We start from the raw sequence: 40,947 nt of genomic DNA, 5'->3' as shown, positions 1-40,947 counted from the left end.
ATATATTCCTGAAGCTCCTCACTCTGTCCGCTGATATAACTTTTCAGCATATCATTGTCGTGGGTTCCGATATACGCTACGTAGTTCTTTGCGTGATTGTGCGGCAGATATTCATTTGCCGTATTGCCGTCAAATGCAAATTCCAACACCTTCATGCCCGGATAACCGGATTCCTTTACAAGTTTCTGAACCTCTGGCACGACCACGCCGAGGTCCTCAGCTATAACCTTGGATGAACCTATGGCACTGTCTATAGCATCGATGAGTTTCTTTCCCGGTCCCTGTCTGTAGTAGCCATCCTTCGGCTCGCCATTTGCCGGGATGCTGTAGTATCTGACTATTCCGATAAAATGATCTATACGGATCACGTCGTAGAGCTTTGCAGATGCAGCAATTCTCTTCTTCCACCACGCGAAATCATCCTTCTCCATGACATCCCAGTCATAAATCGGGTTACCCCACTTCTGTCCGTAGCTTGAGAACATGTCTGGTGGGCATCCTGCCACAACCGCCGGTGCAAGGCTTCCGGACAGCTGGAACTGGTCTGTGTTAGCCCACACATCAGCACTGTCCAGTGCCACATAAATCGGAATATCTCCAATGATGCTTATGCCGTTTCTGTTGGCATACTCTTTTAATGGCATCCACTGCTCGTAGAACTTGAACTGAAGGAATTTGTAGAATTCCACGTCTTCACCAAGCTTTTCTCTGTAAGCTGCCATAGCCTCCGGCTTTCTCTTCTTGATCGCCGGTTCCCACGCAAGCCATTCTCTATTGTTATGATCAGCCTTGATCGCCATATACAGCGCATAGTCATCTATCCACTGTTCATTTTCCTCTATGAAATCTACGTAATCCCTGCTGTCTTTGTGCTCTGATCTGCCAAATGCTTTTCTGAGAACTTCAAATCTCTGTCTGTATATTCTGGCGTAGTCGATCTCGTCATCACTGTCAGCCCATTTGTAGGATTCTACCTCCTCTTTCTTGAGAAGCCCTTCAGCTATCAATGTATCCAGATCGATAAAATACGGATTGCCCGCAAATGCTGAAAACGACTGATAAGGACTGTCACCGAAGCTTGTTGGTCCTATCGGAAGCACCTGCCAGTACTTCTGCCCTGCTCTTTTCAACATATCAACAAAATCATAAGCATCTCTTCCCATAGTTCCAATTCCATATGGTGATGGGAGGCTGCTTATCGGCAGGAGTATTCCTGCGCCACGCCCCAACGCTTTACTCATATATGATACCTCCTGAACAGTTCCTGTTATGGCTTGTATTTTATTAGCATTTCCCCTTTTATGCTTGCATTATATAAGCAATTTATTGTACAATTCTATCATCTTGATGATGTACAATATGTAAAAGCTGTAAAAAATCGTCGAATTTATGAACAAAAAGGAGGCACATGGTTATATGAACAGTCTTGAATACGAAAATCTTCTGGAGAATAAGACCCATGCGGACCCGATGTTTCCGTACAATACTTACCTGTGCTCCATACCACTTGACTTCAATTCTGTGTCTCTGCACTGGCATGAATTTATGGAGATTATCTATATCAAAAAAGGCAAGGGAAATGTGACTGTGGACTTCACAACTCACTATGTTGAGGAGGGTGACATAGTCATTATCCTACCAGGACACATTCACGGAATCTCCCAGCACGAAGGCTATTCAATGGAATATGAGAATATTCTTTTCTCCGTTGACATGTTCAGATCCAGAAATCACGACTCACTGGACAGCGAGTTTTTCCTGCCTCTGCTGGCGGGCGACGTGGATATCAAGAGTATTTATGACAGGGACGATCCATTATATCCGTCTCTTTCCGCGTGTCTTAACAGGGTAGACAAGCTCTGCTCAGAGACGCCAAAGGGATACCACCTTGCACTTAAGGGATGCTATTTTGAATTCTTCTACATTCTCTATGCCAACTCCACCGCAAGGGATGAGGCAGACAGAAAGAACCGAGCCAGAGATCTGGAGAGAACAAAACTCATCCTCTCCTACATAGACGAAAATTACAAAGAGGCCATATCCATAACGGATATAGCCTCCTACTGTGGATTCTCTGAATCCCATTTTATGCGATTTTTCAAGAACACCATGGGGGTGTCATTTGTATCATATCTGAACGACTTCAGGCTGAATGTTGCCGCAAGACTTCTCTCCTCCAATGACGAGAGCATACTCTCCGTCGCGGAGAACTGCGGCTTCTTCAACCTGTCCTACTTCAACAGGATGTTTAAGAAGAAATACGGCGTGACTCCAGGTAAATACAGGGATAATCATAACCTGTAAGCGGCCACTCATTGCCTACTACGCATCAGATCTTGAATACGAGTTCTTCATCTGATTGCTGAGTTCATAGAGGACCCTGCCAAGGGTTGCATTTGCCTCACGTCTCACCATGTCTGTGGTCTCCTGGTTGGCCTGCTGGCGGAGTTTCTCGCCCAATGGCTGTTCATTCATAATATCATCATATCTGTATATTATCTCATGTGCCTTGGACATGACTTTCTCCTCGTACCTTTCGATATGGAACACCGACTTCGCATAAGATGCGTCCGCCATCGCTGCGATCATACGGCTGGTCCAGTAGAAGTTGTCCGTGGAAATATCCGCCCCTGTATTTGCCAGATACTCAGGAGTCGTGTCTACATTTGCATAGAAAGGAACCATGACATTGAATGCATTCGATGCAAATGCTATCCACTGTACAGCGCAGATCTCCTCTCCAACATATGGTCTCATCTGGATCGCCGACATGAAATCCGTCCTGTTCACACCTATCGATCTATATGCCCCGCGCATCTTATTGTCGCCGTAATTGCCGTACGGATCATACGGAGTTCCCTGATAATGCGAGGAAAGCACATACTTCACATCCTCCATGGTTATCTTCTTCTCTGGTATCATGCACCATGGAATGTCATCCGAAACCGGCGTAAAGTCCGCATCCGGTCCGTCCCAGACTGCCGAATTCGGGTTGAGCGTCCGCTCCATGAACCATGCCCTCGGGGTGTTGTACACGTGATCCGCATCGTCGTGGCTGCCGAATATATCCCGTGGACAGATCGTGTCCTCCATATTCTCCACGTTCAGATGATACTTCTCTATAAATGCTGGAAGATCTGCCGAGCACATGAACTCGCTCTGCGCTCCCATTGCGTCTGCCATATCAAATTCGTCCATACCAAACTGGTTTGGCATGACAACATACACATCATCAGGAACTTTTCTCGCGATCCAATGATGTCCTCCGATGGTCTCAAGCCACCAGATCTCGTCTACATCCTGAAATGCAATTCCGTTCATCTCATAGGTTCCATATCGTTCAAACAGGCTGCCAAGTCTCTTCACGCCCTCTCTTGCGCTCTTTATATATGGAAGTGTAATGCTGACTATATCCTCCTCGCCGATACCTCCAGTCTTCTCAGGCTTATCTCCCTCCGCAGGCTCATAGCACACCAGTGGATCCGCGCCGAGCACTCTTGGATTTGAGGTTATGGTCTCCGTCGCCGTCATAGCCACATTTGCAGAATTCACTCCGCTTGCCGCCCAGATTCCTTCGCCCGCCAGCGCATTTGGAACACAGGTGTAACGCATCGGATCATCCGGAAGTTCAATCTCCAAATGGGATATCTCCGACTTGTATATTCTTGGCTGCTCCTCCGGCTTCACAACCACATATTTCTTCGGCGTGTACGAACCGGCCCCCGAATCGTCATTTCTCGCTATTATTGTTGAACCGTCATAAGACGCATTTTTTCCTACCAGTATTGTTGTACATGGCATTATCTATTCCTCCATTTTTTTAATATTTTTCATCTTTTTTATAATTAAAAATATAATATATCCCGCAAGGCTTCCGAGGGTATTCATAACTACATCATCGAGCTGGCAGTAACCGCGCTCCGTTATAAGCTGAACCGTCTCTATGCAGACACTGCACAGAAATCCAAACAGTACAGTACATTTGGACAACCTGTCTACCGCCCTGCCATCGCCATTCTTACTTCCAGCCACCGCCAGCGGGAAAAGCACGCCGAACGGCACAAAGAGCAATATATTTTCTATGACAAATGCGTGCTCCTGGGGCGTCACTCCCCACGTCTGAAACAGCGTCATGTCAATGCCTTGCCTTGAGCCCGGCTCTCTGGACAGGAACACAGTAACTGCCATCACCGCCAGATACACCACCAGCAGAAACCACACTATTAACTTCTTCACACGTCCTCTGGCACTGACCTTTTTCCCTGCAGGACTCACTGTATACACGAGATAAACCACGACTGCTATGCATCCGCATAGAATCCCTATCGGAAGGTAGCCCGCGACCTCCATTATATCTTTTATAATAAGTTCAAACATACATTCCCCTCAGTAATTTTACATTTATTCTATTGAAACCAAATACGATTTCTCGACAGTGTACTTTTCCAACTTCATTGGTTTTCCACCATTTATCCATTCCATATAATTCTTTGCATATGCATAATATGTATATTTCCCTAACTCGAATATAGCCGGCATACACTTTTCACATGGAGCCCATCTTGAATATATCGTTATACCATTAAAATCCGATAAATATGACATGATCTTTCTTTCGCAGCATCCATATGTAAGTCCAATCTTTCTCAAATAATCATCTTTCCTTTTATCGATTCTTCTCGTCTTCAGATCGTCCCCCAGCTTCTCTTTTTTACTCACATACTTTATCTTGCTGTTACTATCAGGCTCTATTACCTCTGTATAACGCATAGTTTTCTTCCTAATAGGACAGTATCTGATGCCATGATTTTTTGTATAAATATTGGTAACATGATGCCATCCAAACGTGTTATCAAATATGTATTTTACCAGCATCTCCATCTGCAATCTTTTGTTTCTATCCCACGAATCTGTCCCACTCAATGCCCAATACTTTTCTCCATTTGGCAATACAAATATTGTATAACAGCCTTGTTTTTTACCCGAATATTTATTAACCAGATTAAAATCCTTTTTTAATTTCAACGCTGACTTTATTTTTGCAATCTCTTCCGTAAACTGTTTTGTCATACTTTCAAAATTGTTTGATCTCGTTGACACTAATTCATCATTTGTATTTATTTGAGACAGAGAAATAAAAAAATGTCTATATATTTCTGTTAATTTATCTTTCCAAATACAAGCTTCAAAAATAGCACTGTCATCTTTTGGCATATCATGTGTTTCGATGTTAAACGCATGGGCTATATTAGAAATAAACCTAATATATCTCTTTTTTAACGTCACTTTCTCTCCGCTACTTTTCAAAATTTCTTTTTTTATAATATTAAGCGTCTTTGTATAGTAGCCTATTTTCTCTTCCTGTCCAATATCTGAGACCATACTTTTCATTATGGAATCCGCTCTTTCCAGTACAAACTCTAAATTTTCATTCCAGCTCGTAGCAGTAAATTTATTATAACTTGTTAGGAACTTCTCGTGTATATCATCTATTTCTCCTATATCATGCACCTTACATTTGCTCGCCCTATCTATCAATCTGTATATATCTGTCAATATAGTTTTTTTATTTTCACTAAAATCTACGTAGTCTTCATGCACATATCTCTCTGTATAAATCATAATAGAGATTGCGATACGCCTGTAATCATATTTTATCCTGCTGGCAAATGTCTGCAGTGCTTCCATATTTAGTGCCTCAACGCTATCACTATTATCCTGCATGACCGTATCATTAATAAGTGTCACATCTGCCAGATAATCCCACATATTATTTTCACTTAAATTGTACTCATCATTTATCCAGGCACCTTCATCCTCCACTGATTCCAAATTTAAGTCAAGCGCTTCTATTGATTTCGATTTCGCATACTCTTCAAAACTACCATATCTACTTGCCACTATATCTAATTCTTCACTTACCAATTTACTTTTAACAATTTTCTGTAAGACATCAGGTTTATATGGCACGAAATATTCTGCTATCGGATAATCTGAATTTCGCAACCTATGTGTTATTCTAATAGATTTCTTCATATGTATCACCCACTCCCAAAACAATTCTCCCGCCCCTGCGGTAATTACGTTACGTTCCACTAATTATTATATCACAGTTGCAACTGACAGTCATTTTACACATTGTTTACATACACCGCGTCTGATATACTTTACATGTCAGTCCGACTAACCATTTGGACGGGCTGAACAAATATAGAACAGGAAATATCCAACATGATAATAGCAAAAAAAATTCTAAAAATAACTTGTATTGTCCTCGGTGTGATCCTTGTGGCCACCATAATATTTGTGGGAGTTCTCACTATAACAGAATACAAGCCAGACGATTCCGAATCCCTTGAGGTCACATCCGGAAGCACATTTGGCAAAAATGCAACCGGCTCAGCCAAGCTTTCACCATCTGTCGGCGACTCCATATCCATCGTGACATGGAATCTCGGCTACGGATCCCTCGGTGCAAATGCTGACTTTTTCATGGACGGAGGAGACAGTGTGTACACTTCCACAGCCAAGCAGGTAAACGACAATATGGAGGCCATCACATCAGAGCTGAATTCACTTGCCGCTGACATCTTTCTTCTCCAGGAGGTTGATGAACGATCATCCAGAAGCCACAAGATAAACGAAGCCGATATTTTGAAGGAAAAGCTGCCGTCATACACAAGCTCATACGCCTACAACTACAAAACACTCATGGTTCCATATCCACTTCCACCGATTGGCAGAGTGACATCAGGAATAATGACTCTCAGCTCATTTGAAGTATCGGATGCAGAAAGAATACAGCTTCCATGTCCATTTCCCTACCCGATCAGACTGTGCAACCTGAAAAGATGCCTGATCGTGTCCAGAATACCGATTGCCGGAAGTGAACACGAACTCGTCATAATAAATCTCCACCTGGAGGCTTATGACTCAGGCGAGGGCAAAGCCGCCCAGACCAGGATGCTCGCCGACATTCTCCAAAATGAGGCTGCAGCAGGGAACTACGTTATCGCAGGAGGCGACTTCAACCAGACTTTTTCAAATGTGGATCTGTCCGCATACCCTCAGCAGTCCGCTGACCTGTGGGCACCAGGAAGCATAGATGTATCTGAATTTGGAGATTCCTTCACCTGCAGCACCGATTCCTCAGCTCCGACATGCCGATCCCTGGACAAACCATACGAAGGAAGCGACCACGAGAGTTTCCAATATTATGTCATCGACGGATTCATAGTATCGAGCAATTTGCAGATCAACTCCACAGAGACCATAGATCTGGATTTTAAAAACAGCGATCACAATCCGATAAGACTCGATGTTGCGTTGAAATAAACTATATTTTCAGTTGTTTTATGCATGTTATTTTAATTAACATTAATTATGTATAATTTTATGTTTAAAATACATTTTTCTCTTGATTTATGCCGTTTTTACATGTATTATGGCATTGTAAATGTTATAAATATTAACATTTATTGCTAGTTTTGAATAATACTTCTAAGAATAATAGAGAATACTCATCAGAGAAAGGAATTTTGATCATGAAGAAATTATCACAGTCACGTCTCGCCGACACTGTCATGAACGGAAGAAAAGAAAAAGGTATGACTCAGGCTCAACTCGCCGATGCAACCGGTATCAACAGAGCACTCATTTCCAGAATAGAGCAGAAGGATTTTGTTCCTTCTATAGAGCAGCTCGAAAGTTTGTCAGAGGTTTTGAACTTCGACCTCACAGAAATGTTCATCAATGCTGGCGCACACAAGCTCGAGTCTCCATCCCCACTGAACATTGCAGTGGCAGGAACCGGTTACGTTGGTCTGTCCATTGCGACCCTGCTGGCACAGCACAACCATGTAACGGCAGTTGACATCATCCCTGAAAAGGTTGATCTCATCAACAACAAGAAATCCCCTATACAGGACGACTATATTGAGAAATATCTCGCCGAGAAGGAGCTTGATCTCACAGCAACTCTCGATGGCAAATCAGCATACAAGGATGCAGATTTCGTAATCATAGCTGCCCCGACAAACTACGACAGCAACAAGAACTATTTCGACACATCAGCCGTTGAGGCCGTTATCGAGCTCGTCCTCAAGGTCAACCCGGATGCCATCATGGTCATCAAATCAACTATACCAGTTGGATATACCGAGTCCGTAAGGAAGAAATACAACACGTCAAATATCATTTTCAGCCCAGAGTTTCTTCGTGAATCAAAGGCACTGTACGACAACCTCTATCCATCAAGGATAATTGTCAGCACAGACAAGAATGACGAGAAGATAGTTAAGGCATCCCATACATTTGCCGCACTGCTTCAGGAGGGTGCCCTCAAGGAAGATATAGACACTCTGTTCATGGGCTTCACCGAAGCTGAGGCTGTAAAGTTATTTGCAAATACCTATCTCGCACTCCGCGTGTCCTACTTCAACGAGCTTGACACATACGCAGAGATGAAGGGACTTAACACACAGGACATCATAAACGGCGTATGTCTCGACCCAAGAATCGGAACACACTACAACAACCCATCATTTGGATACGGCGGATACTGTCTGCCAAAGGATACAAAGCAGCTCCTTGCCAACTACAACGACGTGCCTCAGAATATGATGAGCGCCATCGTTGAGAGCAACAGAACGAGAAAGGACTTCATCGCAGACCGCGTTCTCTCCATCGCAGGCTACTACGACTACAACAATAACGGTGATTACTCAGCAGCCCAGGAGAAGGAATGTGTCATAGGTGTATACAGACTGACGATGAAGAGCAACTCCGACAACTTCCGCCAGAGCAGTATACAGGGTGTCATGAAGCGTATCAAAGCCAAGGGCGCAACCGTCGTTGTATACGAGCCAACCCTTGAAGACGGAACCACATTCTTCGGAAGCAAAGTTGTAAATGACCTAGACAAATTCAAATCCATGTCCGACGCTGTCATCGCCAACAGGTACAATTCATGCCTCGACGACATCAAAGACAAGGTATACACAAGAGATCTGTTCCAGAGAGACTAATCTTCAAGAAGACCTTTAAGAACATTTTTATAACATAAAAAATAACCGAATGATACGAATTAAAACTTGTATCATTCGGTTATTTTTTGTCAATATTTCTTATGAATTAGCCTGAGCCTTGAGCTCCTCAAGCATCTGAGGAAGTCTTGTATCCATCTCGTCATCCTTGAACTGACATGTACCAACCTTCCTGTGTCCACCGCCACCATACTTGAGCATAAGGCTTCCAACATCCATGGTCGCTGTGCGGTTCAGGATACTGTATCCAACTGCTGCCGAACATCCCTGTCCACCACGTCCGCTTACTATCCACGCTGACACATTCTGTTCAGGATACATACTGTATATCATGAAACGATTGCCGGTGTATATCGGATCCACTCCGCGAAGATCGCTTATGATAAGATTACCGTCCACTATGGTATGTGCCTTGACCATCTCCTTGAACTTCTCTGTCTGCTCATTATACAGAACTATTCTCTCCTGTATGTCCGGCAGGGCAAGTATCTCATCAGTGGTCATGGTACGACATGCATCTATAAGCTTCTCCATGAGCTGATAGTTTGATATGGTGAAATTTCTGAATCTTCCAAGTCCGGTTCTAGGATCCATCAGGAATCCAATAAGTATCCATCCCTTTGGATTCTGTACCTCATCGATGGTAAGATTACCTGAATCAACCTTATCAACAGCCTCCATCATATCGTCAAACTGCGGAAATCTCTCTCTGCCTCCATAATACTCATAGATTATTCTAGCGCACGATGGAGTTATACGACTCTCCCCCTTGTATTTCCCCTCAAGCGCCAATCTCTCATGCTCACTTGAATGATGATCGAACCAAAGTCCGCAGCCCTCAACAAATGGCACATTTGCAAGGCAGTCATCCTCCGTAACCTCAATCAGTCCGTCCTGAAGATCCTTCGGATGCGCAAACTTCCAATGATCAATAATTCCCGCTTCCTTCAGCAGTGCGCCACACACAAGTCCATCAAAATCCGATCTTGTAACCAACCTCATAGTAAATCCTCCCTGGTATTGAACTTCAGCCCTGTAAGACCGGGCTGAATAGTTCATTTTCCGTAACAAATATATCTTAATTATATAGAAGCGGGTGGGGTATTTCAAGGTTGGATTTTCCATAAATGTCTCATTGATTAAATATTCCTATCTATATTTTTTTGTAACACACTTTTATTCACGCTCCAAAACTCTAAAACTCTAGCACTCCACACATTTACTCATTATTGACTTCTTTATACATATGTAATATTATAATCAAAAACACTAAAGAGAGGTTACTATCATGGCAGATATAAACTGGGAACCATTTATTTCTACTCGTGCCCACAAAGCATCACAGGCACTTCCACAAATAACGATCTCAAAAGACAATGGTCGTATTTCTTTAAATGCGACTGCCTGCGAGTTAATCCCTGGATTTTATTCATTAAAATACGCGGAGGTATATTGCGGATCTATCGAAGGAAAACTTAAGAAAATACGACTACAATTCACAAATGATAAAACATTTAAGAGTATCCCTATCTCTCGAAAGAAATACAAGGGAACATTTACAAACGGAGCCGTCATACACTCTAAATCATTAGTTAATGACATTTTTAGTACTTATCCATATTTAGAGCGCACTAGCCATTTTAGTGTGGAACCTCTAACTATAAATGACAATATCGGACTTTCTTTTGACTTTGTTGAATCTCTTATAAAATAATTGACGTTATATCACAAGATCCCCCTTTCTTGTTGCTAAGAAAATGGGGATCTTATATAATTCTTCCTAACCATTACCTGAGCAGGCAAACCCAATTAACTAATTTTCATTGTTTTGGGCCTTAAACATAAACGTCACAAATTCGTCTACATTCTTCCTTTCAATTGCTGTCAAATTGTAAATATCTAAATTATTAGTTACAACATACTTATAGAATTCTATAACATCATTAACTTTTTTATTATTTCTTTTTAACAGCCCGTAAAAATAATCTTCATTCGTTTTATTTTTTATTCCTTCAGAAATATACTTAATTCCTTCCTTAAATCTATCAAAGTCCTTATACTCCATGATATTGTTAATTTTGGCATAAATCAGAGCTATTGTAAAATCTATATGTGCCAATGCTATTTTTACTTTCTCATTCTCTCTATTCCCCTGTATTTCCAAGTTGTGCTTACTTATCAAGTAACTTTCTTTCAATTTCTTTCTTCTAACACAAAAATGGACTGTGAAAAACCTCAATCGAGTTTTTTCACAGCCATTTTTATGCTCCTCAATATTATTTATCTGTCTCTGCAAATTCCAACTTAACCTATCTCCAATAATTCCTTCCAATTATCAGTAAATCCCATTGTCCTTACATCTACTTTTTCATACTTCTCTATTAATGCTTCTATTTGGTCTACATATAAATTCCAGTGTTTATCATGCAACAGAATGTGTCTCATACATAATAATACACCAAACATTCTATTATTTCCTATTCCCTGTTGGGAATATTCCTTATACAAGATAGGTGTCTTTGATAGTTTTGCATTATACAACCGCCCATAATGTGCACAGATATTACGTACATAAGAAATACTCTCCAGCCAGCTCTCTAAATATGTATATCCAATTCCAAAGCTTTTAGCTACCGCTTTTTTATCTGTATTTTTCATATTTTTATAAAATTTTGAAAGAGTCCCAAAACTGAATACCTCTACCAGAGCGTATATCGGTAAATCTCCACCCTCGTAATTAGTTCTGAAGTTTTTCACAAAAGGGGCTTTAGAATTACGGCCAACTTCCTCTTTTATATCCTCTAAAAAAGATCTGTGATATTCTTCATCAACAAAATTTTCAGAATTCATATAACCAAGGACTCCATATGTTTCCGCAAAGTAATTGGCAATTCTACATCTAACATTTACTTCTATCTTCTCTATCTCAGCAAATGTTATCTGTCTGAAATTAGCATTAAACAGGTATAACTCTACAATCTGCTCAAACGTTACTCCTTCATCATAGTCCCCATTTTTTGCTTTAAAACCCAAACTATATGCCTTAATCAGCCTGAAGTATGATATATCATTCAATATGTGCCTTGCATAATCTTCATCGCTGATAACTAATCCCAGTGTCTTTAAATTCTCCACCTGTTCATCAATTGACATTGATGGTTGATGTCGTTTCAGTTCTCCCATATATTTTCTCCTTAAAATTAAAAGACCCAACGTGGTCCGCATCGTTGAGAGGCGTGTTGGGTTCTGTTGATATTAGTATATGCGATTTTCATAAAAAAAACAACGTTTTTTTCAAGTATGTGCATTACCTCGCTCTACTTTTCATCAACTCGAAATCATTATATGATGATTGGAATTTTAATGGGAAATGTCTGCTATTAAGTGTTCTCTTTCACATACCAATCCTGACTTTCCTGCTTTAACAACCATAAATATTCTGATAATAGTTCTTGATTTAATATGGGAACTGAGAATCTATCACTCTTCCCAACTACAGTTATTAACTGTTCTTGCAATCAATTCCATCTATAAACATTGCATATTTATCTAATTTTGAATATGCTATAGATAATATGCCCCAATTTTTGCCTATTTTATTCACCTTTTCTACATATATTAAACCTTATTGCTCCCTCTTTTTTTACAAAATTAATAACTTTATTTTTTTCAGGACAATTTCTATCTACATCATGATTTCCTGGCACTATAAATAAACGTTTCTCTGGCAAGCCAATCGCATTACATATATTTTCTATTTCTTTTCCAGCATTTGAAGGGAAATCTCCACTTGGTGCATGTCGAATGTCTCCCGTAAAAAATGCATAATCAATTTTTCCAACTATAGTGTCCAAATACTCCAAAAGATTTTCGCGTAATCTTTTGGTTTCTGTTCCAGTTAAATTAAGATGTAAATCTGAAAAATGAATCCATCTAATTCTTGACATTCTTTGCCACCTTCTCCGCATATAATTCTATTATCTGAAAATGTATTATCCTCCCAATGTATTTATATGTGAGTTATAATATATTATTATTCTGAATCTTAAGTTGCAACAATATGTATATTATAATATATAGCTATATCAAAGTCTATACAATATAGAAAAACTTAAAAAAACAGAGAGACTTACATCTCTCCGCCTTTTTCAATTTATATTATATAGCAAATCTTATCATATTTGTAACCATTCTCCCATATTACATATAACACATTACAATTCCGCCCCGGCTCTTCTCCGCTTCAAACACCAGCTTCTCTCCAGTTCCAACGCCCCTAGCGTAAATCCATCATCTATCTTCTTCTTACTAACCCATATCTCCATCTGTTCCCTTGTTAACTCAATGGTAGATATAATCCCTTCATGACCGTAACATAGTTTGTAGATGCCTATATTGACCAAATATACATGAACGCAACCTCCTGTGAGGCCACTGTCGGCAGCTATACGACCGAGCTCTATCGGCTTTCCTATGATATCGGCGCCCAGTTCCTCTCTAATCTCACGGCGTACATCTTCAATCGGTGTACAATTTGGATCAGAAAAACCACGAGGGCATGCATACTGTCTTCTTCTGATTGCATGTCTGAACTGTTCCAGCAAAACATATTTTCCTTTGTGCTTCGCCAGAATAACCACACCATCGTTTCCATTTGGCAGGACTCTCTCATAAGCCATAAGTTCATTATCATCCTTACGTATCGGGTCTACCACCATCATGTTATATGCGCTGCTGTAAACAACTCCATATTTACGGCTATGCAGCTCCTCGTCACGGAGGATCTGTTTTCTGGCCTCTAAAGTATCCAGGGACGCTATCGGATACGATTTATATTCCGAATCCTCATTTGTTATATTCCTATCTTCACAAAGCTTTAAATATCTCTTCAGTTCTTTTGTCAATGTGTATCTTATTTTTTCGCCTTCACAAAAATGTTCAGAGTTATCTAATCCTTTCATGACCGAATTCACATATGCCTTACTTTTTCTAAAGATAATCCGAACCATATCCCTAAGCAGTTGCCAGATTTCCGCTAAGGATTCTGATAATGACAAAGCATCAAGTCCAGGAATCTTAGCTATGAGCGAAGTCACGATCTCTGTAATGATCAGCATAACCATTGTCTGAATACCCGAAGGAACCGAATTCCAAAATGCTACAGCAGGTTTTATCCAACTATTTTGCATAGCTTTTGCGGTCCAATAATCACCTGTCAGTTCGGGACTTATCACTATTAGAAAACACAAAATAGCAAATACTATTTTCTTCAATATTCCACATAAAAGTTTCAGTTTTCTTCTATGCTTGTCCTTCTTAGCGTTATTCTCATAATAGAATACATAATTCCTATCTATTTCTGGTTTATCCTTGACATAACCTACAATTCTTGCAGCATTAACGATCTTTGGGGGGCTATATTTTCCCAGTTTGAATGTCTTAAAATCATTTTTCTCATCAACAAGATATCTTTCATCACGTTTCCTTCCACCATCCCACGTGCGCTTCAATCGCTTAGAAAAGTCACATTCAAATGTATTCTCACCATGGCAGGCACTACCCCAATCTTCTAAATCCATCACATCATAATGCCTTGACACGTTTGATATACTGCTCTCGCAAGCATAGTTATAACACAAATCAACAATTGCCTGTGCATATTGACACCCCTTGACATTTGTGCCTGTTTCTACCAATTTTTTAAGCTTTCTGATATACACTGAACGATTATTTTCATTCTTATTTTGCTTATATATGTTATCAAGTATCGTTTGAGCACTTCCCCACAGCTCCACATTATCTTTCGGAACATATAAACGTATAACCTTATCCAATATCGAACTGAATTTCCAACAGCCCAACTCACCATCAGCCCTTGGACTTATGTATATATCATGCATCATGCTCAATTTGATCACGGTTTCCATAAAGCTATACAAGTTCTCCAATATCTCAGCCATAGCATCCCAGGATAGATTAGTCTGGTGCTCACCATTCTTGTCCACTTCAACAAATATATCTATGAGCTCATCTCGCCTGTTCTTATAATCATCATTATGCTGCTCACCATTCTCATTCTTCTTTAGTGCCAAAGCCATCTGACCGTACTCATATATTTCAGACAAATCAGAATACAGAAGGCACCTCTTCATAATTGCGGTAAGTCGTTTCTGGCTATATTTCAATGGAAGTGCGGAATATATAAATTGCTTGTCATCCTCTATCGAATCCATCAAATACTGGGACACAGTACGTATATCGCCATACTGGGATATCTTGATAACCCCACTATCAAACAATTTCAGCAAAGCCTCTTTGTATTCTCCGTTTTTTAGCAGGCTGAAAAAGCCCCTCGAATCCACCATCTGATTATAAGTCAAGACAACTATATTACCATTTGTCACAATCTCATCGTACAAGGCAGCCTGTCCCGCAATTATCTCCTCATCTGTTTTGCGCACAGAATCCAATTCAAACAAATATACATATTTACTCATTCCTTCACACTCCCGTATCCTACATTCCCCTCAACCTATCTGCGTACCACCTGATAGTTCTCCGTATTCCATCATCAAAATTCACTTCCGGCCGCCAGCCAAGAGTCTGTTCAATCTTAGTTGAATCAATAGAATACCGCAAATCATGGCCTTTCCTATCGGTGACAAATGTTATGAGTGACTCGGGCTTACCCAATTCCCTGCAAATCATCCTTACAATTTCAATATTTGTCCGTTCACAATGACCACCCACATTGTATATCTCACCAACTTTTCCCTGGGTCAATATCGTATCTATGGCACGGCAATGGTCATCCACATGTATCCAATCCCTGACATTTATACCCTGTCCATAAACAGGCAGTGGCCTGTCTGCCAATGCATTTGTCACCATCAAAGGGATAAGTTTCTCAGGGTACTGGTATGGTCCATAATTATTTGAACACCGGCTGATGGTAACCGGTGAGCCATACGTTCTATGATAAGCCATAACCAAAAGATCTGCAGCCGCCTTCGAGCTGCTGTACGGCGAGCTCGGACAAATAGGCGATTCTTCAGTGAATAACAAATCCGACCTGTCAAGAGGCAGATCTCCATACACCTCATCCGTACTGATCTGATGAAATCTGCCGACATCATATCGCATACACGCATCCATCAACACGGATACACCCTTGATATTCGAATCAAGGAACACCTCCGGGTTATCTATAGATCTGTCCACATGCGACTCTGCCGCAAAATTCACGACCACATCCGGCCTCTCCGCCTCAAATATACGATACATCTCACCTCTATCGCATATATCCGCCTTATAAAAAACAAAATTAGACCTGTCCAAGACAGGTCTAATCGTATCCAGACTTCCCGCATATGTAAGTTTGTCCACGCACACAAACTCATACTCAGGATATCTGTCCATCATATAAAAAATAAAATTACTGCCAATAAACCCAGCTCCGCCGGTGATAAGAATCTTCATATGTTATACCTCTTTATGCAAAACAAGTTGTGTTTGGTATAAGTATAACATAAAGATGGATAAAGGGTACTTTTTAATATTAGTATTATAAATACATCGAACACTAATATTACTGCGAACTTCAAATTTTCTTCTTGTTGACTACACTCTGCAATAACACCTTTTTTTACACCTCAATTATATCGTTTCTTCTATTCCTAATTTCAAAAGGTATTAGCAATAAAAACTTCTCCCGTTTCATTTCTTAATTATTTGCACCCGCTAACACAAAATTGCATTATTTCAACTTTAAATAATTAGACTTTAGCCGATCTAAAAATTTAACATCATTTTCTTCTTCACGACTTAATGCAGTCAAATCAACAGGTGCTCTACAAATCCTTTCTAATTCGTTTTTGATTTTCTCTCTCTGTTGTCCTATCTCAGATGAATATTCCTCATATATTAACAAAATATCAATATCATTATAACTATCATCCAATCTCAATACCGAACCAAACAAATATACTCTCTCAAAACATTCCCAATTGTCAACAAGCTCTTTTATTCTATCAATGATTCTTTTACTTGATTCTTTTAACATATTCATAAAACGCATTCATAGTTAACAACTTTACATTCATTTTTTCAGCCAACTCATATGCTTGTCCAGAAATGCAACTATCATCATTCCAATTATGTAGATTAACAATAATCGAATCTTCCTCTGGTGCCATTTCCATCAATTTTGCTTGACTTAAACAATATTCATAAATAAAAATCATTTTTTTATTATTTATGCTAATCTCTCTTAAATTTTCATTATTTACAAATTGAAAATTTATTTTTTTAGTTCTAATATATTTTAATGCAAAATTTAAACTAGCTAGCCTTACTCCTGTTTTCGCAAAACATTTGTAATTGTAATACATCTGTCTAATTCTAGGTGTATCATCCAGGAACACTTTATCCACTATATTATTTTCCCGTATTACCAAATAGGGACGTTCTATTCCCATTTGTATATCAATAAATTTTCCCTGTTCATTCAATTTCTGTATTAATAACTCCAAACTTTCTGTAGATGGTAAAATAGTCCCATCTGCTGGCGCAATTCCAAACATTGAGTTAATTTCTACTGGGAATAAAATTTCACGATTCTTTTCGATATCACCACGTGTAGCTTCAAACTCTTCAATGTGAGCCAAAAAATTATATACAAATTTTAGATTTGAATAATTTTTATCTTGATGTCTCTGAAACAAACCCAAATTTGACGATAACAAAATTTTTAATTTTCTATTATTTATCAATAATATAGGTTCGAACTTATCCCACAATTTTTTATTATCTTTTTTATAATAATTCTCATAAATAGTTTTATTTTCCATTAACAAAGGAAAAGCTGCTTTTTTTAACTCCTCAAATGTTTTAAACCGATTTTCGAAAAGATTATTCAATTCTTCTTGTCGTTTTTTCTTCCAATTCAAAACCTCTTCAGCTGTAAATTTATTATTCTTGTCAAAGTCTGTATGACAGTTTGGGCATAACAAAACTAAATTTTCAAAAGAATTATCTGCTGTTTTACAATAAGGATCTATATGTGCTTTTTCAACAATATCCCCCTTTCCTGTAAACAAACAACATCTACAACTTGGATTCATACAATACCCCATAGATTCTGCATACAATCTTCTTTTTACGTTTTCATCTATATACCTAGATCCCATATTGCCCCTTTCTTTTACATAATTAATACCGCCATTTCATATATGTTTTAACATATTTATCTATATCCTATTTTCATCTACCACAACACTAAGGCTCTTTCACGCAACTCCTTACACAACCTAATAATAACCTCTGTATCTTCCCTCCCATTGTATATCAAATGTTTATATTCTAAACACACTTAATTAAACAGATACCATGTTAAACCACTTACCGTGTCTACAACTACTTTGCACTCAATATCATTTGTTATCCTGTAGAATGTTCACTTGCACCTAGTACCTCTAATAGACCTCTTTCCATTTAAACTTCAAACTGTTTTAACTCTTCTAGCGGTTCCTTACTTGTATCAATACACATGCCGTCTTTCAACCAGTCTGCTTTCGTATATCCTGTTCCCGTTACTTCATATATCTCACCTTTTAGACCAACAGGCTTAACCCAGCCCCATGTAATAAGCCTATCCAAAGCTTCTTGCCATCTAGCGGATTCTCTCTGTGAATTATCAGCCATAAACTGTTTGCCATCAGCTAAAACCTGAACTGATGAACCTAGCGTAGCAAGTTTGAATATTTGTCCGTTACCCTCAGCTGCATATACTAAAAGGAATGCTGAATCAACTGGAATTCTACCAACATCTTCTTGCCCTACTACCGGCGCGTATTGTTGTTCTTCCTCCTCTGCTCTTTTACATTCTTCTGCCCTTTTTTCTGTAATATTGGCTATTCTATCTAAAAATTTATCTCGATGTCGTTCCCATGTTGCCTCAGACATCGGACGAAGTTCAAATTCTTTTATAAGTTCATCCTTAAACTCAGCCAATCTATATTTTAATGTTCTGTTATCTGAATCATCCAATTTAATTGAGATCTGAGTCTTATCAATACATCCATCCAGCTGATTAAATTGAAATCCTGGCAGTAAAACACCTGTCCATTTATGCTTCATTGCCCACGCTGCTCCCATTTCATTTAATGATGCTGCGCTACTATAATAATTCTTTGAAAAAGCGTAAATCACATGAAGGTCACTATTATGAAATTCATTAACAAGCCACTCGTATACCTTATTATCAATCGGAATACAGTACGGAGGAACTGATGAACAAATTATATCTTCATCTCTTAACCCCAGAATTTCAAGCAATCCTACAAATGCTTCAACATAATCAGCATCTTTACTACTGTGTGATATAAATAATTTATTTGGTTTGTCCATCTTACAATTCTCCTCCATAGATTCAGATAGCATTTTTTCTAATACTGTTAATTTAGCTTCTAATTGAGCAAATGTTAAATCATCACTAAAGTTTTTCCCCATTTTTGAAAAAAGATGAATTATATCTTGGACTATTTTACTCTCTGGAAGTTTTTCCAGTTCTGCTTCAATTTCTGCTTTCCACAGCAAATATTTTTCATCATTATGAATCGTTTGGTATGTAGTCTGAATAGCAGGCTTTCCGGCTGGTTTTCCAAAAGATATATACTCTGTTTTGAATCGTTTTCTTATATCTGGAGTCTGTTCAATAAGTCTAATTAGATTTTCATTTTCCAACTACTTTCCCCCTCCTCATATTATCATAAATGTTGTCAAAGTATTCGTAATCAATACAATTATTGTTTGTGTTATACCCTTAAATATTTCTAATTGTTTGTATAGTTTCATATTTATATAATCTTATTTTTAGTTTTTAGTTATATTTTAAATATTATATCACGCATTTGCATTAACGTAAACTCTCAACACTCACCTGCATTCTCCCATAACCACAAATTGCCAGCCCTCCCGGGCTGGCAATCATATCACATCACATCCATATAAACATCCTATCTACAAATCCCCAAACAAATCCTTCTCATACACACCGTCCTCAATCATCCCCTTAAAGCTCTCCTTAACAGCCTCAACATCCCCCTTATACGTCATACCATACCAGGTATCATTCGTCCGGAGAACCTTAACCGTCACCTTCTTCTCATCCAGAAGCTCTCCTATGAATGTAGGAATAAGGAACTCTGCCTTGAGCGGATCAGTTGGAACCTCCGTCTCAAAGAACTCCACAAATCCTTCCTCCAACAAATCCAAGAATTCCGGCGTCAATACCCACATGTTCATGGACACCAGAGACTCCGTATCAATGGCTGTGCCGTCCGCAGCTGCACCATCCACAGTCTTGACGATATTCTTGGTCTCCACCACCTCCGTCAGATTATTCTGATCATCCATCTTGCAAATGCCTCTGGTCACACCACCATTATCAGACAATGTATTCTTGAGTACGAATCCAGCCATACATGACTGTCCTCCGTTCACCAGATACTCATGAACCAGTCTGAAGCCTTCCTTGCCATAATAATCATCTGCATTTATCACGACAAATGGTGTCTTCAGCACGGCTTTAGCAGCAAGCACGGCCTGTCCTGTTCCCCATGGCTTAGTTCTGCCTGCCGGCAGCTCCCCGGGAATATCCTCAATATCCTGAAATGCATAATCAACCGTAACACCGGATTTCCCGCAAATGGCAGCAATCCGATCACCTATAACAGATCTAAATTATTCCTCGATATCCTTACGGATAATAAATACTACATGATTAAATCCTGCCTTTATGGCATCATGGATTGAATAATCCATAACAATGTGCTGACCATCATCTACTGGCGCCAGCTGTTTAATTCCTGTTCCAAATCTTGATCCGATCCCGGCGGCCATAATTAGTAAGGTAGTCCCCATTTGTTTTCTCCTCATAACCAATATGTTTCTGATCATATTATTATCCGCAAATAAAATCAGATAATAATATATACTATTTTTTACGTTCGTAAATTCCCACCAAACGGTTTAGTTTAGTACAGCTCTGGCATATTCCAATAAATATATATTTCATCAATTTTCATTCGTCCACGCCCAAAACTTAGTATTATTCACCAAATGTTCACTTGTACCTGGCACCTCTTACAACAGTGGCACCTCTTACAACAGGCTCGTACACATTATATTCAGGCTCAAATAATCACATCTCTATTTCTCTAAAACGTTACTCTAATACCCCAAATATGTTCTATTGTTCAGAATGTTTATCTGCAGCTGTCACCTCAGATTACCGACAAGTATTTTTTACACAGAACACTTTATCGAACACTTATCTTAATGGCATTGCCTCTAGTTGGCACATATATAACCTTCACAGTCAAAAAACAATAGGATTATAATTCTTTAACCATCGTTTTATAGTCTAATCTATTAGAGATTGGAACATTATACTCACTTTTAAGCATACCAACACCAATCATCAAAACAATTTGCTCATCATCTGCGATTCCCAGTTTTTTTGAAAAATTAACCCAAGATCCCGTTCGAACAAGCGGTCTTTGGATCAAGCAAGCACCAATACCAAGGCTTTGAAGTGATAATGATAAGTATCCCGCCAAAATTGCTGGTGAAACGACATACTGGAATTGGCAAGCCTCTTCAAACCGATAGACACTGACTTTTGCCGTTATGATAATATATTTATCAACTTCTTCTGCAAATCCACCAACTCCTGAAAGCCATTCGTCAAGTAAGTCTTTTTTCTGTTCCGATAGAATATAGATTCGCGTTCCCTGACGATTACAGGCAGACGGTGCATGTAATGCCAATTCGCAAGCACTACGTAGCAATTCCATTGGAACAGGAGCTTTACTAAAATCTCTGACACTATGTCTTTCGTTTATAAGGCTACTCAATTCATCAAATTGATTTTGTTTTTCTTTTCTTTCAATTTTCAGTGTTCCCGCATAAGCCTTTGGCATCTTAGGATATTTTCCTCGAAGTTCATCATGTTTATTAATTATATTCCTTAGCTTTGAATTATTTAATACGTCTCGATGGTATTCTTTATACGCATCTACAGCGTCAAGTGCCATATTTACAACATCTGTAGAGTAGCCGCCCATTCCAACATATTCTGCCACCAGATTAAGCATCTCAATTATTTTAGGAATACCAAAGAACTGTCGTGGTTTATCTAATGACAATCCTTTTTCAATTGAATGAACATTTCGGATGATTTCTCCTTCATAATAGCCTGTCAACTTTTTATTTCCACAAATTCGGTTTACATAATCAACCTGCCTATATGTATTCCATCTCATTCTTAGTTTTTGTTTAATACTCATTGTGCTCGTCCTCCAATAAACGCATTAATATACTCTTTTGCTGCTAATTTATTTTCATTAAGCTTTATTTTGACACGATTATAATCAATATTGTTGTTTATCAAGTTGATTGCCATGTTTTCCGAATAGTCACTATCGTTCAAACCATATTCATTCATAACGTCTTTTACCTTTTCCTTACCACAACTATTAAAAACAGCTTGCTTTTCGAAAATCAAGGTAAACATAACACCATGAAATGTATTCGTTACTACGTAATCTGCTTTATTAAAACAACTTATGAATACCCTCGGTGAAAAAACATCGAATTTATAATCACCCTTCATTCCATGTCCCATTACAACAATTTTAAGTTTCTTGCTATTTGCATACTCTCTTATTTTATTTTGTAAATCGTCGGGAATCCGTCCAAAATAATAAACAAATATAAACTTATCAATCTGTAAATCAATACAATATCTTTGGTATTCTGTCTTTTCAAGCAACATCGTTGGATCAACAACGATAGGAGTTACTTTCCCAAGAAGTTTCCTTACAATCGAGCTTGTATATTTATCTCGAACAGCGATTGCGTCCATTTTTTTTAAGTCATCTATTATCTCGACGTGTTTTTTAAAAGCATCATACGAAGTATTGGCTGCAGAAACCGCAAATGTAATTGTTTTTTTTGCCTTAGATTTTTCCCCAAAGAAAATTGCTCTATTATCTTCAAAATACTGATCTTCTAAATTCCACAATGTATCACTACCAATGATACATAAATCAAAGTTAGCATCTATTTCATCAACAATTTTAAATTTCTTAATTGATTCGTTAAAAGCCCAATACTGTTGTACCTGTGCTTTAGCTTTTTCAATTTCACCTTTTAGTATCCATTTTAAAGTCTGGCGACCAACATAAACTATACTATGTGAGGTTCCCTTTCTTTTTCGTTTCATAAATGAAACATCACAGCCGCCCTGTTTCAAATATGAGCATAATGCAAAAGCTTGCCAATAGCTACCGCAATTTTCACTATTATATACCGTCACTATACATACTTTCATCTCAGTTAGCTTTGCTTCTCCTTTCCCAAAAAACTTTAGCTTTTCTTCTAAGAATTCTCAATTCCTGTTTGTAAAAAATTGCCGACGAAATAATCAAAACAATCACAACTACAATCGCAACCTCAATGGCATATAGAATCCAATTTATATATGAAGAGAAGATCGGCACGTATATTAACTTCAACACTAAAGAAACAATTACTGCTTGAACTATTGATAGAGCAATATGCTCTGCTACAAATCTATATTTTCTCTGCAAAATATTTTTTGAAGCATATATAGAATATTGTAATGTTCTAAAAAGTAATGCGCAAAACGTACCAATTGTAACACCAATCAATCCAAATTTAATAACAAGCGTTACAGACACAATCACATTAAGAAAAGCCTCAAAGATTGCTCCATTACGAGTTTGTTTAAAATGTCCTGCTGCATCAACAAGCATATGGTATGGGAGACGGACACAAAAAAGAAATTGATTCAGGCACATCAGCATGCCGAAAAGAGGTCTATTATACGATACATCACTTATTCCCAATGTATAAACTTCTGCAAAAGGAACAATTAACGCTGCACCACATATAAACAAGAATGCTGCAGATGTAAAAACCAAATATTCAACAACCCGGAAATTTTCTTGCAATACTCTATTCTCTTTTTTCGCAAGCATATTGCCAAACGCTGCTTCTATACCATCCGTAAATGTTTGTTCGACTTTATATAATCCATTTGCAACCATATAATATACAGTATATACGGATACTTCTTTAATATCCGAAAACATCGTCAAAACAATAACATCCGTGTTGTTATTAACAAATGCTGCGGCCTGTTGAGCAAACGCATCCCATCTTTGAGAAATCGCAGAATTATTTGGCTTTATGTCTGCATCAATTTCATATTTTTTCTTAACATAATATGATAAAAACAATGGGCGGATAAAATAAACAATCGCACTTCCTAATTTTACTAGATGAATTCCTGCTCCACAATGTATCAAGACTGCTGCAACAATCGTATTGAGAATCGTAGTGACAATTTGTGGAATTGTATTAACATAATTTTTTTGATCCGCTTGTAATAACATTTGATAGGCAATTCCAAAATAGTTATCTACAAATGTACTACTCCCTATGATCAAAACAAGTGTTGCTGAAAAAATCCAACTAAAAGAATTTCTCACAAGAAATGGATAGACACAAGCAAATACAATTAATGCTCCCACATATATAAGTGCAACTTTTTTCATAAAAATTGCAGTCGCATTTACTATTCCACTAATCTCACTTTTATCTTTTTTTGACAGCGGATTATACAGTGCTGCCCTAGTAACGCTTCCAACGCCAGCACGTAATAAAACTATACAACTTAAAAATTGTGTAATTGATGACGTTATTCCGTTATAACTTGACCCAAATGCTCCTAAAATAAGTCTTGGTAGTATTAAGCCACAAATTATAGAAACAACTTCTGCCATTATTGACGTCATTGTATTAATGACAGCTTTTTTCGTTCGCATTCTATATTATCATCCTTATCTATTTAAATACTCTGAAACATCCAATTTTTTTCCAAACAACAAATCAGTACTTGGTAAAATATCAGTATCAAACCCAGAATCTGGATATAGTGTTATCTCTCCAAACCAAACACGGCCATCAGCCTCATATAAATCTATTCTCGACAATTTTGTTCCGAAAGATAGCTTTCTCGCAATATCAAGCATCTCATTCAAATTATCAGGCGGTGATATCGTAAAGTCCTCCGGTAAATCTTCATCACCATAATTATATCTCAAAAATTGCCAATCGGGTGAAAAGAAATAGTATTTAACGCCTCTAGAGGAATTCCGCCCAGTACAAATCATAATATTATCAGGCTTACCATTAAAACATAAAATTTTATAATCTTTTAACTCCGTTCCCGATTTATCAACCATATATTTTTCCGCAATAATCTGAGGCGGCACTTGTTTATAAGGCCACTCTCTTCCAGACCAATAATAATTATTATTGAGGCTTTTTTTGATTTTGTTTTTCGCCTCTTCAAAATTCAGTGTGCTTTTATCTGTACAAATAACAAGTCCGCCACTATCATGTGTACATTTAAGAACAAATTGATCTGGCAATTTATCAAAATCTATATCCTCAAACTTATTCCATGGACCTCCTACTAATGGGATTAAATAATCCCTACCAATTTTATCTTCAATATACTGTCGCACAGAATATTTATCTACCCATTTAATATACTCTTTTTTTCTGTCTTTCAACTTTAACAATTGAACTTTTTCATTTAGTGTTTTAGGATTCGAATAATTTAATTTTAATCCCAAACGAGCCCAGAACATAAGCTTGAGATATAAACTATCCGGTATCCAGTTCATATATCCTTTATAGCCTGCTCTAGCCAGTCCTCTCTGTATAATATTTCTTTTCATTTTGCCACCTTCTGTTTTTATTCTTTTAACGTTTCTATAATCATCCATATAAGTAAAAGAATGACTTGTATGTACTTATCATAATATGTGACCAGTCCATACTCACTAATCATTATAGCCACAAGTATTCCTATAAATAGCAATTCTTGTTTCGTTATTTTGCGAACATTTCTAGCACTAGAAACCAACATCCAAACGTAATTAAAATAATATACTATCGTCCCTATCAGCCCAACATCAACTAATAATTCAACATAATTGTTATGCGCATAGTAGGCTAATGACCAGTTTGAATGATAAGAATGTAGAACAAACCTATAGTTATCTATACCATACCCAAACCACATTCGTTCTTTAAACCATTCAATTCCCCATTGTATCAAGTTCAATCTTGTTGATGTGCTTGAGTCCACTGCAGCATCCGTTCCAAATAATCCGGCAACCATCGATTCAATTCTATGCCCAGCCATTGAATACAGGAACGGAACATGTAATAATGCATAATAACCGACAAAACCTATTAGAATAACTATTACTATTTTACTTGCATTTTTTACTATATTATCCCTATTGTCAAACACATAAATCATTGCTAATGGTATCAAAAAGCATAAAATTGCTTTTCTCGACGATGACAATATAACAACAATAAGATTTGCTATTACCATCGTGCGAAACCATCGCACTTTGTAACCTTTTAAAATAAAATAAATTGCAAAACAAATCGCAAATGCCGCACATACGCCTACTGTGTTACCGTTTATATTTCCAGTTTTTCTTGAAGAACTAAATGCAAAAATACCACCCGTAACTATAACTCGAAGTTCAAGAAACAAAGGTGCCACTACAAGTGCTTTTAACACTTCTTCTATCCTCTCTTTTTTTCTATCAACAATGAAAAAAAGAGCATACATGCAAACTAAATTAATTAATAGTGTTTTACCCATAGCATTGGCATGCACTTTATTTATAGCCCAATTAGTCGAGCTTATGGCAATCAGGCAAAACACGCCCATGCAAAGAATATAATTATTGTTACGAAATTCCTTTTTTAATAACAAATAAATAGCAAAGACTCCAATAAGAATAACTCGTGCCAATTTCATTAACATGGAGCCTTCGTCCGTTACAACCGCTGCGATCGCATATAGCCAAAGCGTTAGCGATACAATGGATATTTTATTGATTCGTATGTCACAGCTTCTATTCAATCAATGTACCTCTCTCTTTATTCACAGAATAGATATTTCTCCCAGTTTTCAAATATACTGATACTTGTCAATGCATATCGCAATTCACTTGATTTTTTTGACATTTTTTCTGCTAAAGTTACATCTATTATTGAAAACAATGCATCAACAAGGGCATCTTCGTCCCCAACTGGTATAAGTATACCATTTTCCTGATTCTCTATTAATTCACGTGGCCCTCCAGAAGGACAATCCGTCGAAATAACCGGCATCCCCATGCACATCGCCTCAATTAGAGCATTAGGCATTCCCTCGTAATCTGAAGATAGGATAAATGCCGAAGCATCATTTATTGCATTAAGAACATCTTTATTTCTTCCAGGAAGTAATACCACACCATCAAGGTCAAGTTCCTTAATCAAGCTTTCTAGATTAGCACGTTCTCGTCCTTCTCCATAAATAACCAACTTGAAGTTCTTTTCCCTCTGATAAAATATTGAGAAAGCCTTAATAAGCATTGGGAAATTTTTCTGTCTTTCAAGACGCCCCACTGCAACAAACACGTTTTGTCGTATTCCCTTATATGGTTCTGGAATTCTTGCAATATCAACTGGATTAGAGAGCACGATTCCCTTTTTCTGAATATTTTTCGGAAAATAAGATTTTGCCATATCAGTTTGAAAGATTATTCCGTCAGCAAGTGGATATGCGATTTTCCTTAACAATCGTGTAATTTTAACATCTGGCATTACCCACGGATTATTTCTTTCTGAAACACAAACAGGGATTTTGGAGCCAATCAATGCCAATATTACATATATTCCGATATCCTCCGGCATACTTAATACAACATCAGGTTTATACCGCATTATTTTTTTTCTCAGTGCTGCGTATCTAAAGAATCTATCTTTTACTTTATTATCAGCTTTTTTTCCTATTGCATCTACATTAATACGTGTATCCAACTCATATGCAACTGCTGCTACATCAATGGTAATGATTGAACATTCAATTCCATTTTTCACAAAATAATTCGCCAATTGAGCAATAACTCTTTCAGCTCCTCCATTTATCAGTGCACGTGTTACAATACATATTTTTTTATTGTTTTTCATCGACACTTATCCTTGTTTTTCTTATAATTGGTTAAGTTTACTTGTTATATCTATATACTTTGTTTTTCCGAAAGGCTCATATGAAGCCATCATATAATTGTATTTTGGAAATTGCCTTATAATTACAAAATTTTCATCTTCATTTGGCCAGTGCTTACAAGTAAAGAATACCTTATTTCTATAGGGCATATTCATAAACTTGTTCACTTCTGTCTCTGTACAGCCATTTTGGTCATTAAACTTCACCAGTAACTTATTCCAGTTAATTCTCTGTACTCGACGTTCCCACTTTTCTCTTGCTTCCTGCTCACTATGGTAGTGCAAGAAGAAGATTTCAATCGAATTTTTACCGTTAGACAATACACCTACAGGATAGGAGCCAAATCTCTTATCTTCTGAGACCTGCGGCATATCTTTCCAACGAGATTCCTCCGGCTTGATAAAGGTCAATTTTCCATTGACATAACCTTTTATGTCAGACAAGAACTCAATATAATCTTTTGCAATAAAGAACATCCCCACCGTAGGAGATTCTTTGGGCAGGTTGTAGCTTTCATAAATCATGCCGCCCCAACAGTTATTAGAGATTATTGTAAAGTCTGTAGACTTTAGCTTCTTTTTTCTATAATCCGCAAAACCAATCCGCCAATATTTTAATATTTTAAGTCTCAGTCCTTCATATGTAGGCATTGCATATCTTCCTTTCCCTTACCATTTATCAGAGCAACATATATCTTATCCAGTTGCTTTACCGACTGTGTAATATCATAACTCCGTATCGTTTTTAAATGATTTTCTCTATATGAGATTCGTTCTTTTTCTGATCGGCATTCAACTGAAAGCACGGCCTTTGCCCACTGTTTTGGAGCATCGTCGATAGATTCCCAGATAAGATCACCTAAGTCAACTTCTCTTGTGATCTTATCCGATACAACGCATGGCAAGCCAGAAATTTGCGCTTCCAGCAATACTACCGGAAGTCCCTCATACTTAGATGGAAAAACAAATATGTCCATTGCCGAATAGAGAGCCGTTGGATTATCTGTTTCACCATATAGAATAATGCGATTCTTATATGGATGCTCCTTGACACAAGTTTTTATTTTTTCTTCATCCGGTCCCGTTCCCACAATAAGAAGAAGCGCATCGTCTCGTTCCGCAGCTACTTCTTCAAATATGTCCAATAAGTATTCTTGGTTCTTTTGTTCGTTGATGCGTCCGATATGTCCAATAAGTAATTGATTTTCTACCCCCAATTTATTTCTTACTGCATCTCGTTCCTTTTTAGAAAATGTAAAATCGTCTGTATGAAAACCGTTCGGCAAAACTTCAAAATTATTTTCTCCAAACAACCAGTTTCCCGCTAATTGTCCACAAGCCAGTGCTTTTGTATAAACTGTTCTAAAATACGGATTTAGCAATTTATGCACCTTCATGTTGGGACAATTACTATTATGGCTATGGGCAATTCGACTTTTTACACCTGCCAGTTTTGCAATCGTCAGTTCTATTGCCATCATCGAACTGCTACCGTGATCATGTACAATATCATAGTGTCCGGCTCTTAATGCTTTCCACAGCGCAATATAATGGTCCTTTGGGTTTCCATGCCGTGATGGAAGTGTCACTAAATGGATATCGTTCTCTAGGCATTCCTTTTCATATTTTTCTGATATTGGTTGTCCAGCAAGAATAGTTAAATCATACTTTTCCTTGTCCAACGCTTTACAGTAATTCATTATTACCGTTCCAATTCCGGTAATTCCAAAATGATTTGTGACCATTGCCACTTTAATCTTTTTATTATTCATTTACATTATCCTCACAGTCACAAATCCATTGAAAGTCTAGCGATTGCTTACATTAACATGGTATTTTATTTTTCTAAACCTCATAGCAATCGGAATAGCTGCTAGACATATCCACATAATGACTGCTCTTAATTTGTTTTGTTTAGATATCGGTACATGTAATGCACTCAAAGCATCTTTTTGTGTTACTTTCAAGCATTTTTTATACATTTCTGAATATTCTATTTCTACCCCGGCAAGAATACACATATCGTAAAAATCCGAGTGTGTTCTCCAGTTTGCATATTTACACGCCTCATGGATTCGATCCGAATGAATCGTCAAATTCTGTTTTATTACCTCAAGTGCCCATAAACCACATTCACACTTTTTAATCGAGAACTTTGTCATGGCACTTGTTGGATTATCGCGGCGATAATAATAGTTTTTTCTTTTCCCTGCAATAACCTTTTCTGCTTTCTGAAAAGCCATCACGTTGAAATTAAATCCCTCACCTATAAACATTTCAGGGATAAAACGGATATCCTTTAAAAACTTTACTCTGAACAATTTACAGTAGCATCCTATTGGAACTTGGTAGCATAGAATTGTTTCTACTGCATCCTCTCCATTCCAAGTTTTAATTTCATCCTTCTTAACTTGTTTTTCATCAAAATTCCCGAACATCTGTGTTGTCAGTGTGATATCAGCATTATTTTTGATTATCTGCTCCATCATATATTCAATATAATCGGGCATCACATAGTCATCGCCATCGACAAAGCAAATAAAGCCACCGCTTGCCATTTCTATTCCTGAATTCCGAGCAGCACTCACACCGCCATTGCTCTTATGAAGTACCTTTACTCGATCATCCTTTTGTTGCATCCGGTCACATATAAAGCCAGAATTATCAGTTGAGCCATCATCAACCAAAATAATCTCTATAAAATTCCACGTTTGCGCCAGAATAGAATCCACACACTTCTCCAGGAAAGGCTCTACATTATATAAGGGCACTATAACAGATACTTTATAATTATCTTCTGTTACCTGCCCCCATTTTTTTGAGGAGTCTAACCGCCCCAGCCGGGATTACTGCTTTAAGCCGTTCCTTTGGTTGTATACCAACCTTTAAGTTATCCATAAAATCATCCTCATCAATTTTCTCGTAAAATATATTTCTATCGTTCGGCCTTATACTCGGTTTTACAAGATTTCCCTGTTTCACCACGCCCTCTTCCAATGTTGCTTCTTCCACTTCTGCAAGAACCCGCATCATTTCAAAGAGCTTTTGGCCTTTTTCGGTATTTACAAATACACTAGACACGCCCTTTGGAGAATTGAAGTTCGGATGGCTCTTTGCAATTCCCCAGAAATCACCCACTGTCAAATCTCCCACACGGCTCGTATTCGCATAAGCACACTGATAACAGCTCTCCCTATAGCAGTCGCCATACATAAAATGTTTTCCATAGCGATCAAGGGAGAGTGTCTTTGTCTTTGTCTTTGTCTTTGTCTTTGTCTTTGTCTCTGTCTTTGTTTTTAGCAGGTATTGTGTTCCCCAACCTCTCTTGTCTTTGGAACGGAAGTTGAAATAGATTACTCTGCCAGCCGTCTTCTTGTTCTGGTATTCCAGATACTTTTTGAAGAACTTCGGCGAGGGCACACCGTGGCAAATCAGGTCAACTGTATATAGATTTTCTGGATTGCCACCCAAAAAAACATACAGACCTGCAATCTGGCAGGGAGTTCCTGTAAAAAGTACCGTTTTTCCCTCAGACAAACGCTGTTTGACCTTTGCGTAGCTATCTTTCGGGTCAGACTGAACATACTTAGAGGACTGTAGTTTCTCTCTTTCTGCTTCATCTGTCACTTCAATGTGGCTTACTGCCAGCTGCTCATCATAGGCAGCACCATAAACCGCACCGCCCATTTGCAGTACAGTTTTCGCTGCACTATCCGCCGCACCGCCAGATGCAGAGCGCATAATATCCACATCATTTTTATTGCGCCACGCCCAAACTTTATGTGGCTCATTCCGATGAAATTCCGTATTTTCTACTGGACACTTTTTCAAGCACACCTTGCACTCGATGCAGCTTTTTTCATCAACAGACGGATACCAAAATCCCTCTTTGTTTTCTACCATAGAGATACAGTGTTTTGGGCAGCTTTGCTCACAGCTTTTACATCCCACACATTTCTCTTTTATCCTCGATATGTTCTCCATTTTATCCCTCTATTTTTTTTCTCAGATACTCCTTCGCCACTTCTCTATGTGCTTTCAACCGCTCATCAACTTTCGCGTAATCAATCGCCTTTTCATTGATGTTTTCTGCATCTTCAATTTTCGTTGTCATCCGATTCGCCAATTCCAACCGCTCCAGCAAATCACTCAATTTTTCTTCATTACCATAGCTATTACCCACGCTCTTGCGAATCAATGTCGTAAATGGCCGATGCGTGATAACTGAGAAGATACTGCCGTGGAAAGTATCGGTAATGACTTCTTCTGCATTTCTGAAATAGGCCAGAACTTCAAACGGAGAGCAATCCACAAAGCGGTCTGCACATTTCTGAATACCGCCGATTGCATAAACCTTTAGTTTCTTTTTCTTTGCATAGTCAGAAATCCATTCTGCCTCTTCATTAGAAATACGACCTGCATACGCGTACAGAATCAAATACTTCTCATGAGTCTGAACTCGTGGGATTTTGTCGCAGCAGTTCATATAATCATAGGTCAGAACCGGATCAAGATTGTACACTGGTTCTTTCCCAGTAAGCTGCTCTACAATAGTTCCTGAATTAGCATCTCGTACAGAAATCGCATCGAATTTCTTCAACAATGCTCCGACTTCTTCAGTCTTTTTATACTTTTTCAGCTTTTCCAATGTAGTATTGCCGAAAGACGCTGCATAAGTGAGAAGTCTCTTCGCATGATTATCTTTTCCAAACAATTCCAGCGAATAACCCACATTGGAATTTTTCTGAATGCAGTTGAAAACCTCATCGCTACCAATCACAAGGCAATCCAATGTCGGGTTATAGTTCATTTCATCCGTAATTCCTAAAAGTGGCATATACTTTTTTGAAAAAGTCTGCTTATAACGAATGAACGACAACTTATGCGCAAATGGAGCCTGATATTGAAAAGTTTCCAGCCCTTTTTCGACCTTACGGACAAATTTGTTTTTGCTGTCAGCATTTTCCATAATTACGGGTGCGCCTACATGGTAGTCTACAAACTCTACTTTACAGCCCAATTCTTCAATCAGCTGCTTTAATGCATATGCCTGCAAAAACGATCCGTAGTTTGCAATACGCTGCATCGACATGATTCCAACTTTTCTCATCCATTCATCCTCAATACAATTCGTTTACCAGTTTCTCAAGTTCTTCATTAAACTTGGCATTATTACTACTCATACCATGCCCCATGCCGGCAACAATCTGATCATAGTTCGTTATGATATCTCCCAGTGTATTAATGTCCTCCACCGGAATAATCGTTTCCATTCTCTGCGCCACATTCCTTGCGAACTCAACTTGATGGTCATTCACATGTTCATTGAACTGATGCTGGCGCGGCACAACAATAGGAGTCTTACCTATCTGTAGTGGCATAATAAAACTTGCCGGACCACCGTGAGTGATTACAATACGGGCATCGGCCACATTTTTTACCATCTGCTGATATGGAATCAACTTGCTCCACTGGCAATACTTCGGCTCATATGTGCTAAAGCCCGTTTGGATAATCACATCATCCTGAATTGTGCCATCTTTCTTTAATTCATCTACTTTCTGAATCAGCCGATTAAACGGTTGCTCATGTGTTCCTACCGTCACAAAGATCATTTTCCCATCCTCAACTTAGAATATGCTGCCAAGATTAACTGCCTTCTGATAAACCTTTTTCTGTTCTTCCCACTGCACAACAAACTTGTCCACAATGGGATAAACCATCTTTCCTGTCATTGTCGGTTTATCGATTCGATCAAAAACCTCAATGTAAACTAATTTTGCTCCCATCATCTTTCCGATGTAGAAGAATGGAACCGCAACTGCTGCACCACAGGAAATAATCAAATCCGGCTTCTCTTTGTGCAACACATTCCATGCAATTTTGGTGTTTTTTATAAGGGCTTTCAGGCTTCTATTGGTCGGATAATAGCAGGGATACATTTTTTCACCTTCGAGCAGGCTTCTTGCATCCTCCTTATCAAAAGTTACCCAAAAATGATCCTTGTTTTTCCAAAATGGCTTTAACATATAAAGGTGGGTTAAATGACCGCCAGATGAACCCACCAAGCACACCTTTATATTTTCTTTGTTTTTCATCTGACTTTCTCCTCTAATCTTCCTTGGTTCTACTTAGTCACGCTGGAAAATGTCCCTCGTGTACACCTTATCTTTTACATCATCCAGGCACTTGTCATAGCGGTTTGCAATGATGGCCTGACTCTGCTTCTTAAACTCCTCTAAATCATTTACAACAACGCTACCAAAGAACTTCTCGCCATTTTTCAGAGTCGGCTCGTAAATGATGACCGTTGCTCCTTTAGCTTTGATGCGCTTCATGACACCCTGAATGGAACTTTGACGAAAGTTATCGCTATTGCTCTTCATAGTCAGGCGATAAACACCAACAACAACTTCTTTCTCCTTGCTCTCATCCCAACTATCATTTGCTTCATAAGCACCAGCGATTTCAAGCACACGGTCAGCAATGAAGTCTTTTCTTGTTCTATTACTTTCAACGATTGCTTCAATCAAATTTTCCGGCACATCAGCATAGTTCGCCAACAGTTGCTTCGTATCCTTCGGCAAACAATAGCCACCGTAGCCAAAGGACGGATTGTTATAATGAGTACCGATACGAGGATCGAGACAGACACCATTGATGATCTGCTGTGTGTTCAAACCTTTCATCTCAGCATAGGTATCCAGCTCGTTGAAGTAGCTAACACGCAGAGCCAAATAGGTGTTAGCAAACAGTTTAACCGCCTCTGCCTCAGTGAATCCCATAAACAGAGTGTCGATATTCTCCTTGATAGCGCCTTCCTGCAGGAGCTCTGCAAAAGTATGTGCTGCATTCACCAGACGGACATTATCCACATCTGTACCGACAATGATACGAGAAGGATAAAGGTTATCGTACAGTGCCTTGCTCTCTCTCAAAAATTCCGGACTAAAGATGATATTGTCGCAGTGGAACTTTTTACGAATAGAGGCTGTATAGCCAACTGGGATCGTGGACTTAATCACCATAATAGCTTCTGGGTTGTACTCGATAACCAGCTTTATAACAGCTTCAACTGCACTTGTATCGAAAAAGTTCTTCTTGCTATCGTAATTTGTAGGAGCAGCGATTACTACAAAATCAGCATCAGAGTATGCTTCCCTCGCGTCCAGAGTCGCGGTCAAATCCAGTCCTTTTTCTGTCAGGTATTTTTCAATGTATTCGTCCTGAATCGGAGACTTCTTGTTATTAATCAGTTCCACTTTCTCTGGAACAATGTCCACAGCAGTCACCTTGTGGTGCTGCGATAACAACGTAGCAATGGAAAGGCCAACATATCCCGTTCCAGCAACAGCAATTTTTAAATTCTTAAAATCTCTCATTTCTCTGTCCCTCTAATTCTTTTACTTATAAAACTCAGCGTACCACTCAGCGAATTTTCTCAGACCAGTCCGCAGACTTGTACTTGGCTTGTATCCGAAGTCACGCTCCAGTGCACTGGTATCTGCATAGGTCACAGGTACATCACCAGGTTGCATTGGAACTAGCTCCTTGTGGGCCTCGAAGTTGTAATCCTCTGGTAGCACCTTTGCACGAACCAGTTCCTCACTCAGAATCTGCACGAAATCCAGCAAATTTTCCGGGTTTTGGTTACCAATGTTATAAACCGCATACGGTGGAATCGGCAGACCATCCTCGCCGTTCTTTTTGTCCGGAGCCTTCCTCATCACACGAACAACGCCCTCAACAATATCATCCACATAAGTAAAGTCGCGCTTGCAGTTACCGTAGTTGAAAATCTTGATGGTCTCACCATTCACTAGCTTGTTTGTAAAACCAAAGTAAGCCATATCAGGACGACCAACAGGACCATACACAGTGAAGAAGCGCAAACCAGTGGAAGGAATGTTGTAGAGTTTCGAGTAGGCATGTGCCATCAGTTCATTAGATTTCTTGGTGGCTGCATATAGGGAAACTGGATTGTCAACCTTATCATCCGTACTGTACGGAACCTTCTTGTTGGAACCATATACTGAGGAAGAAGAAGCATATACCAAATGCTCTAGATTCTCACAATGTCGACAGGCTTCAAGGATATTGAAAAAGCCGACCAAGTTAGATTCCACATAAGCATCCGGGTTGGTGATGGAGTAACGCACACCTGCCTGTGCTGCAAGGTTAACGACCACTGATGGCTTGTACATCTCAAACATCTCAGTGATCAGTGTCTTATCAGCGATGTTGCCTTTAACAAAAGTAAATGTGGGATACTTGGCCAGCTCGTTCAGCCGGAACTCTTTCAATGCCACATCATAGTAGGCATTCATGTTGTCAATGCCTATGACTGTAGCAGAAGGATCCTCCTGATAGATCCTTTTCACAAGGTTGGAGCCGATAAAACCAGCTGCACCTGTGACTAAAATCGTTTTTTTATCTAAAGTAACTATGCTCATACGTATTCCTCCGCTATAATTATTTTCCCAAATTATCTATCTACGCATCCGCTGTTTGCAGATAGTGCATTCTTTTTCCTCTAATCTTCATGGCACAACGAGCCGTAACGACGTAGCCACACTCGCTGACGCGCCTGTGACCTATCGTCGGTGTCATTCCAGTATGTGCCTCTTACTTCGACCCTTCCCTACCAAGCACCACCTTGATAGTCTTCAGCACTATCTTCACATCCAGTCCAAAGCTCCAGTTTTCTATATACTCCGTATCCAGTCTCACGACCTCCTCGAAGTCCGTGATGTCGCTTCGGCCGCTCACCTGCCACATTCCGGTGATACCCGGTTTCGTAGCAAGACGGCTCTTGTGGTGCATCTCGTACTGCTCCACCTCAGAGATGAGAGGCGGCCTGGTTCCAACCAGTGACAGATCCCCTTTTAGCACATTGAAGAACTGTGGGAACTCGTCTATGGAGAAGTCCCTGATATACTGGCCGATTCCCTTCTTCTTGGTGCCGTCCGACAGGATCTTGTTGCCTATGACTCTCGGATCAAAGTCCATCTTGAACATCTTAGAATCGCTCATGGTGTTCTGCGCCATGAGTTCCTTCTTGCGCTCCTCAGCGTCCATGTACATGCTTCGGAACTTGTACATCTTGAATATCTTGCCATTCAATCCCACTCTCTCCTGCTTGAAGAAGATCGGTCCCGGGGACTTGATGTATATGATAGGTCCTATGAATATGGTGAGGATAAGCGTGAATACGCTGCCCACCAGACCACCTATTATATCTGCCGTTCTCTTGAGCAACATCTGCTTTGGTGTTGCGTAGTTCATCATGGTCGTGACCACGGTCTCACCATTTATCTTCTGGATGAGCTGCTTGTCGCCGTGGGTCCTCACGATGGATGATATGCACATGTGAACTGTGATGCCACCCTCGATAAATGCGTCTATCAGCGTGTTCGCATATCCGTATGCTCCACGCACATCCACGTATATCTCGTCCACCCATGCGGTTCTCACATAATCAACTGCACTGTTGTAATCCGCCACCACCGGCACTTCCTGGATCTCCTGACCGATGAGATTGGCATCTATCACCATGACTCCTACTATATCAAACCCGGAGTAGTTCTTCTCCTTGAGGCCTGCCACCACTTCATCTGCTACATGTCTGGTGGTCATGACCAGGAGCTTCTTGCCCTTGCCATGCTCTGCATATTTCTCAAGATGCTTCTTCCACAGGCTCCTCACCGCAAATGTGGCATACACATATATGGCCCACATGAGCAGGATGGTAGTTCTGGAATATATAGATGTATCCTTGAGGACAAACACATACAGAAGGAGCAGTGCAACGATCACGAAACCGTTCTTGAAGCTGGATATGAATTCCTTGAAGTATCCTCTTCTGATGACGCCCTCATATGTATTCAGAAATATCATGGCTACTATATCCGCCAGCTCCGTGATGATAGCCAGCGCGAGATAGTCTCTGTTCGCATACGGATTTACCATGCCGTGTCTGATCTGGAATGCCACAAGAAATGACAATTGAAGTACTATAAGATCCAGCAGCATGAAGTCAAAGTGCTTCAGCCAGCCTTTTGCGCCTTTCTGATACATAATTTTCTCTCCTCATCCTCTGTCGTCAGGGTCATATTTGTGCCCGCATGACCCGGTCTGTTGATTCATACATGAAATGACTCAGCCCGTGTGATTGTCGGCTGAACCTTTTCATCTGTAAACCATGATACGCATTAAATTGCCTGTTATTTATCACCCACACTGGCGGCGCAGAACGTCCTGTGGCATGGACATTCGTTTTGCGCCACCGGCTAGGGCTTGGAACTATTTAACATAGCAGGATGATTATTTAACCTTGTAAATAATTGACTTGCTGTATGCCTTGTAGTTCTTTGTTGCAGCAACCTTAACAGTGATTCTTACCTTTGTGCCCTTCTTGACACCCTTACCAACAGTAATCTTGCCATTCTTAACCTTGACCTTCTTATTGGCTGACTTGTAAGTAACCTTTGCCTTTGCCTTAACACCAGATACAGTGATCTTCTTCTTAGAAGCATTTACCTTAACCTTAACAGACTTCTGAGCAGCCTTGTTAATTGTGTAGTAAATTGTCTTTGTACCCTTGTAGTTGTTGATACCCTTTACGGTAATCTTATACTTGCCAGCGTTCTTAGCCTTAGTTACACCAGTAATCTTGTAATCAGTACCTCTCTTGAGAACTGTGTTACCATACTTAACTGTAACCTTGGTTGTCTGATTCTTAGCATTGTATGTCTTTGCAGCAGCAGTAGCCTTGTAGCTCTGCTGTGCGTTAACTGTGTACTTAACTGTTGTATCGCCTGAATAGTTACCTATTCCCTTGATCTTAACTGTGTATGTACCAGCCTTTGTTGCCTTAAGGCTTCCTGAAACGACTTTGAAATCCTTGTTCAGGGTAAGTGTCTTACCGTTAACAACAATTGTTGTTGTCTGGCTCTTTGCATTGTATGTAAGAGACTTTGCTGTAGCAGACTTAACGTCTACCTTAGCTGGTGATGATGTAGCTGCAAATGCAACTGTTGGCACCATCATTGCGATACATACAACTATAGCCAAAAGCTTCTTTAAATTCTTCACAATAAATTCCTCCTTCCCAAAAAGTTCTATTGTATTGAATATATGATAAAACGCCCTGCACGCCACTATACATGGCGTTATATCCAAAGTGAATTATTTTGACGGGGTACTGTCGCTGGAGGCTGCAGCCTCTTTGCCGTAAGTGCCATAACCATAGCCGTACTGGCTATAGTATTTGCCATACTTGCCGTAGTATTTCTTGTATGCTCTACCCGTTGTCTGGGCTCTGTTGAGTATGACTCCAAGCAGCGTACAACCTACCTGGTCAAGCTGCTGGAATGACTGTTTGATGAGACTTCTTGATGTCTCACCTGCTCTGACTACCAGAGCTGCGCCATCGCACAGTGATGCGATCTGAGCGGCATCCGCCACACTGCCAAGCGGTGGCGAGTCTATAATGACATACCTATATGTCTCTGCCAGCTTGTCAAGAAGCTCTGCAAATCTAGCATCCTCCAGAAGAGCCGATGGGTTCTCCAAAAGGTTCATACAAGGTACGATGTATGCATTTTCTACCTGTGTTTCATAGATGACATCCTCCATCTCGGACTGTCCCGACAGGAAATATCCAAGATCCGGAAGCTTGTCAGCATCCTTTATGTGATGTCTGTCCTTTATGACTGACTTACGAAGATCCACATCCACCAGCACTGCAGGGAATCCTGCCTCGGCGAGCATCTTCCACAGGTTGATCGCCACGCTGCTCTTGCCCTCATTTGGCATGCTGCTGGTTATGAGTATCTTTCTTGTGTTCTTACCACAGAACTTTATGTTGATCCTGAGACGGTTCATCGCCTCCTCCACTGCATATGGGAGTTCCTGAAACTCTATGTTAAGCTTCTTCATGCTCTGACCCTCTCTTTCCTGTTATGTTTCTTTCCAGGCTCTTCATCTGAATCGTCTGTTCTGAACTGGTCGCTCTCAGGTATTGTCGTGAGCGGTACTATTCCGAAATACTTCTCCATGTCGTCTGCTGAGTGGATCGTGTCATCCATCAGGTATCCCACAATGACGATCAGGCAGTAGATGAGTGCTCCAAGCAATGCACCTATGGCGGTGTACTTAAGGTAGCTTGGTCCGACCTTCTGGTCTGCTACCCTTGCAACCTGGGCTATGTTAGGTGCGCTTGTGCTCATGGTATCCGGTAGATACTCTATCGACACGTTTGCCAGTGTATTTGCAATGTCACATGCCTGCTGCTTGTCAGTGCTTGTGACCGTGATCTTCAGGACTCGTGTGTCTGAAGGATTCTCAAGGGTTATCATCTTGGCAAGCCCCTCTGAGTCCATATCAAGGCCGAGCTTTTCGATGACCTGGTCGAGAACCGGATAGCTGAGTATCAGGTCTTCGTAATCCTTGGTCAGGGATGAACCGATGTTCAGATCCTGGAGATTTACTATGGAATCATCTGATGCTGATACCACGTACAGCTTGGCTGTCGACTGGTATGTCGGCTTGATCAGGAAGTATGCAAATGCGTTGAACAGCACCGCACCGATCAGAAAGCACAGTATGATGTATGGGAGCTTCTCCAGAAGCGCCATTCCCATGTCCAGGAGATCGATCTCATTTTCATCATCCTCTGTATTCTTGTATGTGTTCACTGCGGCTATCTGTGTGGTCTCATCCT

36 protein-coding genes and 1 pseudogene (1 of these 37 cut by a window edge) are annotated in these 40,947 nt (G+C 39.4%); 4 read left to right on the top strand and 33 right to left on the bottom strand.

What is annotated here, in order from left to right; genetic code table 11:
- Positions 1 to 1,241 (bottom strand): 4-alpha-glucanotransferase (gene malQ / locus ABUA34_RS01520; RefSeq protein ID WP_349822746.1); only part of this gene is annotated, 1,241 nt, incomplete at its 3' end.
- Positions 1,242 to 1,416: 175 nt separating this feature from the next.
- On the opposite strand from malQ, the gene ABUA34_RS01515 reads away from it, so the two are divergent.
- The gene (locus ABUA34_RS01515) at positions 1,417 to 2,304 is read left to right on the top strand and encodes an AraC family transcriptional regulator (protein ID WP_022215944.1); all 888 of its coding nucleotides are present in this window, start codon (positions 1,417 to 1,419) and stop codon (positions 2,302 to 2,304) included.
- A gap of 18 nt (positions 2,305 to 2,322) precedes the next feature.
- Here the strand turns inward: ABUA34_RS01515 and ABUA34_RS01510 are convergent, their stop codons facing one another.
- Genes ABUA34_RS01510 through ABUA34_RS01500 form a run of 3 tightly spaced genes read right to left on the bottom strand, consistent with a single transcriptional unit; the run spans position 2,323 to position 6,036 of the window.
- Positions 2,323 to 3,801, bottom strand: a complete 1,479-nt coding sequence (locus tag ABUA34_RS01510; RefSeq protein WP_022215943.1) for a C69 family dipeptidase — start codon at positions 3,799 to 3,801, stop codon at positions 2,323 to 2,325.
- A gap of 3 nt (positions 3,802 to 3,804) precedes the next feature.
- A complete protein-coding gene (locus ABUA34_RS01505) occupies positions 3,805 to 4,377 on the bottom strand; it encodes a VanZ family protein (RefSeq protein ID WP_022215942.1) in 573 nt (190 codons plus the stop codon).
- Positions 4,378 to 4,401: 24 nt separating this feature from the next.
- Positions 4,402 to 6,036: a hypothetical protein gene (locus ABUA34_RS01500; protein ID WP_022215941.1), complete on the bottom strand. Its 1,635-nt coding sequence runs from the start codon at positions 6,034 to 6,036 to the stop codon at positions 4,402 to 4,404.
- Positions 6,037 to 6,231: 195 nt separating this feature from the next.
- Between ABUA34_RS01500 and ABUA34_RS01495 the strand changes: the two genes are divergently transcribed.
- Positions 6,232 to 7,335: an endonuclease/exonuclease/phosphatase family protein gene (locus ABUA34_RS01495; RefSeq protein ID WP_349822745.1), complete on the top strand. Its 1,104-nt coding sequence runs from the start codon at positions 6,232 to 6,234 to the stop codon at positions 7,333 to 7,335.
- A gap of 209 nt (positions 7,336 to 7,544) precedes the next feature.
- Positions 7,545 to 9,026, top strand: a complete 1,482-nt coding sequence (locus tag ABUA34_RS01490; protein ID WP_022215939.1) for a nucleotide sugar dehydrogenase — start codon at positions 7,545 to 7,547, stop codon at positions 9,024 to 9,026.
- A gap of 99 nt (positions 9,027 to 9,125) precedes the next feature.
- Here ABUA34_RS01490 and ABUA34_RS01485 read toward each other — a convergent pair whose 3' ends face one another.
- Positions 9,126 to 10,046, bottom strand: a complete 921-nt coding sequence (locus ABUA34_RS01485; protein WP_349822744.1) for an exopolyphosphatase — start codon at positions 10,044 to 10,046, stop codon at positions 9,126 to 9,128.
- 286 nt (positions 10,047 to 10,332) lie between these two features.
- Here ABUA34_RS01485 and ABUA34_RS01480 point away from each other — a divergent pair, with 286 nt between their 5' ends.
- Positions 10,333 to 10,758 carry a hypothetical protein gene (locus tag ABUA34_RS01480; protein ID WP_349822743.1) on the top strand — a complete coding sequence of 142 codons (426 nt, stop codon included), beginning with the start codon at positions 10,333 to 10,335 and terminating at the stop codon, positions 10,756 to 10,758.
- A gap of 99 nt (positions 10,759 to 10,857) precedes the next feature.
- On the opposite strand, the gene ABUA34_RS01475 is transcribed toward ABUA34_RS01480, so the two are convergent.
- The 28 genes and pseudogenes from ABUA34_RS01475 to ABUA34_RS01340 all read right to left on the bottom strand — a co-directional run.
- Positions 10,858 to 11,376: a hypothetical protein gene (locus tag ABUA34_RS01475; RefSeq protein ID WP_349822742.1), complete on the bottom strand. Its 519-nt coding sequence runs from the start codon at positions 11,374 to 11,376 to the stop codon at positions 10,858 to 10,860.
- Positions 11,349 to 12,227 (bottom strand): Abi family protein, encoded by an 879-nt coding sequence (locus ABUA34_RS01470; RefSeq protein WP_055223534.1) that lies wholly within the window; start codon positions 12,225 to 12,227, stop codon positions 11,349 to 11,351. The genes ABUA34_RS01475 and ABUA34_RS01470 overlap by 28 nt, the downstream gene beginning before the upstream one ends.
- Positions 12,228 to 12,640: 413 nt before the next feature.
- Positions 12,641 to 12,991 (bottom strand): metallophosphoesterase, encoded by a 351-nt coding sequence (locus ABUA34_RS01465; protein ID WP_349822741.1) that lies wholly within the window; start codon positions 12,989 to 12,991, stop codon positions 12,641 to 12,643.
- A 267-nt stretch (positions 12,992 to 13,258) separates the two neighbouring features.
- Complete coding sequence (locus ABUA34_RS01460; RefSeq protein WP_349822740.1) at positions 13,259 to 15,541, bottom strand: NUDIX hydrolase; 2,283 nt, start codon at positions 15,539 to 15,541, stop codon at positions 13,259 to 13,261.
- A 19-nt stretch (positions 15,542 to 15,560) separates the two neighbouring features.
- Positions 15,561 to 16,523: a dTDP-glucose 4,6-dehydratase gene (gene rfbB / locus ABUA34_RS01455; protein ID WP_349822739.1), complete on the bottom strand. Its 963-nt coding sequence runs from the start codon at positions 16,521 to 16,523 to the stop codon at positions 15,561 to 15,563.
- A 277-nt stretch (positions 16,524 to 16,800) separates the two neighbouring features.
- Positions 16,801 to 17,106 (bottom strand): nucleotidyltransferase domain-containing protein, encoded by a 306-nt coding sequence (locus tag ABUA34_RS01450; RefSeq protein WP_172676638.1) that lies wholly within the window; start codon positions 17,104 to 17,106, stop codon positions 16,801 to 16,803.
- Positions 17,087 to 18,232 carry an HNH endonuclease signature motif containing protein gene (locus tag ABUA34_RS01445; RefSeq protein ID WP_349822738.1) on the bottom strand — a complete coding sequence of 382 codons (1,146 nt, stop codon included), beginning with the start codon at positions 18,230 to 18,232 and terminating at the stop codon, positions 17,087 to 17,089. Before ABUA34_RS01445 ends, ABUA34_RS01450 begins: the two co-directional genes overlap by 20 nt.
- Positions 18,233 to 18,536: 304 nt before the next feature.
- The gene (locus tag ABUA34_RS01440; protein WP_349822737.1) at positions 18,537 to 19,787 is read right to left on the bottom strand and encodes a toll/interleukin-1 receptor domain-containing protein; all 1,251 of its coding nucleotides are present in this window, start codon (positions 19,785 to 19,787) and stop codon (positions 18,537 to 18,539) included.
- A 276-nt stretch (positions 19,788 to 20,063) separates the two neighbouring features.
- Positions 20,064 to 20,966, bottom strand: a pseudogene (locus ABUA34_RS01435) (sugar phosphate nucleotidyltransferase).
- A 473-nt stretch (positions 20,967 to 21,439) separates the two neighbouring features.
- Positions 21,440 to 22,393: a nitroreductase family protein gene (locus ABUA34_RS01430; protein ID WP_022217103.1), complete on the bottom strand. Its 954-nt coding sequence runs from the start codon at positions 22,391 to 22,393 to the stop codon at positions 21,440 to 21,442.
- A complete protein-coding gene (locus ABUA34_RS01425; RefSeq protein ID WP_022217104.1) occupies positions 22,390 to 23,439 on the bottom strand; it encodes a polysaccharide pyruvyl transferase family protein in 1,050 nt (349 codons plus the stop codon). The genes ABUA34_RS01430 and ABUA34_RS01425 overlap by 4 nt, the downstream gene beginning before the upstream one ends.
- Before the next feature lies 1 nt (position 23,440).
- On the bottom strand, positions 23,441 to 24,916 hold the full coding sequence (locus ABUA34_RS01420; protein ID WP_349822736.1) for a lipopolysaccharide biosynthesis protein: 1,476 nt from the start codon (positions 24,914 to 24,916) through the stop codon (positions 23,441 to 23,443).
- Positions 24,917 to 24,973: 57 nt separating this feature from the next.
- A complete protein-coding gene (locus tag ABUA34_RS01415) occupies positions 24,974 to 25,927 on the bottom strand; it encodes an ATP-grasp fold amidoligase family protein (protein ID WP_349822735.1) in 954 nt (317 codons plus the stop codon).
- Positions 25,897 to 27,090: an O-antigen ligase family protein gene (locus tag ABUA34_RS01410; RefSeq protein ID WP_349822734.1), complete on the bottom strand. Its 1,194-nt coding sequence runs from the start codon at positions 27,088 to 27,090 to the stop codon at positions 25,897 to 25,899. Before ABUA34_RS01410 ends, ABUA34_RS01415 begins: the two co-directional genes overlap by 31 nt.
- A gap of 17 nt (positions 27,091 to 27,107) precedes the next feature.
- Positions 27,108 to 28,184 carry a glycosyltransferase family 4 protein gene (locus ABUA34_RS01405; protein ID WP_022217108.1) on the bottom strand — a complete coding sequence of 359 codons (1,077 nt, stop codon included), beginning with the start codon at positions 28,182 to 28,184 and terminating at the stop codon, positions 27,108 to 27,110.
- Between the two features lie 21 nt (positions 28,185 to 28,205).
- Positions 28,206 to 28,874, bottom strand: coding sequence for a DUF1919 domain-containing protein (locus ABUA34_RS01400; RefSeq protein ID WP_022217109.1), 669 nt, complete (start codon positions 28,872 to 28,874; stop codon positions 28,206 to 28,208).
- Positions 28,853 to 29,995 (bottom strand): glycosyltransferase family 1 protein, encoded by a 1,143-nt coding sequence (locus ABUA34_RS01395; protein WP_022217110.1) that lies wholly within the window; start codon positions 29,993 to 29,995, stop codon positions 28,853 to 28,855. Before ABUA34_RS01395 ends, ABUA34_RS01400 begins: the two co-directional genes overlap by 22 nt.
- 36 nt (positions 29,996 to 30,031) lie before the next feature.
- Positions 30,032 to 30,994, bottom strand: coding sequence for a glycosyltransferase family 2 protein (locus tag ABUA34_RS01390; protein ID WP_349822733.1), 963 nt, complete (start codon positions 30,992 to 30,994; stop codon positions 30,032 to 30,034).
- A 19-nt stretch (positions 30,995 to 31,013) separates the two neighbouring features.
- On the bottom strand, positions 31,014 to 32,207 hold the full coding sequence (locus ABUA34_RS01385; RefSeq protein ID WP_349822732.1) for a Coenzyme F420 hydrogenase/dehydrogenase, beta subunit C-terminal domain: 1,194 nt from the start codon (positions 32,205 to 32,207) through the stop codon (positions 31,014 to 31,016).
- Position 32,208: 1 nt separating this feature from the next.
- Positions 32,209 to 33,333: a polysaccharide pyruvyl transferase family protein gene (locus tag ABUA34_RS01380; RefSeq protein WP_349822731.1), complete on the bottom strand. Its 1,125-nt coding sequence runs from the start codon at positions 33,331 to 33,333 to the stop codon at positions 32,209 to 32,211.
- A 10-nt stretch (positions 33,334 to 33,343) separates the two neighbouring features.
- Entirely contained in the window at positions 33,344 to 33,838 is a 495-nt protein-coding gene (locus tag ABUA34_RS01375) for a glycosyltransferase (protein WP_022217114.1), read from the bottom strand.
- 15 nt (positions 33,839 to 33,853) lie between these two features.
- Positions 33,854 to 34,321 (bottom strand): PssD/Cps14F family polysaccharide biosynthesis glycosyltransferase, encoded by a 468-nt coding sequence (gene pssD / locus ABUA34_RS01370; RefSeq protein ID WP_022217115.1) that lies wholly within the window; start codon positions 34,319 to 34,321, stop codon positions 33,854 to 33,856.
- A gap of 33 nt (positions 34,322 to 34,354) precedes the next feature.
- Positions 34,355 to 35,605 (bottom strand): nucleotide sugar dehydrogenase, encoded by a 1,251-nt coding sequence (locus tag ABUA34_RS01365; RefSeq protein WP_022217116.1) that lies wholly within the window; start codon positions 35,603 to 35,605, stop codon positions 34,355 to 34,357.
- Positions 35,606 to 35,626: 21 nt separating this feature from the next.
- The gene (locus ABUA34_RS01360; RefSeq protein ID WP_022217117.1) at positions 35,627 to 36,676 is read right to left on the bottom strand and encodes an NAD-dependent epimerase/dehydratase family protein; all 1,050 of its coding nucleotides are present in this window, start codon (positions 36,674 to 36,676) and stop codon (positions 35,627 to 35,629) included.
- Between the two features lie 172 nt (positions 36,677 to 36,848).
- Positions 36,849 to 38,300: a sugar transferase gene (locus ABUA34_RS01355; RefSeq protein WP_349822730.1), complete on the bottom strand. Its 1,452-nt coding sequence runs from the start codon at positions 38,298 to 38,300 to the stop codon at positions 36,849 to 36,851.
- 246 nt (positions 38,301 to 38,546) lie between these two features.
- Positions 38,547 to 39,317, bottom strand: coding sequence for a hypothetical protein (locus ABUA34_RS01350; RefSeq protein ID WP_022217119.1), 771 nt, complete (start codon positions 39,315 to 39,317; stop codon positions 38,547 to 38,549).
- Positions 39,318 to 39,410: 93 nt separating this feature from the next.
- Positions 39,411 to 40,163 carry a CpsD/CapB family tyrosine-protein kinase gene (locus ABUA34_RS01345; protein ID WP_349822729.1) on the bottom strand — a complete coding sequence of 251 codons (753 nt, stop codon included), beginning with the start codon at positions 40,161 to 40,163 and terminating at the stop codon, positions 39,411 to 39,413.
- Positions 40,160 to 40,947, bottom strand: partial view of a YveK family protein gene (locus tag ABUA34_RS01340; protein ID WP_117550424.1) — the 3' portion only. The gene runs 31 nt beyond the window's last position; 788 of the gene's 819 nt are visible here — the last part of the coding sequence; its start codon lies beyond the right edge, outside the window — the gene reads right to left on this strand; the stop codon is at positions 40,160 to 40,162. The genes ABUA34_RS01345 and ABUA34_RS01340 overlap by 4 nt, the downstream gene beginning before the upstream one ends.

This window comes from Coprococcus sp. RTP21428st1_C9_RTP21428_210409, assembly GCF_040227395.1.
Classification (GTDB): domain Bacteria; phylum Bacillota; class Clostridia; order Lachnospirales; family Lachnospiraceae; genus Coprococcus; species Coprococcus aceti.
This window is presented reverse-complemented; position numbering and strand designations above follow the sequence as displayed.

Bases quoted from the DNA above. Each gene is read 5' to 3' on its own strand.
- ABUA34_RS01490 (WP_022215939.1), top strand. From the start codon at position 7,545: ATGAAGAAATTATCACAGTCACGTCTCGCCGACACTGTCATGAACGGA.
- ABUA34_RS01355 (WP_349822730.1), bottom strand. From the start codon at position 38,300: ATGTATCAGAAAGGCGCAAAAGGCTGGCTGAAGCACTTTGACTTCATG.
- ABUA34_RS01360 (WP_022217117.1), bottom strand. From the start codon at position 36,676: ATGAGCATAGTTACTTTAGATAAAAAAACGATTTTAGTCACAGGTGCA.
- ABUA34_RS01365 (WP_022217116.1), bottom strand. From the start codon at position 35,605: ATGAGAGATTTTAAGAATTTAAAAATTGCTGTTGCTGGAACGGGATAT.
- pssD (WP_022217115.1), bottom strand. From the start codon at position 34,321: ATGAAAAACAAAGAAAATATAAAGGTGTGCTTGGTGGGTTCATCTGGC.
- ABUA34_RS01405 (WP_022217108.1), bottom strand. From the start codon at position 28,184: ATGAAAAACAATAAAAAAATATGTATTGTAACACGTGCACTGATAAAT.
- ABUA34_RS01395 (WP_022217110.1), bottom strand. From the start codon at position 29,995: ATGAATAATAAAAAGATTAAAGTGGCAATGGTCACAAATCATTTTGGA.
- ABUA34_RS01385 (WP_349822732.1), bottom strand. From the start codon at position 32,207: ATGGAGAACATATCGAGGATAAAAGAGAAATGTGTGGGATGTAAAAGC.
- ABUA34_RS01450 (WP_172676638.1), bottom strand. From the start codon at position 17,106: ATGTTAAAAGAATCAAGTAAAAGAATCATTGATAGAATAAAAGAGCTT.
- ABUA34_RS01425 (WP_022217104.1), bottom strand. From the start codon at position 23,439: ATGAAAGTATGTATAGTGACGGTATATAATAGTGAAAATTGCGGTAGC.
- ABUA34_RS01485 (WP_349822744.1), bottom strand. From the start codon at position 10,046: ATGAGGTTGGTTACAAGATCGGATTTTGATGGACTTGTGTGTGGCGCA.
- ABUA34_RS01465 (WP_349822741.1), bottom strand. From the start codon at position 12,991: ATGTCAAGAATTAGATGGATTCATTTTTCAGATTTACATCTTAATTTA.
- ABUA34_RS01480 (WP_349822743.1), top strand. From the start codon at position 10,333: ATGGCAGATATAAACTGGGAACCATTTATTTCTACTCGTGCCCACAAA.
- ABUA34_RS01470 (WP_055223534.1), bottom strand. From the start codon at position 12,227: ATGGGAGAACTGAAACGACATCAACCATCAATGTCAATTGATGAACAG.
- ABUA34_RS01515 (WP_022215944.1), top strand. From the start codon at position 1,417: ATGAACAGTCTTGAATACGAAAATCTTCTGGAGAATAAGACCCATGCG.
- ABUA34_RS01380 (WP_349822731.1), bottom strand. From the start codon at position 33,333: ATGAGAAAAGTTGGAATCATGTCGATGCAGCGTATTGCAAACTACGGA.
- ABUA34_RS01505 (WP_022215942.1), bottom strand. From the start codon at position 4,377: ATGTTTGAACTTATTATAAAAGATATAATGGAGGTCGCGGGCTACCTT.
- ABUA34_RS01420 (WP_349822736.1), bottom strand. From the start codon at position 24,916: ATGGCAGAAGTTGTTTCTATAATTTGTGGCTTAATACTACCAAGACTT.
- ABUA34_RS01510 (WP_022215943.1), bottom strand. From the start codon at position 3,801: ATGCCATGTACAACAATACTGGTAGGAAAAAATGCGTCTTATGACGGT.
- rfbB (WP_349822739.1), bottom strand. From the start codon at position 16,523: ATGAAGATTCTTATCACCGGCGGAGCTGGGTTTATTGGCAGTAATTTT.
- ABUA34_RS01400 (WP_022217109.1), bottom strand. From the start codon at position 28,874: ATGCCTACATATGAAGGACTGAGACTTAAAATATTAAAATATTGGCGG.
- ABUA34_RS01375 (WP_022217114.1), bottom strand. From the start codon at position 33,838: ATGATCTTTGTGACGGTAGGAACACATGAGCAACCGTTTAATCGGCTG.
- ABUA34_RS01495 (WP_349822745.1), top strand. From the start codon at position 6,232: ATGATAATAGCAAAAAAAATTCTAAAAATAACTTGTATTGTCCTCGGT.
- ABUA34_RS01460 (WP_349822740.1), bottom strand. From the start codon at position 15,541: ATGAGTAAATATGTATATTTGTTTGAATTGGATTCTGTGCGCAAAACA.
- ABUA34_RS01415 (WP_349822735.1), bottom strand. From the start codon at position 25,927: ATGGATGATTATAGAAACGTTAAAAGAATAAAAACAGAAGGTGGCAAA.
- ABUA34_RS01345 (WP_349822729.1), bottom strand. From the start codon at position 40,163: ATGAAGAAGCTTAACATAGAGTTTCAGGAACTCCCATATGCAGTGGAG.
- ABUA34_RS01430 (WP_022217103.1), bottom strand. From the start codon at position 22,393: ATGAGTATTAAACAAAAACTAAGAATGAGATGGAATACATATAGGCAG.
- ABUA34_RS01445 (WP_349822738.1), bottom strand. From the start codon at position 18,232: ATGGGATCTAGGTATATAGATGAAAACGTAAAAAGAAGATTGTATGCA.
- ABUA34_RS01500 (WP_022215941.1), bottom strand. From the start codon at position 6,036: ATGAAGAAATCTATTAGAATAACACATAGGTTGCGAAATTCAGATTAT.